Annotated in this window: 51 protein-coding genes, 1 tRNA gene, 1 other RNA gene, 1 pseudogene and 1 riboswitch (1 of these 55 only partly in view); of the genes and pseudogenes, 19 read left to right on the forward strand and 35 right to left on the reverse strand. The window is 64.0% G+C overall.

Annotation, left to right across the window (positions count from 1 at the left end):
• The 4 genes from ACDELDRAFT_RS01810 to ACDELDRAFT_RS01825 form a co-directional block, all read right to left on the reverse strand.
• Positions 1–785 (reverse strand): ABC transporter substrate-binding protein (locus ACDELDRAFT_RS01810; protein ID WP_005793035.1); only part of this gene is annotated, 785 nt, incomplete at its 3' end.
• A 13-nt stretch (positions 786–798) separates the two neighbouring features.
• Entirely contained in the window at positions 799–1,398 is a 600-nt protein-coding gene (locus ACDELDRAFT_RS01815; protein WP_005793036.1) for a bifunctional adenosylcobinamide kinase/adenosylcobinamide-phosphate guanylyltransferase, read from the reverse strand.
• Entirely contained in the window at positions 1,395–2,753 is a 1,359-nt protein-coding gene (locus ACDELDRAFT_RS01820; protein WP_005793037.1) for a cobyrinate a,c-diamide synthase, read from the reverse strand. Before ACDELDRAFT_RS01820 ends, ACDELDRAFT_RS01815 begins: the two co-directional genes overlap by 4 nt.
• Before the next feature lie 163 nt (positions 2,754–2,916).
• Positions 2,917–4,815 (reverse strand): TonB-dependent receptor domain-containing protein, encoded by a 1,899-nt coding sequence (locus ACDELDRAFT_RS01825; RefSeq protein ID WP_040327757.1) that lies wholly within the window; start codon positions 4,813–4,815, stop codon positions 2,917–2,919.
• Positions 4,816–4,896: 81 nt separating this feature from the next.
• Positions 4,897–5,132: riboswitch (cobalamin riboswitch) on the reverse strand.
• A gap of 36 nt (positions 5,133–5,168) precedes the next feature.
• Between ACDELDRAFT_RS01825 and ACDELDRAFT_RS01830 the strand changes: the two genes are divergently transcribed.
• The 4 genes from ACDELDRAFT_RS01830 (at position 5,169) to ACDELDRAFT_RS01840 (ending at position 6,906) form a co-directional block, all read left to right on the forward strand.
• Positions 5,169–5,390 carry a hypothetical protein gene (locus ACDELDRAFT_RS01830; RefSeq protein ID WP_040327759.1) on the forward strand — a complete coding sequence of 74 codons (222 nt, stop codon included), beginning with the start codon at positions 5,169–5,171 and terminating at the stop codon, positions 5,388–5,390.
• Positions 5,387–5,743: a cell division protein ZapA gene (locus ACDELDRAFT_RS01835; RefSeq protein ID WP_005793040.1), complete on the forward strand. Its 357-nt coding sequence runs from the start codon at positions 5,387–5,389 to the stop codon at positions 5,741–5,743. The genes ACDELDRAFT_RS01830 and ACDELDRAFT_RS01835 overlap by 4 nt, the downstream gene beginning before the upstream one ends.
• 101 nt (positions 5,744–5,844) lie before the next feature.
• Positions 5,845–6,024, forward strand: a non-coding RNA gene (gene ssrS / locus ACDELDRAFT_RS26255) — 6S RNA.
• Positions 6,025–6,090: 66 nt separating this feature from the next.
• Complete coding sequence (locus ACDELDRAFT_RS01840; protein WP_040327774.1) at positions 6,091–6,906, forward strand: sulfite exporter TauE/SafE family protein; 816 nt, start codon at positions 6,091–6,093, stop codon at positions 6,904–6,906.
• Between the two features lie 319 nt (positions 6,907–7,225).
• Here the strand turns inward: ACDELDRAFT_RS01840 and ACDELDRAFT_RS01845 are convergent, their stop codons facing one another.
• The 4 genes and pseudogenes from ACDELDRAFT_RS01845 to hemN form a co-directional block, all read right to left on the reverse strand.
• The gene (locus ACDELDRAFT_RS01845) at positions 7,226–9,664 is read right to left on the reverse strand and encodes a sensor domain-containing protein (RefSeq protein WP_005793042.1); all 2,439 of its coding nucleotides are present in this window, start codon (positions 9,662–9,664) and stop codon (positions 7,226–7,228) included.
• Complete coding sequence (locus ACDELDRAFT_RS01850) at positions 9,664–10,947, reverse strand: HD-GYP domain-containing protein (protein WP_040327762.1); 1,284 nt, start codon at positions 10,945–10,947, stop codon at positions 9,664–9,666. Before ACDELDRAFT_RS01850 ends, ACDELDRAFT_RS01845 begins: the two co-directional genes overlap by 1 nt.
• Before the next feature lie 177 nt (positions 10,948–11,124).
• Positions 11,125–11,855 (reverse strand): annotated as a pseudogene (locus tag ACDELDRAFT_RS01855) (sulfite exporter TauE/SafE family protein).
• A gap of 26 nt (positions 11,856–11,881) precedes the next feature.
• The gene (gene hemN, locus ACDELDRAFT_RS01860; RefSeq protein ID WP_005793046.1) at positions 11,882–13,264 is read right to left on the reverse strand and encodes an oxygen-independent coproporphyrinogen III oxidase; all 1,383 of its coding nucleotides are present in this window, start codon (positions 13,262–13,264) and stop codon (positions 11,882–11,884) included.
• 189 nt (positions 13,265–13,453) lie between these two features.
• Between hemN and fnr the strand changes: the two genes are divergently transcribed.
• A complete protein-coding gene (gene fnr / locus ACDELDRAFT_RS01865) occupies positions 13,454–14,176 on the forward strand; it encodes a fumarate/nitrate reduction transcriptional regulator Fnr (protein ID WP_005793047.1) in 723 nt (240 codons plus the stop codon).
• A gap of 23 nt (positions 14,177–14,199) precedes the next feature.
• On the opposite strand, the gene ACDELDRAFT_RS01870 is transcribed toward fnr, so the two are convergent.
• The 9 genes from ACDELDRAFT_RS01870 to ACDELDRAFT_RS01910 all read right to left on the reverse strand — a co-directional run bounded on the left by ACDELDRAFT_RS01870 (position 14,200) and on the right by ACDELDRAFT_RS01910 (position 22,227).
• Positions 14,200–14,493, reverse strand: coding sequence for a hypothetical protein (locus ACDELDRAFT_RS01870; RefSeq protein WP_040327764.1), 294 nt, complete (start codon positions 14,491–14,493; stop codon positions 14,200–14,202).
• 60 nt (positions 14,494–14,553) lie between these two features.
• A complete protein-coding gene (locus ACDELDRAFT_RS01875) occupies positions 14,554–14,826 on the reverse strand; it encodes a FixH family protein (protein WP_005793049.1) in 273 nt (90 codons plus the stop codon).
• Positions 14,827–14,892: 66 nt separating this feature from the next.
• Positions 14,893–16,341: a cytochrome c oxidase accessory protein CcoG gene (gene ccoG / locus ACDELDRAFT_RS01880; RefSeq protein WP_005793050.1), complete on the reverse strand. Its 1,449-nt coding sequence runs from the start codon at positions 16,339–16,341 to the stop codon at positions 14,893–14,895.
• Between the two features lie 71 nt (positions 16,342–16,412).
• Entirely contained in the window at positions 16,413–17,327 is a 915-nt protein-coding gene (gene ccoP, locus ACDELDRAFT_RS01885; protein WP_005793051.1) for a cytochrome-c oxidase, cbb3-type subunit III, read from the reverse strand.
• Between the two features lie 24 nt (positions 17,328–17,351).
• Entirely contained in the window at positions 17,352–17,489 is a 138-nt protein-coding gene (locus tag ACDELDRAFT_RS01890) for a cbb3-type cytochrome oxidase subunit 3 (protein ID WP_005793052.1), read from the reverse strand.
• Between the two features lie 11 nt (positions 17,490–17,500).
• The gene (ccoO, locus tag ACDELDRAFT_RS01895; protein ID WP_005793054.1) at positions 17,501–18,133 is read right to left on the reverse strand and encodes a cytochrome-c oxidase, cbb3-type subunit II; all 633 of its coding nucleotides are present in this window, start codon (positions 18,131–18,133) and stop codon (positions 17,501–17,503) included.
• 17 nt (positions 18,134–18,150) lie between these two features.
• On the reverse strand, positions 18,151–19,590 hold the full coding sequence (gene ccoN / locus ACDELDRAFT_RS01900) for a cytochrome-c oxidase, cbb3-type subunit I (protein ID WP_005793055.1): 1,440 nt from the start codon (positions 19,588–19,590) through the stop codon (positions 18,151–18,153).
• A 65-nt stretch (positions 19,591–19,655) separates the two neighbouring features.
• Positions 19,656–19,793 carry a cbb3-type cytochrome oxidase assembly protein CcoS gene (ccoS, locus tag ACDELDRAFT_RS01905; protein WP_005793056.1) on the reverse strand — a complete coding sequence of 46 codons (138 nt, stop codon included), beginning with the start codon at positions 19,791–19,793 and terminating at the stop codon, positions 19,656–19,658.
• Positions 19,794–19,827: 34 nt separating this feature from the next.
• Positions 19,828–22,227, reverse strand: a complete 2,400-nt coding sequence (locus tag ACDELDRAFT_RS01910) for a heavy metal translocating P-type ATPase (RefSeq protein ID WP_005793057.1) — start codon at positions 22,225–22,227, stop codon at positions 19,828–19,830.
• Between the two features lie 104 nt (positions 22,228–22,331).
• Here ACDELDRAFT_RS01910 and ACDELDRAFT_RS01915 point away from each other — a divergent pair, with 104 nt between their 5' ends.
• Positions 22,332–22,775, forward strand: coding sequence for a universal stress protein (locus ACDELDRAFT_RS01915; protein WP_005793058.1), 444 nt, complete (start codon positions 22,332–22,334; stop codon positions 22,773–22,775).
• Between the two features lie 106 nt (positions 22,776–22,881).
• Here the strand turns inward: ACDELDRAFT_RS01915 and ACDELDRAFT_RS01920 are convergent, their stop codons facing one another.
• From ACDELDRAFT_RS01920 to ACDELDRAFT_RS01935, 4 genes are all read right to left on the reverse strand, one after another.
• Entirely contained in the window at positions 22,882–24,435 is a 1,554-nt protein-coding gene (locus ACDELDRAFT_RS01920) for a malonate--CoA ligase (protein ID WP_040327766.1), read from the reverse strand.
• A gap of 88 nt (positions 24,436–24,523) precedes the next feature.
• Positions 24,524–25,711 carry a CaiB/BaiF CoA transferase family protein gene (locus ACDELDRAFT_RS01925; protein ID WP_005793060.1) on the reverse strand — a complete coding sequence of 396 codons (1,188 nt, stop codon included), beginning with the start codon at positions 25,709–25,711 and terminating at the stop codon, positions 24,524–24,526.
• The gene (locus tag ACDELDRAFT_RS01930; RefSeq protein ID WP_005793061.1) at positions 25,708–26,682 is read right to left on the reverse strand and encodes a Bug family tripartite tricarboxylate transporter substrate binding protein; all 975 of its coding nucleotides are present in this window, start codon (positions 26,680–26,682) and stop codon (positions 25,708–25,710) included. Before ACDELDRAFT_RS01930 ends, ACDELDRAFT_RS01925 begins: the two co-directional genes overlap by 4 nt.
• A 78-nt stretch (positions 26,683–26,760) precedes the next feature.
• A complete protein-coding gene (locus ACDELDRAFT_RS01935) occupies positions 26,761–27,510 on the reverse strand; it encodes an enoyl-CoA hydratase/isomerase family protein (RefSeq protein ID WP_005793062.1) in 750 nt (249 codons plus the stop codon).
• Between the two features lie 40 nt (positions 27,511–27,550).
• Here ACDELDRAFT_RS01935 and ACDELDRAFT_RS01940 point away from each other — a divergent pair, with 40 nt between their 5' ends.
• Entirely contained in the window at positions 27,551–28,303 is a 753-nt protein-coding gene (locus tag ACDELDRAFT_RS01940; protein ID WP_005793063.1) for a GntR family transcriptional regulator, read from the forward strand.
• Here ACDELDRAFT_RS01940 and ACDELDRAFT_RS01945 read toward each other — a convergent pair.
• Genes ACDELDRAFT_RS01945 through ACDELDRAFT_RS01955 form a run of 3 tightly spaced genes read right to left on the reverse strand, consistent with a single transcriptional unit; the run spans position 28,300 to position 31,448 of the window.
• Positions 28,300–29,289 (reverse strand): Bug family tripartite tricarboxylate transporter substrate binding protein, encoded by a 990-nt coding sequence (locus tag ACDELDRAFT_RS01945; protein WP_005793064.1) that lies wholly within the window; start codon positions 29,287–29,289, stop codon positions 28,300–28,302. The two genes, ACDELDRAFT_RS01940 and ACDELDRAFT_RS01945, sit on opposite strands and share 4 nt — an antisense overlap.
• Positions 29,290–29,349: 60 nt before the next feature.
• Entirely contained in the window at positions 29,350–30,783 is a 1,434-nt protein-coding gene (locus ACDELDRAFT_RS01950; RefSeq protein ID WP_005793065.1) for a malonyl-CoA decarboxylase, read from the reverse strand.
• Positions 30,780–31,448: a GntR family transcriptional regulator gene (locus ACDELDRAFT_RS01955; RefSeq protein ID WP_005793066.1), complete on the reverse strand. Its 669-nt coding sequence runs from the start codon at positions 31,446–31,448 to the stop codon at positions 30,780–30,782. Before ACDELDRAFT_RS01955 ends, ACDELDRAFT_RS01950 begins: the two co-directional genes overlap by 4 nt.
• A 307-nt stretch (positions 31,449–31,755) precedes the next feature.
• Between ACDELDRAFT_RS01955 and ACDELDRAFT_RS01960 the strand changes: the two genes are divergently transcribed.
• Entirely contained in the window at positions 31,756–32,574 is an 819-nt protein-coding gene (locus ACDELDRAFT_RS01960; protein WP_005793067.1) for a hypothetical protein, read from the forward strand.
• A 52-nt stretch (positions 32,575–32,626) separates the two neighbouring features.
• Here ACDELDRAFT_RS01960 and lgt read toward each other — a convergent pair whose 3' ends face one another.
• From lgt to ACDELDRAFT_RS01975, 3 genes are all read right to left on the reverse strand, one after another.
• A complete protein-coding gene (lgt, locus tag ACDELDRAFT_RS01965; protein ID WP_040327778.1) occupies positions 32,627–33,454 on the reverse strand; it encodes a prolipoprotein diacylglyceryl transferase in 828 nt (275 codons plus the stop codon).
• 319 nt (positions 33,455–33,773) lie between these two features.
• Entirely contained in the window at positions 33,774–35,633 is a 1,860-nt protein-coding gene (gene ilvD / locus ACDELDRAFT_RS01970) for a dihydroxy-acid dehydratase (RefSeq protein ID WP_005793069.1), read from the reverse strand.
• A gap of 272 nt (positions 35,634–35,905) precedes the next feature.
• Complete coding sequence (locus ACDELDRAFT_RS01975; RefSeq protein ID WP_005793070.1) at positions 35,906–36,148, reverse strand: TIGR04438 family Trp-rich protein; 243 nt, start codon at positions 36,146–36,148, stop codon at positions 35,906–35,908.
• A 117-nt stretch (positions 36,149–36,265) separates the two neighbouring features.
• Between ACDELDRAFT_RS01975 and ACDELDRAFT_RS01980 the strand changes: the two genes are divergently transcribed.
• Positions 36,266–36,571 (forward strand): c-type cytochrome, encoded by a 306-nt coding sequence (locus ACDELDRAFT_RS01980; protein WP_005793071.1) that lies wholly within the window; start codon positions 36,266–36,268, stop codon positions 36,569–36,571.
• Between the two features lie 162 nt (positions 36,572–36,733).
• On the opposite strand, the gene ACDELDRAFT_RS01985 is transcribed toward ACDELDRAFT_RS01980, so the two are convergent.
• Both ACDELDRAFT_RS01985 and acs read right to left on the reverse strand, forming a co-directional pair.
• On the reverse strand, positions 36,734–37,195 hold the full coding sequence (locus ACDELDRAFT_RS01985) for a hypothetical protein (protein ID WP_005793072.1): 462 nt from the start codon (positions 37,193–37,195) through the stop codon (positions 36,734–36,736).
• 430 nt (positions 37,196–37,625) lie between these two features.
• A complete protein-coding gene (gene acs / locus ACDELDRAFT_RS01990) occupies positions 37,626–39,620 on the reverse strand; it encodes an acetate--CoA ligase (RefSeq protein WP_005793074.1) in 1,995 nt (664 codons plus the stop codon).
• A 130-nt stretch (positions 39,621–39,750) separates the two neighbouring features.
• On the opposite strand from acs, the gene ACDELDRAFT_RS01995 reads away from it, so the two are divergent.
• Entirely contained in the window at positions 39,751–40,350 is a 600-nt protein-coding gene (locus tag ACDELDRAFT_RS01995) for a TIGR00645 family protein (RefSeq protein WP_005793075.1), read from the forward strand.
• Positions 40,351–40,595: 245 nt separating this feature from the next.
• Here ACDELDRAFT_RS01995 and fumC read toward each other — a convergent pair whose 3' ends face one another.
• The gene (gene fumC / locus ACDELDRAFT_RS02000) at positions 40,596–42,002 is read right to left on the reverse strand and encodes a class II fumarate hydratase (RefSeq protein ID WP_005793076.1); all 1,407 of its coding nucleotides are present in this window, start codon (positions 42,000–42,002) and stop codon (positions 40,596–40,598) included.
• Between the two features lie 350 nt (positions 42,003–42,352).
• On the opposite strand from fumC, the gene ACDELDRAFT_RS02005 reads away from it, so the two are divergent.
• On the forward strand, positions 42,353–43,921 hold the full coding sequence (locus tag ACDELDRAFT_RS02005; RefSeq protein ID WP_005793077.1) for a fumarate hydratase: 1,569 nt from the start codon (positions 42,353–42,355) through the stop codon (positions 43,919–43,921).
• A 120-nt stretch (positions 43,922–44,041) separates the two neighbouring features.
• Here ACDELDRAFT_RS02005 and ACDELDRAFT_RS02010 read toward each other — a convergent pair whose 3' ends face one another.
• Both ACDELDRAFT_RS02010 and ACDELDRAFT_RS02015 read right to left on the reverse strand, forming a co-directional pair.
• Positions 44,042–45,091, reverse strand: a complete 1,050-nt coding sequence (locus ACDELDRAFT_RS02010; RefSeq protein ID WP_005793078.1) for a hypothetical protein — start codon at positions 45,089–45,091, stop codon at positions 44,042–44,044.
• The gene (locus ACDELDRAFT_RS02015) at positions 45,088–46,116 is read right to left on the reverse strand and encodes a cache domain-containing protein (RefSeq protein ID WP_005793079.1); all 1,029 of its coding nucleotides are present in this window, start codon (positions 46,114–46,116) and stop codon (positions 45,088–45,090) included. Before ACDELDRAFT_RS02015 ends, ACDELDRAFT_RS02010 begins: the two co-directional genes overlap by 4 nt.
• 154 nt (positions 46,117–46,270) lie before the next feature.
• Here ACDELDRAFT_RS02015 and murI point away from each other — a divergent pair, with 154 nt between their 5' ends.
• On the forward strand, positions 46,271–47,125 hold the full coding sequence (murI, locus tag ACDELDRAFT_RS02020) for a glutamate racemase (protein WP_005793080.1): 855 nt from the start codon (positions 46,271–46,273) through the stop codon (positions 47,123–47,125).
• A 50-nt stretch (positions 47,126–47,175) separates the two neighbouring features.
• On the opposite strand, the gene ACDELDRAFT_RS02025 is transcribed toward murI, so the two are convergent.
• From ACDELDRAFT_RS02025 to ACDELDRAFT_RS02035, 3 genes are all read right to left on the reverse strand, one after another.
• Complete coding sequence (locus ACDELDRAFT_RS02025) at positions 47,176–47,700, reverse strand: M48 metallopeptidase family protein (RefSeq protein WP_005793081.1); 525 nt, start codon at positions 47,698–47,700, stop codon at positions 47,176–47,178.
• Between the two features lie 87 nt (positions 47,701–47,787).
• A complete protein-coding gene (locus ACDELDRAFT_RS02030; protein ID WP_005793082.1) occupies positions 47,788–48,420 on the reverse strand; it encodes a DUF6806 family protein in 633 nt (210 codons plus the stop codon).
• 13 nt (positions 48,421–48,433) lie between these two features.
• Positions 48,434–48,526: transfer RNA gene (locus ACDELDRAFT_RS02035), tRNA-Leu, on the reverse strand.
• A gap of 994 nt (positions 48,527–49,520) precedes the next feature.
• Here ACDELDRAFT_RS02035 and ACDELDRAFT_RS02040 point away from each other — a divergent pair.
• The 7 genes from ACDELDRAFT_RS02040 to ACDELDRAFT_RS02070 form a co-directional block, all read left to right on the forward strand.
• Positions 49,521–50,267 carry a hypothetical protein gene (locus tag ACDELDRAFT_RS02040; protein WP_005793083.1) on the forward strand — a complete coding sequence of 249 codons (747 nt, stop codon included), beginning with the start codon at positions 49,521–49,523 and terminating at the stop codon, positions 50,265–50,267.
• A gap of 118 nt (positions 50,268–50,385) precedes the next feature.
• The gene (locus tag ACDELDRAFT_RS02045) at positions 50,386–50,598 is read left to right on the forward strand and encodes an AlpA family transcriptional regulator (protein WP_005793084.1); all 213 of its coding nucleotides are present in this window, start codon (positions 50,386–50,388) and stop codon (positions 50,596–50,598) included.
• 43 nt (positions 50,599–50,641) lie between these two features.
• On the forward strand, positions 50,642–51,517 hold the full coding sequence (locus ACDELDRAFT_RS02050; protein ID WP_005793085.1) for a ParA family protein: 876 nt from the start codon (positions 50,642–50,644) through the stop codon (positions 51,515–51,517).
• Positions 51,501–51,749 (forward strand): hypothetical protein, encoded by a 249-nt coding sequence (locus tag ACDELDRAFT_RS02055; RefSeq protein ID WP_004566598.1) that lies wholly within the window; start codon positions 51,501–51,503, stop codon positions 51,747–51,749. Before ACDELDRAFT_RS02050 ends, ACDELDRAFT_RS02055 begins: the two co-directional genes overlap by 17 nt.
• Positions 51,742–53,400 (forward strand): ParB family protein, encoded by a 1,659-nt coding sequence (locus ACDELDRAFT_RS02060; protein ID WP_005793088.1) that lies wholly within the window; start codon positions 51,742–51,744, stop codon positions 53,398–53,400. The genes ACDELDRAFT_RS02055 and ACDELDRAFT_RS02060 overlap by 8 nt, the downstream gene beginning before the upstream one ends.
• 15 nt (positions 53,401–53,415) lie before the next feature.
• Positions 53,416–53,976 carry a DUF2857 domain-containing protein gene (locus ACDELDRAFT_RS02065; RefSeq protein ID WP_005793089.1) on the forward strand — a complete coding sequence of 187 codons (561 nt, stop codon included), beginning with the start codon at positions 53,416–53,418 and terminating at the stop codon, positions 53,974–53,976.
• Positions 53,977–53,979: 3 nt separating this feature from the next.
• On the forward strand, positions 53,980–54,903 hold the 5' portion of the coding sequence (locus ACDELDRAFT_RS02070) for an STY4528 family pathogenicity island replication protein (RefSeq protein ID WP_005793090.1). Its footprint extends 321 nt past the window's final position; 924 of the gene's 1,245 nt are visible here — the first part of the coding sequence; the start codon lies at positions 53,980–53,982; its stop codon lies off the right edge, out of view.

The following is a 54,903-nucleotide window of genomic DNA, read 5'->3' on the forward strand; positions in this document are numbered from 1 at the left end:
CAGCCCGGGCGCTCGGCCAGCCCCTCGATGCTGCGCGCGCTGATCATGACCAGGTCGGGGTCGGCCCGCACCACGAATTCAGGGTTGAGCTTGGGAAAAGGCCCGAGCGTTGCCGGCAGGATGTTGCGGGCACCCAGGCGCGTGAGGGTTTCGCCAATGAAGGACGAGGGGCCCGCGCCATACGGCCCGCGGTTCACCTCGAAGTACACGCGCGCGCCGCGGGAGGCGGTTGGCACCGACTGCGCCGCGGCCTCGACCGCCGCATCGATGTGGCGCCACACGCGCTGCGCGTCGGGCACGGCCAGCAACTGGCCCAGCTTGCCCATCACGCGCTGCACGTCCGCATGGCTCTTGGGTTCGAGCGCCACCACGGTCAGGCCCAGCGCCTCCAGCCGGGCCGACGCACGCGACGAGGTGGCCATGACCACCACATCCGGGCGCAGGGCCACGATGGCTTCGATGTTTGGATCGAGCCCGCCACCCACCTGGGGCAGCCGCGTGACGGCCTCGGGCCAGTTGGAGTAGCGGTCCACCCCCACCATGCGGTGGCACTGGTCCAGCGCGCAGATGGTTTCGGTGAGCGATGGCAGCAGGCTCACGATGCGCTGGGGCGGGCGCGGCAGGGTGACGGTACGGCCCCGGTCGTCGGTGAGCTGGATGGCCTGAGCCGGCTGACCCGGTGTATGGGCCGATGTTTGCGCCTGGGCCAGGCCCGCCATCAGCGCGCACAGCGCGACAAGGATGGCGATCACCCACAGGATGCGGCGCACGGGGGTAGGTTTCATCGACGGGATTCTTTCAGGGTTGCTTCAGCGCCAGTGGCAGCCCGGCTGCCATCAGGGTGACGCGGGGGCACAGCTGTGCGACCTGCTGGTTGAGTGTGCCCAGGGCGTCCACAAAGGCGCGCACCTCGCGCCCCATCGGGATGACCCCCAGGCCGATTTCGTTGCCCACCAGAACAACGGGCCCGGGGGATTTCCGAACCGCTTCCAAAAACATAGCTGCTTGCGCTTGCCAGTCAAGCGCAAGAGCCTGTTTTTGCTCAAAATTCATGCCTTCGGCACCCACGGGCATCGTCCAGTGGGTGAGCCACAGCGTGAGGCAGTCCACCACCACAAGGGTGTGCGCCGCGCTGTGCCGCGCGATGGCAGCGGCCAGGTCGCGCGGCTCTTCGATGGTGCGCAGGCCGGGCACACGTTGGGCCCGGTCGCGCTGGTGCCGGGCGATGCGCTCGCGCATCTCGTCGTCCCATGCTTCGCCCGTGGCAATCAGCAGCGCGCGGTGGTCGCCGGCCTGTGCCAGCCAGTCGCGCGCGAGCAGTTCGGCGCGGCGCGACTTGCCGCTTTTCTGCCCACCCAGAATGAGTTCGGTGGTGATGGGCGAACGCGACGTGCTCATGCACCCGCTCCGCCCAGCAGATGGGCCGTGGCGGTGGGACTGGAAGGGAACCACGCATGGAAGTAGCTGGCGTGCAGGCTGCCCTGCCCGTACAGCGCCTCGCCAGTGCCCGGTTCGGCGGCTTCGCCGGGCCGGGCCGTGCGGGCCACCACGGGTGCGCTGCAGTCGCTGGTTGAGTAGTGGAACGTATGGCCGCGCAGGGTCTGCCCCGCCACGGCGACCTGCTGCGGCCCGAGCGCAGCCAATCGCCTTTGCATGGTCACCCGGCCGGGCAGCAGCCCCCACAGCGGCACCGTGCTGCCGTCGGCCAGCGTGATGGATTCCATCAGCGCCATCATGCCGCCGCACTCGGCCCACAGGGCTTTGCCTGCCGCCACATGGGCGCGCAGGCTGGCCTGCATGCCGGTGTTGGCCGCGATCTGCACGGTGTGCAGCTCCGGGTAGCCGCCGGGCAGCCACACGGCATCGCAGGCAGGCAGGGCGGTGTCGCGCAGGGGCGAAAAGAACACCACGCGTGCGCCCATCTGTTCGAGCAACTGGACGTTGGCGTCGTAGATGAAGCAGAACGCTGCATCACGCCCCACGGCCACCGTGCGGCCTTCGAGCAAGGTGGGCACGACCGCCGTGTGTGCGGGCAGGGGAAAATCCACCGCCCAGCGCTGCAGGTCAGGCGCCGTCATCTGGCCCAGCGGCGTGCCTTCCAGCGCGTCGGCGGCGACATCTAGGCGCTGCTGGCTGTCGGCCAGCTCGTGCGCCGCCACCAGGCCCAGGTGCCGCTCGGGCAGCAGGGCCCCGGGGACCCTGGCGGTACCTGCTTCAGCACCGGTGGTGACCCGCATCAGCGCGCCCAGCCAGTCGCCGGGCGCACGCAGGCCCGAGCGCAGCATGTCGGCGTGGCGCGCGCTGCCCACGCGATTGGCCAGCACACCCGCCCAGGGCAGGCCCGGGCGGTAATGCTGCAAGCCAAACGCCAGTGCACCAAAGGTGCCCGCCATGGCGGACGCATCGACCACCGCCAGCACCGGCACGCCGAAGCGCTGGGCCAGGTCGGCGGCGCTGGGATCGCCGTCGAACAAGCCCATCACGCCCTCGATCAGAAGAAGGTCGGCCTCTTGCGCGGCCGCATGCAGGCGCTGGGCACAGTCGGCCTCGCCGTTCATCCACAGGTCGAGCTGGTGCACCGGCGCACCGCTGGCCAGATGGTGCCAGTGGGGGTCGAGAAAATCCGGCCCGCACTTGAAGACGCGCACCTTCAGCCCCCTGCGCGTGTACAGCCGCGCAAGGGCTGCTGTGACGGTGGTCTTTCCCTGGCCAGACGCCGGGGCCGCGATCAGCAGCGCCGGGCAGCGGGTCATCGCACCACCCCTTGGCACTGGAGAGCGCCTGCATCACCAGAGCACAGCCTGCGCCGGGCCCAGGCCACATCGCCAGGGCCGCCCCTCCGCACAGGCAGTGCCCCCTCCCCCACGCGAGACATGGGAGAAGAAGAGAGGCGCGAAGCGCCACAGAGGGTGGGACTCACAGTGGCGCCCACTTCACGCCGACATACAGCGTGCGGCCGGGCGTGGCATAGCCGCGGGCCAGCTGGTAGTCCTTGTCGGCCAGGTTGTCGACCCGGGCCAGCAGGGTGTAGTCGCGGGCGATACGGGTGCTGGCGTACAAATTGAACAGCGCATAGCCGCCCAGCACATTGGTGTTGGCCACGGTGTCGAAGCGACGCCCCGAAGCCTGCACCTCGGCGCCCACCGTCCAGTTGGCAATGCGCGTGTCGGCGCCCAGGGTGGCATGGCGTTTGGCACGGCGGGCCAGTTGCTTGCCGGTGTCGAGGTCACGCGGGTTTTGCAGGTCGAGCGAGCCATGCAGCTGCACGCCCGACAGGTGGTACGAGCCAGCCAGCGTTACACCCTCGTACTTCGCGCGGGCCGTGTTCGCATAGCAGCCGAAGGAGGATGCACAGGTGCCTGCGCCCACGAACGAGATCAGGTTCGAGACCCGGTTGCGGTAGGCCACCACCGAGAAACTGCTGCGCTCCTGCGCGTAGCGCACGCCCAGCTCGGCGTTGTGGCTGGTCTCGGGCTGCAGCGTGGCCACGCCGTACTCACTGAACCGGTGGTACAGGGTGGGCGCGCGGAACGCCGTGCCCACCGATGCGGTGGCACGCCAGTTCGGCGCAAAGGCATAGCCGTATGACGCGCTGCCCGTGTCCTTGCCACCGAATTCGCTGTCGGAGTCATGGCGCACATTGACCTGCACGGTGTGGCGCCCCGTGTTCAGGCCGTAGCCCAGCGCCAGCGCATCCTGCGAGCGGCCGCGGTCGATGGGGTTGTTCTGCAGATCGTCTTCGCGGCGCTCCAGGGCGGCGCTGAAGCGGTGGACGCCCCAGCGGAAATCGTTCTGCCAGAGGTAGCCGCGCAGCCTGGTTTCGGTGAGGTAAGGCGATGGCGTGGTTTCGTAGCGGTTGGCCGAATCGGTGACCGACACGCGCGTGCTGTACGCATCGGACCATTGCGCCGTCCAGGTGAGGCCCGCCGTGCGCAGGCGGTTCAGGTTGCGGTCATCGGCGGGCTGGGCCGCGTTGTACGAGAAATTGTCGTAACCCGAATTCATGCGGCTGGCCAGCAGCGTGGCATCCAGGCGATGCTGGGCATTGATGCGCAAACCCAGCCGGGCATTGCCCGAGGTGCTGCGGTAGCCATCGCGGTCGGGGTTGTGCACGCCGCTGGTCTTGACGTCGAAGCCATCGCTGATTTCGCGCGCAAGGCCCAGCGAATAATCGAACGCCCCACCCAGCCCGGCCGCGCCGCTCACGCCCGCCTCGATCTTGCGGGTGCCCTGGCTGCCCACACCCACGCCCACGTAAGGCCGTGCGGGGCCTTCGCCCTTGCGGGTGAACAGCTGCACCACGCCCCCGATGGCATCCGAGCCATACACCGCAGCGGCCGGGCCGCGCAGCACTTCAATGCGGTCGATCTGCGACAGCGGAATCTGCTCCCATTGCGCGCCGCCGGTGGATTGCGAATCGATGCGCACGCCATCGATGTAGACGGCGGTGAAGCGCGATTCGGCACCCCGCAAAAAGACGCTGCTGGCATTGCCCACGCCACCGTTGCGGGTGATCTCGATGCCCGGAATGCGGGCCAGCACGTCGGCCAGCCCCGTGGCTCCGCTCGCCTCGATGGTTTCGCGGTCCACGATGGACACGTCGGCCACCAGATCGGACAGCGGCTGCTCGGTGCGGGTGGCGGTCACCACCGTGTCGTGCAGCGATGGCATGCGTGCGTTCTGCGCCAGCAGCACGGGTGCCTGGACATCCTGGGCATGGGCCAGCGGCACGGCCAGAACGGACAGGACAGCCAGCGCGCAAGGGCGCAGGCACAGCGGCGCCATACGGCGCACACGAGGGGTACGGAATTTCATGGGATCAACGTCTTCAAACAACCCGCGCCGGCTTCCCCGCCAGCATGTGGGAGATACGGCACCGCGCGCCTTCAGCAGGCGTGCGGTGCCACCATGTTGGCCGGTATCCGGGCTGGCGGAACGCCCTCCAATGCCTTCCCAGGGCTTGTTCAAGGCACCCAGTGGCGTGTGATTGGAGAGAGAGTCGGATGACTCGTCCGCTGACCGTTGCGGGGGCAGCGCAGGCTGGGTTCACCATGTTTGGCGAAACCTCCCTGCTTCCCGTTGAACTGCGGCATGTGAACCACACCGCGAGCACCAACAGGGGCATTTTACGGCCGTTTCAGATGCCGAGCTCTACAATGGCGGGCTGTATGGACGCACCCTCCACCACCGACCAGATCGCCGAGCGCGTTGAGCGGTTGCTCTTGCGCCACGCAGAACTCCAACGCACCAACGCCCTGCTGGCCAATCAGGTGGCAGCGCTCACCCAGGAGCGCGACTCGCTCAAGTCACGGCTCAGCGCCGCGCGCGCCCGGGTGGACGCACTGCTGGAACGCCTGCCCACTGCCCCCTCCCCCAAGGACGTCGAATGAAGCAAATCGAGGTGCAGATCCTGCAGCAAAGCTATCTGCTGTCCTGCCCCGAGGGGCATGAATCGCGGCTGCTGGAAGCCGTGGAGCGCGTGGACACGGCGATGACGCGCATCCGCGACGCTGGCAAGGTGCGCTCGCGCGAGCGCATCGCCGTACTGGCAGCCCTCAACCTGGCGTTTGACATTGCCGACCGCGACGCCACCGCACCGGCAGCACCACCCGTTCCACCGACAGCCCCGCCCGCAGCAAGCGCGGCAGAGGGCACGCCAGGCGAAAACCTCGATGCCCGGCGCCTGCAGACGCTGGTGCAGCGCCTGGACGAAGTCCTGGGCGACGACGGCAGGCTGCTCTGAGGCGCCTTATGCAGCGTCCTGGCGGCAGGCAAAGACCCATCTTTCGCACAGCTATTACATGGCGCAGCACCGGCACAAGGCATTTGCTACGCCTACAATGGAGACGTCTGCGGTGCTGCCGGGCTTTATATTTCCTTGAACCAATGCTCATTGAGCACGGGCTTGGTACATCGCCTGGTGAGCGTGATCATCTCGCGTCAGATGAACCCAACGCCTGGCTGCCCTCGCCCACCTGAACCCCCGGTTCAGGATGACGGTCCGGTGGCATTTGCAGACACCTTCCTTTCCAATCCCTTGGGATCTCCCTCTCCCAAGCGGCGCACCTGCTTGGCGAATTCCTTTTCATGATGCTCGAACCCCTTCTGATCGTTGAACTCGGAATTCTCGGTCTGGCTACGGGTTTCCTGGCAGGCCTGCTTGGCATCGGCGGCGGCATGCTGCTGGTGCCATTCCTGACCTACATCCTTGGGCTCCAAAAGGTCGGGCCGGGCCTTGCCGTCAAGATGGCCATCGCCACTTCGATGGCCACCATCATGTTCACCTCCATTTCCAGCGTCCGCGCCCACCATCGGCGAGGGGCGGTGCGCTGGGACATCGTCCGGCGGCTTGCGCCCGGCATCGTGGCCGGTGGACTGGTGGCAAGCCTGGGGGTCTTTGCGCTGCTGAAAGGGGCATTCCTGGCCATATTCTTCGGACTCTTCGTGAGCTTTTCCGCAACGCAGATGTTCCTGGACAAGAAGCCCGCGCCCTCCCGCCAGATGCCGGGCACGGCCGGGCAGTTGACGGCAGGCGGGGTGATCGGCTTCTTGTCAGGTTTGGTGGGCGCAGGCGGCGGGTTCGTGAGCGTGCCCTTCATGACCTGGTGCAACGTGGCCATCCATAACGCCGTGGCCACCAGCGCCGCGCTGGGATTTCCGATTGCGCTGGCCAACGTCGTGGGCTACGCCATCGGCGGCCAGTCGGTGGCAGACTTGCCGCCCGCATCGTTCGGCTACATCTGGCTGCCCGCGCTGGCTGTGATCGCCACATGCAGCGTCCTCACGGCCCCGCTGGGAGCACGTGCGGCGCACCAGTTGCCCGTGAAGCAACTCAAGCGCATATTTGCCAGCCTGCTGTTCGGTCTGGCGGCGTACATGCTCTGGAAGGGCGTCGCGGCGCTCTGATGGCCCTTGCAGCACGGCCAAGCCGTGCTGCGATGCCTCTCAAAGACTCCTACCGTAATCCTCGGCGGGAGCCTCCCAAGGTAGCGCAAGCGCCTCGCGTACTGGCGAAATGAACTCGGAGTTGCAACGCCCTTGCCCTGTGGCGTTGATGGTTTCCGCAACGCCAGCCCCGCCGCCCGAAACACGCCTGCTCAGCCTTGGCGATCCCCCTCCAGGCCCGCCGCGCCCTGCCCCCCCGCACCGCGGCTCCTTGCACGGAGGTTGCTGGCCTCCACAGGCTTTTTGCCGTTGTCCGCAGTGGCGCTGAAGCAGCCGCCAATCAGCTGGCTGGCGCAAGCGACGGGAACGGCGCCTGGCCGCGAACCGACTTGCCCAGCAATTGCCTGAACTCCGCCCCAGGAAGCCCTGGCGCACAGAGGAATCCCTGGAAGTGCTGGCATTCCATCTGCTGCAGAACAGCGCGCTGGGTGGTGGTTTCAACCCCTTCGGCCACCACTTCGATGTGCAGAGCGCGGCCCATGCTGATGATGGCGCCGACGATGGCGCGGTCACCCTCGTCTTCCGGCAAGCCACGGATGAATGACTGGTCGATCTTGAGCTTGTGGATCGGCAGCTTTTTGAGGTATGCGAGGCTGGAATAGCCCGTGCCGAAATCGTCGATCGCCAGATGCACCCCCAGGTCAGCCAGGGCCCGCAACCGTTGCTCCATTTCCTGGGCGTCCTGCAGCAAAATGGTTTCCGTCAGCTCCAGCTCCAGCAATGTGGGGGGTAAGTGGTGTACTGCCAGCAGGCGCGTGAGGCGCTCGACAAAATCGGCCTGGCGAAATTCAAGCGCGGACACATTGACGGACACCACAATGGGCATGCCCTCGTGCATCCAGCGAGCGGCTTCGCGCACGGACTGCTCCATGACCCACGCGCCCAGTGTGACGATGTAGCCAGACTCCTCGGCCAGCGGAACGAATTGTGCCGGAGGCACGGCTCCGAATTCAGGATCGGTCCAGCGGATCAGGGCTTCGGCACCTACGATCCTTCCCGTGACAAGGTTGACCTGTGGCTGGTAGTGCACGGCCATGCGTTGCTCACCCAGCGCCTGACGCATGGCGTGTTCCAGCCTCATTCGCATCAGCAGATTGGCATTCATCTGCGGCTGGTAGAAGCCGTAGCTGCCGCGCCCGCGCTCCTTGACGCGGTACATGGCCGTATCAGCCTGCTTGATCAGATCGTCAAGGCCCTCTCCGTCCTGCGGGTACAGCGCCATGCCGATGCTGCACTGGATGGAAAAGCCCATGCCGTCGAGCAGGAAGGGCCGCAGCATGTCGTCGAGAATCCGCCGGGCCACACTCTCGGCGACCACCGCATCGGCACCGTGCAGGTAAATGACGAACTCATCGCCGCCCAGGCGGCACAGCATGTCGGTCTGGCGCAGGCACGCCTGCAGCCGCTCCGCGACCAATTGCAGCACCCGGTCGCCGAAGGGATGGCCCAGCGAATCATTGATGATCTTGAACCGGTCGAGGTCCAGAAAAAGGATCGCGAAACCCGTGTCGGTGGCTCGGGCGCCCTGAATGGCCGTGTCCACCCGTTGGGTCAGCAGCAGCCGGTTGGGCAGGCCAGTGAGCACGTCACTGTAGGCGAGTTCCTCAATGCGCTTCTGCGCCGCATGCTGCAACGTGAGATCGCGCATGAAACCAATGCTCTGAATCAGCCGCCCTTCGTCGTCCCGTAGCGCCACCCACGAAAGGTGCACGGCGCAGTAGGCGCCGCCCTCGCGAGGCAGCCAGAGCTCGCCCTCCCAGAAACCCTCGCGGTCCCATCCTGCCTGCACCTGTTCCATGAAAGAGGCATCCGAGCCACCGCCAAACAGGGAAGCGGCCAGACACCCCAGAAAAGCCGCTGCAGAAGGCCCCACCAGGCGCTCACAGCCAGGGTTCATGCGCATCAGATGGTGCTGGCTGTCTGCGATGAAAATCGCGTCAAGGCTGGAGTCGAAAACCTGCGCCGCCAAGCGCAAGCTGGCCTGCACTTCAGCCTGTCGGGTGATGTCGCGAAAGGAATACACGCGCCCCACGGGGCGCCCCTGGTGCAGTTGGGGCACAACGCGGCGCTCAAGCGTTACACCGCCGCGCAATTCGAGGATGTCGGTGCTCTCCAGCAACGGTTCTCGCTCAAGGGCAGCAAGGCGGTCACGGTAACCCTTGCCATCCAGCACCTGGGCTGCAAGGTGATCATGCACGGCTGCGTCGTTGCGCTGCACTAGCAGGTCGCGCGGGATTCCCCAAATCTGCGCCAGACGTTGATTGAACGCCCGCACACGCCCATCCAGTCCGCACACAAGCATTCCATCGGCGGCAGAGTCAAGCGTGGCCCGCAACTCGCAGAGCAAGGTTTCAAGCTCCTGCTCGGTGGCCTCTTGCCGGCTGCGGTCGAGCATCGTCAGCAGGAGTGCAGCGTGTCCACCAGCAAGTTCCACTCTGGCGACGCTCCGGTCCACCGGCACCAAGAAACCATCGGCACGCAGCACATGGGTGTGTGAGCGGATGCCCTGCGCCACGACTGCAGCGGGCTCGGCCCAGAAGGCGTGGTCCTGAGGAGTTGCGGCCAGAAGCGTCACGGGCTGGCCTACCATGAGGCCGCAAGGCATGCCGGCCAAGCGCTCTGCCGCGCGGTTCGCCTGCAGAATGCACAGGTTTTTTCCGTCCACCAGCCACACCGCCTCCAGCAGGCCGTCCAGCCAGGACTGGGGTGGTGGCTGCATCACGCTTGCGCCTCGTCAGGGCCCGGATCCACGGCCCGCTCAAAGAAATAGCAGATGCGCTTGCGCGGCGAAAGGTAATCGAGCGCGTCGCGCGGCAACTGGGAAGGCTTGAGGCTGCGCCGAATGCCAAGCTCAGGGACGGTTTCCAGGTCGAGGATGGGCGCCTCGTCCTTGGGCACCCGGGAGTCATGAACGATCACCTTGGGCCGCAGCGGCCTCGACGAATTGACCGACACCACGATGGCATAGCGGTCGTTGACGAGCTGTACCACGGATCCAGGGGGATACACCCCCATCATGCGGATGAATGCACCCAGCACCACAGAATCGAAACGCGCCTTGAGCTGGGCAAAAATCACCGACAGCGCCTCGTGCGGCGTCAATGCCTCCGTGCCCCCGACCGGGTTGCACATGCGGTCGTAGTGGTTCACCAGCGCCAGAATTTTTCCTGCGCGCCGCATGTCCTCGCCCACGAGGTGCAATGGAAAGCCGCTGCCGTCCACCATTTCGTGGTGCTGCGCAATGGCAATCAACACCGCCTCTGACAAATCCATGTGTTGCGCCAGGGCCACCGAGTGCCCTACGTGTGACTCATAGCGTTCACGCTCGGCAGGCGTCAGGCTGGGCGCAGGCTGGGCCAAACCTGCCGGAATGCTGAGCTTGCCCAGATCGTGCAATAGCGCGGCCATGCCCAGCTCATGCAGTTCAGGCCCTTTCATTCCAAGCGCCCGGCCCAACAGCAGACTGACCACCATCACATTGACAGGGTGCAACGCACTTGCCTCGCCAACGCCCTCCGACAGCAGGCGGATCACGGAGTCGCCGTTGTGCAGCAGGTCCCTGAGGCATCCGGCCACCAGGGCCTCGCCATGGTGCCGAGCCTGCGCGGGCTGCCCAGCCACCGCGCGCTCGAGAGACTTGTATTGCAGCGTAGCCTCTCCGAACCGCTGGTTGCACACTGCCAAGACGTGGTTCTGGACGCGCAGATGGTCACGGCGCTGCGCGGCGAGCAAAGTCGCCGGTGCCTCAACCAGGGAGGGCGCAGGCTCTGGAGGCATCGCTTCGGCTTCCGTGGGCGTATCGCCCTCGTCCGGGATGGGATCGCTTTTCTTGGGAAAGTACCGGACTTGGGTCAGCCCCAGTCCACGCAGCGTTGCGATCTGGTCTGCGGACACGATCCGAAAGCTGCTGACGGGAAAAGGATGGTGCATCCAGCCAATGTCGAGCTGAACGTACATGCCGATGCGAAGCTGGCCAGGATCGATGAGGACGGAAGAGTTCACGGAAAGCCGGTGAAACACGGTGACATGGTTGCCACCATTGGTTACAGCAATTATCACCCGGTGGGAAGCCAAGGCACCGTCACCAAACCAACTGTGCGGCGGCGCGGCAACACCTGTTCAAAAGACTACCCCAGCCGGACCAGCCGGGCGGGTAGACCGGCAACTATCGCGCCGTGGCTACCGACACCACAACGAAGGCTTGTAAATCAGGTCCATCCACAGCGCCCATCCGGCAACACCGACGAGCAAGCCCCCCGCGAGGCGGGTGCCCCACCGCGCGCGTGCGGCGTTGAGGTGTGCGCGCAGCTTTCCCCAGAGCCAGGGGGCACTCACCAGCCACACACCGCTACCCACGCCAAACAGCGCCATGGTGAGTGCGCCCTGCAAGGGCCCACCGCTCAGCGCTGCCACCAGCAGCGCCGAATACAGCAAACCGCAAGGCATCAACGCCCAAAGCACCCCCCCACCATCAGGCCACCGGGCGCACGCACCAGAGGCTGTACCCGGCGCCACGCCGCACGCCCTGCCTGCTCCACCCACACCGGCTGGCGCGCCTGGACTATCATCATCAAGCCCCAAGCCATGACCGCGACGTGCATCAGAGTCCATGCCGGGCTCAAAGCCGCGGTTTGCTGCGTCAGCCACGCCAGGCTGTCCATGGCCAGCGCGGCAACAGCCCCTGCAGCGGCATAGCCCGCCAGACGTCCGCCGTGGAACGCCAGCAATCTCCGAAGCATGCTGCCTCGGGGCAACCACTGCACGGTGCGGGAAACCTCATTTCCACCTTCACCCGGCGGTGAGTTTGCAGCCCCCACCAGCGCGCCGCAGGGCGCTGAGCACATGGCCAAGCAATGGGGGCCGCCGGCAAGCCCCATGAGCAAGGCAGCGAAGGTCAGCGGCGCAAGCATGGAAACGGGAAGTCCGGTGGGCTCGTTCAAATGATGCGGGAGAAGCGAGCCCGGTTGCGGTCAGCCTGCAGGTAGCGATCGAACACCATGGCAATTCCTCGCACGAAAAACCACCCCATGGACGTAACCTTCACGCCTTCCGCACTCAGCACTACCAGCCCTTGCTCGGCCATGGTTTCCATCTGCTCGAGTTCGGGGGCGAAGTACTTCCGAAAGTCGATGAGCCATGCTTGGTCAAGGGGTTCAAACAGCAACTCGCCCTGGCACATGAGCGCCATGATAACCGCGCGGCGCACAAGATCGTCGCGGTTAAGCGCCAAGCCGCGCACCACGGGCAGGCGCCCCTGGTCCAGATGGTCGTAATACTCTTCAAGCGACTTCGCGTTCTGGCTGTAGGTGGCCCCCACGCGACCGATGGCCGACACCCCGAGACCAATCAAATCGCAATCTGGCTGGGTACTATAGCCCTGGAAATTGCGATGAAGGCGACCTTGCCGCTTGGCCACAGCCAATGCATCCGTGGGCAACGCAAAATGGTCCATTCCCACGTAGACGTAGCCGGCATCGATAAAGGTTTCAAGCGAACGCGACAGCATGGTCACCTTCGAGGACGCGGTGGGCAGTTCGGTCGAAATGATCCGGCGTTGCGGCTTGAAGCGATCAGGCAAATGCGCGTAGGCGTACAAAGCGATCCGGTCAGGACGAAGCTGCACAACCTGCGCCAAGGTACGATCAAATGACTCGGGGGTTTGGCGCGGCAATCCATAAATCAGGTCTACGTTGACCGACTCGAACCCCAGCGAGCGCGCGGCCTCCACCAACGCAAACACCTGCTCGGCAGGCTGAATGCGGTGCACGGCCTTCTGCACTTCGGCATCAAAGTCCTGCACGCCGAAACTCAGGCGGTTGAAACCCAATTCTGCAAGCACCGCAAGCCGCTCCGCACTGACCGTGCGGGGGTCCACTTCGATCGAATATTCCCCTCCAGGCGCAAACGTGAAGCTGCGCCGGAGCATGGCCATCAATTGGCGCAACCCGTCGTCCGAAAGAAAAGTGGGAGTGCCGCCACCCAAGTGCAACTGGCTGACGGTCTGCCCCGTACCGCAGTGGGCGGTGTGCAGGTCGATCTCACGACTGAGATAACGCAGGTAGACGTCAGCGCGATCGTGGTGTTTAGTGATGATCTTGTTGCAAGCGCAGTAGTAGCAAAGCGACTCACAAAAAGGGATATGGACATACAGGGACAGTGGCAGCGCCGTGGCCGCGGTTCCAAGCCGCCTCTGAGACAGCGCCAGCACATAATCCTCTTGTCCGAAGGCTTCTACAAACCGATCGGCAGTGGGATAGGACGTGTAGCGGGGCCCTGGCACGTCAAAACGGCGCAGAAGTTCTGGGGAAACAGCGTTCATGGGAAAATATCCTTGCGTGCAACGTTACTGTGCCGTACCCTTGACCCTGCGTCCTTGACCTAAATCAAGCAAGCAAAGGGGCGTACCGGCGACAATTTGATTCATGTCAGCCGTGCAGCCGCCGCGCAGGGTCTTCGTAACTCAACAGCCAGAAGCTCATTATCCCGGCCCAACCAAGCTCCAGTGTCCATGAATCCGCAAACCATCAAAGTCGCCTGTTCCAACTGCAACCTGCGTGAGCTGTGCATGCCCGTAGGTCTGAGCGAACAGCAGCTGCAGCGTATCGACGAAGTCGTGGCCGTACGCCGAAAGGTCAAGCGGGGGGGCACCCTGTTCCGCAACGGCGAATCATTTACATCTCTTTACGCCATTCGCACTGGTTTTTTCAAGACCTGCGTTGCGACCGAGGACGGGCGCGATCAGGTGACGGGCTTCCAGATGGCAGGGGAAATCATTGGCCTCGACGGCATCGTCAACGACCACCACACTTGTGACGCCGTGGCCCTGGAAGATGCCGAGGTGTGCGTCATGCCCTTCGACCGCATCGAAGAGCTCTCCCGTGAAGTGAATGCTCTGCAGCACCATGTCCACAAGATCATGAGCCGCGAAATCGTGCGCGAACATGGGGTCATGCTTCTGCTGGGAAGCATGCGCGCCGAGGAGCGTCTGGCCGCATTTCTTCTTAACCTGGTGCAACGCCTGCATGCCCGCGGTTTTTCGCAATCCGAATTGGTGCTGAGAATGACACGGGAAGAAATCGGCAGTTACCTGGGTCTCAAGTTGGAAACCGTAAGCCGCACCTTCTCGAAGTTTGTCGAAGACGGCATCGTGGAGGTGAAGCAGCGCCATGTCCGGATCCTTGACACCGAGGCACTGCGGCGCATCGTCAACAACCAACAAGCCTGCCATTGAGGCTTCGCGCCACCGCCCTGCCCTCATGGGCACGGTGAAATCTTGCGGCAGTCGTCTGGCCTTGCGTCGGTCGGAACCGGGCAACGATTGAGTTCGAAAGGCGACATGGACAGCAGTGTCGTCAACGCGCTGGCCACCATGGTGACGCCCCAGAAAACAAAGAAAGCCAAGGTATAAACCCCTTCACGAGACAGCGCCACGGGCTGGCCGAACCAGTGCAGATCCTGGGGATCCACCATGGCGAAGATCAGCATTTCCAGAACGCCAGCAACTAAAAAGGCAGGCCAGGCAATCCACATCAGGCGTTGCATCGACATCTCTTGCTTTCTAGGGTGTTGCAGAAAAGGGCAGTGTGTGATGACTTCGCAATGCAAAACTCAGCGTGGTTGGTCCTCGGCAGGCGTTGCCGCATGATTGCGCGCCTTGAGGGCCGGGGCACGGCTCTTTTCCGAGTTTGCCAGGGTCTGGTTGATCTCAATCCCCTCGCGGTAATAGTCTTCCGTGATCACCGGGTCTGGCCGACTGACCGCCAGCCACAAAGTCACAAACCCAGCGATGATCACGATCACGGGTCCGGCAATCACAAGCCAGACGTGGCCAAATTGCCACCACGGCTTGGATTCAGAAACAGCTGCGGACATGGATGACATGAAAACTCCTGTAGCTAGAGGCAAGTGGACCACAAAACGCAAGGACGTGCTCAAGAGACAAAGCCGTCAGCGGGGCACGAGGAAGATGGACTTCTCGCTCACCTTGCCTCCGCCTTCACCCCCCGAAATCTCGAAGTGAATGGTATGGGATCCTGAAGACGCAGAGCCATACGGAATATGCAAGCGCACCGACACCCAACGCGACTCGGCTGCACCAATCTCCACTTCCTGCTCTTCAGACACGACCTCGAGCCCTTGCAATCCGTTGGCAGTGATGCGGTAACGCTGAGCGGCTTCTGTCGCATTCATGATCTGGAGCCGGTAGACGTTTTCCAGCTTTCCACCGGCCACAATGCGGGACAACGCAGCACGGTCGCGCACGATGTCCACTTTGAGGGGGGTGCGCATAGTCAGGCTGACGAGCATGCCCACACACAGGGCCACCAGCACAGTGGTATAGATGAGCACCCGTGGGCGCAGAACATGGCGCAATATCTGCGACTGGCTCCACCGGTTCAACACGCCGTTCTGCGTGGAATACCGGATCAGCCCCCGCGGATAATGCATCTTGTCCATGACAGTGTTGCACGCATCTACGCAGAGGCCGCAACCGATGCACTCGTATTGCAGTCCCTTGCGGATGTCGATACCCACGGGGCAAACCTGCACGCACAAGGTGCAATCGATGCAATCGCCCAGGCCCTTAGCCTTGTAGTCAACGGCCTTGGTCCGCGGCCCGCGGGGCTCGCCGCGCTCGGGGTCATAGCTGACAATGAGGGTGTCCCGGTCGAACATGGCGCTTTGAAAGCGCGCATAGGGACACATGTACTTGCAGACCTGCTCGCGCATAAAGCCGGCATTGCCATAAGTAGCAAAGCCATAGAACAGCACCCAGAATATCTGCCATCCACCCTGCAGGGCCAAAAGCTCCCCGCCGAGTTCGCGGATCGGCACGAAGTAGCCCACAAAAGTAAAACCGGTCCACAGCGATACAGCAATCCAGACGAATTGCTTCAGGAATTTTTTGCGGACCTTCTCGAAAGTCCAAGGGCTGTTGTCCAAGCGCAAGCGCGCACTACGGTCACCTTCGATCTTGTGCTCGATCCACATGAAGATCTCGGTATAGACCGTCTGCGGACAGGCAAAACCGCACCAAAGACGCCCTGCCACAGCCGTGAACAGAAACAACGACAAGGCCGATATGATCAGCAGCCCCGTGAGATAGATGAAGTCCTGCGGATAGAGGACCAGACCGAAAATGTAGAAGCGGCGAGCCCCCAGATCGAACAGCACCATCTGGCGCTGCCCCCACTCCAGCCACGGCAAACCGTAGAAAACGAGCTGCGTAAGAAACACCATCGCCCAACGCCAGCGGGCAAAAAACCCGCTGATGGAGCGGGGGTAAATCTTCCGTTGCGCTTCGTAGAGGGAGACTATCTCACCCTCGGCCGATGGCTCGGGTGCGGCTGCCGCAATGGGTATGACCTTGCGCGGCGACCTGTCGGATGATGTCATGGTGGAGCTATGAAGGCAGAAACACAAAAACTACAGAGCAACTCCCGCCGCAAAGGCGGGGTTGCTCACTGTCACTTGGCGGCGGTTGGCTTGTTCGACAAGCCCCAAACATAGGCCGCCAGCACCCCAATCTGCGCTTCGGTCAGTTTCTCGGCCTGCGCAGGCATCTGGTTCACCTTGCCATTATTTATCATGGCGGTGATGGCTGCCTCGCCCCAACCATGGAGCCAGATGTCATCTGTCAGGTTAGGGGCACCCAGGGCCTGATTGCCCTTGCCGTCCATGCCGTGGCAAGCTGCGCAGGCCATGAATTTCGGCTTGCCGAGCGAAGCGCGAAGCGAATCGTGCGGGCTGCCGGACAGGCTCAACACATAGTGCGCCAGATTGCGGACGTCTTCGGGCGTACCCACCGCAGCAGCCATCGGAGGCATGTTGCCGATGCGGCCCAGCGTCAGCGTTTCGCGAATCTTCTCGGGGCTGCCACCGTGCAACCAGTCACCGTCGGCTAGGTTCGGGAACCCCTTGCTGCCACGGGCGTCGGAGCCGTGGCACTGCGCGCAATTGTTCATGAACAAGCGGTCACCGATGGCCATGGCCTGAGGGTCGCGTGCCACGTCTTCCGGCTTCATGCTGGCAAACCGGGCGTACAGTGGCTCGAGTTCGGTCTTCGCCTTCGCCATCTCGGCGTCGTACTCACCCTTCTGGGTCCAGCCCAGCTTGCCAGTGAATTTGCCCAGGCCGGGGTACGCGGCCAGGTAGCCGAAACCAAACACGATGGTGATGACAAACAGCCACATCCACCACCGTGGCATGGGGTTGTTCATTTCCGTCAGGTCCTCGTCCCAGACGTGGCCTGTGGTGTTGTCGCTGGTCGCTACGACTTTCTTGCGCGCCGTGATCCACAGCAGAAGCAGACAGGCGATGATGCCGACGATGGTCAGCGCGGTCACATAGATCGACCAGAAATTGCTGGTGAAGTCACTCATGGGGTGTTCTCTTTCTGGTGGAGATCATTCTTGCTGGAAGGGCAGCTGCGCCGCCTCTTCGAAGCGCGCCTGGTTGCGGCCCATGTAGGCCCAGACCCAGATGCCGACAAAGCAGGCCATGGAGGCCAGCGTCGCAAAGATGCGCATGGTAGTGATGTCCATTGCGGTTCTCCTTACTTGAGCGCGCGGCCCATGACTTGCAGATAGGCTACCAGCGCATCGATCTCGGTCTTGCCCTTGACTTCCGCGGCGGACCCAGCGATCTGCTCGTCCGTGTACGGCACGCCCACCGTGCGCAATGCCTTCATGCGCGGAGCAACGTCGGCAGGGTCAATAGCGTTCTTCTCAAGCCAGGGGTAGGCTGGCATGTTGGACTCGGGCACCACGTCGCGGGGGTTGTTCAGGTGGATGCGATGCCATTCGTCGCTGTACTTGCCGCCCACACGCTGCAAATCGGGCCCAGTGCGCTTGGAACCCCACTGGAAGGGATGGTCGTACACGAACTCGCCTGCCACGGAATAGTGGCCGTAGCGCAGCGTCTCGGCGCGGAAGGGGCGAATCATTTGGGAGTGGCAGTTGTAGCAACCCTCGCGAATGTAGACGTCGCGCCCCATCAGCTGAAGCGCCGAGTACGGCTTGACACCCGTGACGGCCTCCGTCGTGGACTTCTGGAAGAACAGAGGCACGATCTCGGTCAAGCCACCGATGGCGATCACCAGCAGAATCAGCACGATCATCAGGAAGTTGCTGGTTTCCACTTTTTCGTGGGTGAAGCCGGCAGAAGCAGTTTGATTGTTGTTGGACATAATGTGCTCCTTCGGGTTCAGGCGTGGGCAGCGTTGACGGCCGGAATGGCCACCTTGACCGAACGACCCGAAATAGCGGTTGCCCAGACGTTCCAGGCCATGACGATCATGCCGCCCAGGTATAGCAGGCCACCGGCGACACGGATGACATAGAACGGATAGGTCGCCTTCACGCTTTCAACGAAGGTGTAGGTCAAGGTGCCATCCGGGTTGATGGCACGCCACATCAGGCCCTGCATCACGCCGGCAATCCACATGGCAGCGATGTACAGAACAATGCCGATGGTGGCCATCCAGAAATGCAACTCGATTGCCTTGATCGAATGCATCTTTTCACGGCCAAACAGGCGTGGAACCAGGTAGTACAGCGAACCCATGGTGATCAGACCCACCCAACCCAGGGCACCAGAGTGCACGTGACCAATGGTCCAGTCGGTGTAGTGGCTCAGGGCGTTGACGGTCTTGATGGACATCATCGGGCCTTCGAAGGTGGACATGCCGTAGAACGACAGTGACACGATCAGGAAGCGCAGGATGGGGTCGTCACGCAGCTTGTGCCATGCACCCGACAGCGTCATGATGCCGTTGATCATGCCGCCCCAGCTGGGAGCCAGCAGAATCAGCGAGAACACCATACCCACCGATTGGGTCCAGTCGGGGAGCGCTGTGTAGTGCAGATGGTGAGGGCCCGCCCACATGTACGTGAAAATCAGTGCCCAGAAGTGAACGATGGACAGGCGGTAGCTGTACACCGGACGGCCTGCCTGCTTGGGAATGAAGTAATACATCATGCCCAGGAAGCCCGTCGTCAGGAAGAAGCCCACGGCATTGTGGCCATACCACCACTGCACCATGGCATCCTGAACGCCCGCGTAGGCCGAGTAGCTCTTCATGAAACCAGCGGGAATGGCCGCACTGTTGACGATGTGCAGCAGAGCCACCGCCAGAATGAAGGCACCGAAGAACCAGTTGGCGACATAGATGTGCTTGACCTTGCGCGTACCCACCGTGCCAAAAAACACGATGGCATACGACACCCAGGTCACGGCAATCAAAATGTCGATCGGCCATTCCAGCTCGGCATATTCCTTACCCTGGGTGTAGCCCAGTGGAAGGCTGATAGCCGCAGCCACAATGACGATTTGCCAGGCCCAGAACGTGAACGCCGCCAAGGATGGGGCGAACAGGCGTGTCTGGCAGGTGCGCTGCACCACGTAATAGCTGGTGGCGAACAGCCCGCATCCGCCGAACGCAAAGATCACTGCGTTGGTGTGCAGCGGACGCAAGCGCCCGTAGCTGAGCCAGGGAATACCGAAATTGAGTTCGGGCCAGGCAAGCTGGGCGGCGATGAATACGCCTACCAGCATGCCAACCACCCCCCATACCACGGCCATGATAGAGAACTGGCGCACAACCGTATCGCTGTAGTGCGCAGTCACTGTTTTTGGAGAATCCATCGGGCACCTCGTTTTATTGCAGGAATAGCTTAATTCAAGTAGGGTTATTCAACATTTGATGCATGTCAATCGTCCCGGAGAATGCGCTCCCCCTCCTGTTCCACGCTGTCGAACTGCCCGTGATAGATCGCCCACCACAGGCCTGCCAGCACCATGAGGACCAAAATGACGGACAAGGGAATCAACAGATAGAGAATGTCCATCAGACAAGGCCAGGGGAAGATTGGAAAACAATAGTCATGCGGGCTGGGCCTCCACGGGCGTTGAAATGCCGAATCCCGACACCTCCACGCCCGGGAGCGCGCGGGACAAGCGAGCGGCATTGAGCACCACCAGCAGCGAACTGAGCGCCATGCCCAACCCTGCCAGCCAGGCCGGCATCCAGCCCACCAGCGCGAGCGGAACGCACAGCGCGTTGTAGCCAGCAGCCCACCATAGATTTTGCCTCACCACGCGCAGGGTTCGGCGCGCCAGCACGACGGTTTGGAGAACCAGCGACAGGCTGCCGCCCAGAACCACGAAATCAGCGCGGGACTGCGCCAGCGGCACCGAGCGGCCAAAGGCAAATGACACGTCGGCCCCCGCAAGCACGGGCCCGTCATTGAGGCCGTCGCCCACCATGGCCACGTGGTGCCCCTGCGCCTGCAGTCTCTGCAGCGCGGTCAGCTTGTCCTGCGGCGTGCACTCGCCTTGCGCCCGGGCGACCCCGGCCTGCCTCGCCACACGCCGCACAGCGGCAAACCGATCTCCCGAAAGGATCTGCACTGCAACGCCTGCATGCTGCAAGGCATGCACCACGACGGGCGCTTCGGGGCGCACGTCTTCGATCATGTCAAAGCGTGCTAGCTCGCGGAAGCGGCCATCGCCCTCTTGCTCCGAGAGCACGACCTGCAACGCATCGCCGCCATCCTGCAGGGCCACACCCGCATGGCGCGCGGAGCCCAGCCGCAGCAGGCGCGTTGGGTGCGCCCCCGTGGCATCGACGATCTCGGCGGTCAGACCCATGCCCGCATCTTCCTCGAGGTTGACAGCGTTCCATCGGCCGCCTTGCGCAATTGGCGGCGCAGCCGCCACGATGGCGCGGGACGCGGGGTGCATGGACTGCCGGGCCAAGGCCGCCGCCAGTTGCAACGCCTCGGCTCTTTCCTGTCCCGGCGCGCAGTGCACAGTCTGCACGGCCATGCCATCGCGCGTAAGCGTTCCGGTCTTGTCGAACACCAGCGTGTCCACGGCGGCAAGGGCTTCCAGCCCCTGAAGATTGCGCACCAGCACGCCATGGCGCGCCAGGGTGCCCGCGGCGGTCAGCATCGCCACCGGCGTAGCCAGGGAAAGTGCGCAGGGGCAGGTGACGATGAGCACCGCCACGGCCACCATCAGCGCATGGCCCGGATCGGACGGCCACCACCACGCCACGGCCAAGCCCGCCGCCAGCAACACGGCGACCAGAAAAGGGCGCGCGATGCGGTCTGCCAATTGGGCCAAGCGCGGCTTTTGCAGCGCCGCGTTCTCCATCAGGGCCAGGATCTGCGCGAAACGGGTCTGCCCTCCTACCCCCTGCACGCGGACCTCGACCGCAGACTGCAGGTTGTAACTACCCGCCGTCACCAGGCTTCCCAGCGGCCGCGCCACGGGGGTGGATTCGCCCGTGAGCAGGGCCTCGTCGGCCTGGGTGCCGCCGCGCGTGATGCAGCCGTCGGCAGGGAACGCCTCGCCCGGCAACACGCGGATGGTGTCCCCCACGACCAGCCGCCGCGTGACCACGCGCGTGAACGTGCCGTCAGGCCCGCGCCGCTCCACACTGTCGGGCAGGCGGTTCATCACGGCCTCCAGGGCGCCTGCCGTGCGATCGCGCAGCCGCAGCTCAAGCCAGCGGCCGGTGAGCAGGAAGAACACAAACATGGTCAACGAGTCGTAGTAGACCTCGCGCCCAAAGATGCCGGCCGGATCAAAAGTGCCCGCCGTGCTCACCACGAAGGTGATGCCCATGCCCAGGGCCACAGGCAAATCCATGCTGACGCGGCGCTGGCGGACGTCCTGCCAGGCACTCGTGAAAAACGGTCCACAGGCAAAGAACACCACCGGCAGCGTGAGCACCCACGACGCCCAGCGCAGTAGTTGTTCCATTTCGGCCGACAGATCGCCCGGCCGGGCCACATAGGCGGGCCACGCGTACATCATGACCTGCATCATGCAAAAACCCGCTACCAGCCAGCGCCAGAGCGCCCGCCGGCTTTCGCGCTGGCGCTGCTCCCGGGCCTGCGAATCCATGGCTGGCAGGGCGCGATAGCCCGCTTTTTGCACTGCGGCCATCCACTGCGACGGCCGGATCCGGCTCGGCCGCCAGACCACACGCGCGCGGTGCGTGGCAGCGCTGACGTCCACCTGTTCCACGCCGGGAACCGCTCGCAGGGCATCTTCGATTGTCAGAGCGCAGGCGGCGCAGTGCATGCCCTCCAGCACCACGTGCGACTCCCACACAGCGTCTTCAGAACGCTCTCCGGTGGTCGCCGCCACCCCGCCCTCCCCGCCCGCCAACCGTGCAGGCCCGCGCAAACGCCCGAACGCGGGCCACTCCTGCGGGTCGTCCAGCAGCACATCGGCCGCCATATCTGGCAAAGTGGAGGAGTTCGTGGACATGGTTCGAGCCTACCGACGGAGCATGACACGCACATTGACCTGGATCAAGCCACAAATCATGGCCTTCTCTAAGCTCCCAACATCCCTATCTCAAGGAGTCAAGCATGTACAAACGCATTCTCGTTGCCACTGACGGTTCCGCCCTTTCGGCCAAGGCCGTGCAAACCGGCCTGTCGCTGGCAGCCCTGTCGGGCGCCACCGTCGTCGCACTGAAAGTGGTGCCGCGTTACCCCCGTAGCTATTTCGAGGGCGGCATGCCGGTTGACATGGTGGATGTGAAGCGCATCGAGCAGCAATGGAGCGACGCTGCCCAGGAGCTCGTGAACAAGGTGAAGGCCCAGGGTTCTGCAGAAGGCGTGACCGTCAAGGCCGTGGTGGCCAAGTCCGATCTGGTGGCCGAAGCCGTGATCTCTGCCGCCAAAAAGCACAAGTGCGACCTGATCGTGATGGCGTCGCACGGCCGCAAGGGCATCAAGCGCCTGCTGCTGGGCAGCGAAACCCAGCATGTGCTCACCCACTCGCACATTCCGGTGCTGGTGCTGCGTTAAACGTCAAAATAGCTTGTAGCGCTTGATAATCAATCGCCTACAGCTATAAAAACAGAAGCAAAACGGGGCCCAAGGCCCCGTTTTTCGTGGACAGCGTGCCCACAGGTCAGGCAAACAGCCCCTTGTGCTGATCGCGCAGCAGGTTCTTTTGCACCTTGCCCATGGTATTGCGCGGCAGTTCGGCCGCAACGAAGCAGCGTTTGGGTATCTTGAAGTTGGCCAGCTGGGCCTTGAGTTGCGCCAGGATGGCGTCTCCGTCGAGCTGCGCGCCCGGCTTGGCGATGACGACGGCCACACCCACCTCGCCGAAATCGGGGTGCGGCACACCCACCACCGCGCTTTCAACCACGCCCGGCATGTCGTTGATGTAGCCCTCGATTTCCGCGGGATAGACGTTGTAGCCGCCGCTGATGATGAGGTCCTTGCTGCGGCCCACGATGCTCACGTAGCCCCGGTCGTCAACCTTGCCCACATCGCCGGTCTTGAACCAGCCATCGGCGCTGAACTCTTCCTTGGTTTTCTCGGGCATGCGCCAGTAGCCCTTGAACACGTTGGGCCCCTGCACCTGGATGTTGCCGATTTCCCCCACCGGCACCGGCTTGCCAGCGTCATCCACCACGCGCAGGCCCACACCGGGCAAGGGAAAGCCCACCGTGCTGCCACGCCGCTCGCTCTGCCCCCCGTGGCGCGGATCGGCGCGGTAGGGGTTGGACGTGAGCATGATGGTTTCGCTCATGCCATAGCGCTCGAGGATGGTGTGGCCCGTGCGCTCGCGCCAGGCATTGAAGGTCTCGATCAGCAGCGGCGCCGAGCCCGCGATGAACAGGCGCATGTTCCGCGCCGCGGCCTTGCTGAGCCCGGGCTCGGCCAGCATGCGCACATACAGCGTGGGAACGCCCATGAACACGGTGGCGCGCGGCATGGCGGCAATCACGGCCCTGGGATCGAACTTGGCGAACCAGATCATCTTGCTGCCGTTGAGCAGCGCGGCATGAATGGCGACAAACAGGCCATGCACGTGGAAGATGGGCAGCGCATGGATGAGCACGTCGCCAGGCTGGAAACCCCAGTAGTCCTTGAGCATCTCGGCGTTGCTCAGCAGATTGCCATGCGAGAGCATGGCGCCCTTGCTGCGCCCCGTGGTGCCGCTGGTGTACAGAATGGCGGCCAGGTCGTCGGCCTGACGGGCCACGGGCTTGTGCGTGTCTGCATGGCGGGCCGCGCGCTGCAGCAAGCTGCCGGTGCGGTCGTCGCCCAGCGTGAAGACATGCTGCGTGCCGGCCTTGAACGCGATCTTGGACACCCAGCCGAAGTTGCCGGGCGTGCACACCACGACGGCAGGCTCGGCGTTGCCCACGAAATATTCGATCTCGCCGCTCTGGTAGGCCGTGTTGAGCGGCAGGAACACATAGCCCGCACGCAACGTGGCAAGGTACAGCAGCATGGCCTCGACCGATTTCTCGACCTGCACCGCCACGCGGCTGCCTTCGGGCAGCTTCAGCGATGCCAGCAGATTGGCAATGCGCGCGCTGGCATGGTCAAGGTCGTGCCAGGTGTAGAGCAGCGGTTCGCCCTGCGGCGAGATGGTTTCGACGGCGATCTGGTCCAGGTCAGCCGGAAAGGCGGCGCGCAGCGCCTCGAAAAGATTGCGTTGGGACATGGTGAAAAAATCTGGAATGAGAGGAAAGGCTGCGGACGCATTTATAACCATATCCGCGCCCGGCTCTGCGGCCTGTGGGAGAGAGAGGTCAGGCCAGGGGCGCTTGCGGCATTGCAAGCTCCTGCAGGATGCGCTCACGGTCGGCATCCAGCGCTGGCGGCTGGCGCCGCACCAGCGGTTGCGCTTGTCCCACGGCGAGGGGGTTGCCGGCCACGCGCAAGGGCTGGCCACCGCCGGTCTGCACCTGTGTGAACATGCCCCGCGCCTGCACCTGCGGGTGATCAACGATCTCGGCCACCGAACTGTATTCGCCGGTGGGGATTCCGTTGTCGGCCAGCAGTTGGAGCCAGTGTGCCCGCGGACGGGTGCGCAGCCGCTCTTCGAGCAATTCCTTGAGAAGCGCCTCATGCGTGCAACGCTGGGCATTGCTTTCGAAACGCGCATCGCCGGCCAGGGCGGGCAGTTCCAGCAGATCGCACAAGCGCTTGAAAAGCGCATCGCTGCCCACTGCGATCACGAACCAGCCGTCCTGCGCGGCGAACACGTCGAAGGGCGTCATGGAGGGGTGGCGTGAACCAATCGGCCCCGGAACGCTGCCGGTGGCGCCGTAGCGCGCGATGGCGTTTTCGAGCAACGCCACCTGGCAGTCAAGCATGGAGACATCCACGCGCTCGCCTTGCCCGGTGCGGGCACGGCGCATCAGCGCTGACTGCGTGCCAATCACGGCATACAGCCCGGCCCCGAGGTCTCCAATCGAAACGCCGACGCGGCAGGGGCCTGTGCCGGGGTGGCCGGTGACACTCATCATGCCGCTCATCGCCTGCACCACCATGTCGTACGCCGGGAAACCCCGGTAGGGCCCCGTCTGTCCAAACCCCGACACGGATGTCATCACCAGCAGGGGATAGCGGGCGTGCAACTGCGCCCAGCCGTAACCCAGCTTTTCCATCGTGCCGGGCCGGTAGTTTTCCACCAGTACATCCGCGCGTTCCAGCAGGCGCTCAAAGACCTCGCGGTCCGCAGGCTGCTTGAGGTCCAGCGCGATGGATTCCTTGTTGCGGTTGACCGAAAGAAAATAGGCAGATGTACCCTCGACAAACGGGCCGATGGCGCGCGCATCATCGCCCGTGCCGGGCTGCTCGACCTTGATCACCCGCGCCCCCAGGTCGCCCAGAATCTGCGTACAGGCGGGGCCGGCCAGCACCCGCGTCAGGTCAACGACCGTGATTCCATGCAGCGGCAGATCGGCCGGTGTGGCTTGTGTCGTGGCATTCATTGCAGGCCCGCCCCGGAACGCAGCGTCAGCTCGCGGGACTCCTTGCCCTCGTTGGCAGCCCAGGCGCGGAACGCCTCCAGCGACGCCGAGGGCGCAGCCACGTTGCCCTGCTTTTCAAGCCGCGCCTTCACATCGGGGTCGCCCAGCGCTTCCGCGCTTGCCTGGAACAGCTTTTTCACCACGTCGGCAGGCAGGCCCGCCGGACCGAACAGGCCGAACCAGAAAGTGAAGTCGTAGCCATCGACCCCAGACTCCCGCATCCCCGGCACGTCGGGAAACAAGGGCGAACGCTCTGCTGTCGTCACCGCCAGCACGCGCAGCTTGCCACCCTGCGCCAGCGGCAGCACCGAGGGCGGTGTGCCGAAAGTCATGTCCACATCGCCTGCCGCCACTGCCTGGATCGACGGCGCACCCCCCTTGAACGGCACGTGCAGCATCTTGAGCCCCCCGCTGGCCTGGGTGAACGACAACGCAGCCAGGTGGGTGACCACCCCGGCGCCCGAGGACGAATAGCTCAGTTTCTCGGGCTGGCTGCGCGCCAGCGCCACCAGCTCCTTCACGGACTGGGCCGGGAAATCCTTCTTCACGGCAAGCAGCATGGGGGCAGCGCTCCAGCGCGAAATCGCCGTGAAGTTCTTGGCGCCGTCGTAACGCGCACTCTTGTAAAGCAACTGGTCAGAGCCGTAGATGTTCGCGCTGCCCAGCAGCAGCGTGTAGCCGTCGGCTGGCGCGCGCGCCACCTGGTCTGACGCGAGGGTCGTACCCGCGCCGGGCCTGTTGTCCACGATGACCGACTGGCCCAGGATCTTGCCCATCTTGTCGGACACAATGCGCGCCACCGCATCAGCCCCGCCACCCGGCGGGAAGCCCACGACGAGCGTGATGGGGCGCACGGGGTAAGCCTGCGCCTGCGCCCCTGCACAGAAGGCGCCAAGCACCAGCGGAACAACGATGCGTTTGAATTTGAACATGGGTTTTGTCTCCTTTTGGTATGGGTATAGGCATCGGTTGGGCGCGGATGGAGGCAATGGGCGTGGCGGGCCCGCGCGTCATCGTCCCTTGAACACCGGCTTGCGCTTCTCGCGCCAGGCCGCGCCGCCTTCCTGCAGGTCTTCAGAATGCACGGTGCGCAAAACCTCTTGCGCAATGGCTTCGGGGTTGTGAAGACCGCGGGCAATCAGGTTCAGGTGTTTCTTCATGCCGAACAGGGGCAGCGGTGCCATGGCGCCCAGTGTTTCCGTCAACCCGTCCACCACGGCCTGCAAGGCATCAGGCTCGACCAGATGGGTGAAAAACCCGCAGGCCTTCATTTCGCGCGCATCCAGCCGCTCACAGGTAAGGAAAAGGCGTTTGGCGGTGTCCAGCCCGAGGCGCGTCACATAGCGCTCAAGGCCACCCTGGTAGAAATGCAGGCCCAGGCGGGCTGCGGGCATGAACATTTCCGCGGCGCTGCTGCCCACGCGAAAATCGCAAGCGAGCGCCAGGTCCGTCGCGCCACCGTAGACACCGCCCTGTACCGCAGCGATGGTCACGGCACGGCACTGCTCGACGACGTCCACCATTTCACCAAAGCTGCTGCCTTGGTTCTGGCTGTTCTTTACTTCTGATATATCATAGCCACTGCAAAAATATTTGCCCTCGCTGCGCAACACGGCCACTCTGATGTCGTCGCGTTCATTGATGGTTTTGATGTGGGCAATCAATGCAGGCAGGTCTTCCGGCGAGAGCTTGTTGGCCACTTCCGGGCGCCGGAGGGTGATGGTGGCCACGTGGTTTTGGAGTTCGAGATGGGGAATCATGTGTATCAGCTTTGACTTTAGATATATCTGAAATTAGAAAATGCAGCATGAACCATATCAATCCGTGAAAACCCCCGCTTCATCCAGCCTCCAGGACCGTATTCGCCTGACGCTGGAGGAAGATCTGCGTTCGGGGCAGCTGCTGCCCGGCATGGCAATCAATGAGCCTGCGCTGTGCGCGCGCTTTGGCGCCTCGCGCACGCCGGTGCGCGAAGCCTTGCTGCTGCTGGCGGCCAAAGGATTGGTGGACATTCGCCCCCGCTCGGGCATCTATGTGCGTCAGCTCGAGGCACGCGAACTGGTGGCCATGATGGAAGGGCTGGCGGAACTGGAGGGTGTGCTGGCAAGGTTAGCGGCCATCCGTATCAGCGCGCCGCTGGCCGCAAGGCTTGACGCCGCGCTGCACTGCACGGCCGAGCGGGCGCTGGCCGACGATGCCGAAGGCTATGCGCAGGCCAACGCCGAACTGCACGAAATCATCTACGAAGCCAGTGGCAACGCCTTCATCGTCGAGCAGACCCGGCTGGTGCGCCTGCGCATCACGCCCTACCGTGGCCGTATGTTCGAAAAACCAGGCCGGTTGGCGCGCTCGCAGGCCGAGCACGAGGCCGTGGTCGGCGCCATCCGCGCAGGCCATGGCGAAGCCGCCGCAGAGGCCATGCGCACCCACATTTCGATGGGAGGCCGCGCTTTCGCCGACATGGTGCTGGGCGCGCCATCCCTGGCACCCGAGCATCCGCGCCCGCGCACCCGCCGCCCACAGGGCGGCACGAAGCAGGGCAGCCTGGGCTAATCGAGCTTGGCGCCCGAGGCTTTGACCACCTGCGCCCAGCGTTTGACTTCGCTGCTGACCATGGCCGCGAATTGCTGCTGGGTCATGCCGCCATAGTCGGCGCCATTGCTGGCCCAGATGGTCTTGATTTCATCGGCCGCGCCAATGCGCCGGATGTCCTCGACGATGCGTGCCTGCACGTCCGCAGGCGTCCCCTTGGGCGCCCACAGGCCGTACCACGTGGTGACGGTGTAGTCGGGCAGGCCCACCTCTGCGGCGCACGGCACGTCGGGAAAGGCGGGATTGCGCTTGCCGCCCGACACCATCAACGCCTTGATGCGGCCGCTTTTGATGTGGGTGGCCGACGAGCCCAGACCATCAAACATCATGTCCACATTGCCCGCGATCAGGTCCTGCAAAGCGGGGCCCGCGCCCCGGTAGGGAATGTGCGTGATGAACGTCCCCGTCTGCTGCTTGAACAGTTCGCCAGCGAGATGGTGCGAGGTACCAGCCCCGGCCGAACCGTAGTTGAGCTTGGCGGGATTGCGCTTGACGTGTTCCAGAAACTGCTTGAAGTTGCTGACGGGAACGGCCTTGGGGTTCACCACCAGTACCTGCGGCACGTTGGCCAGTAGCGCCAGCGGAATGAAGTCCTTCTCGAGGTCATAGTCCAGCCGGGGGTACATCGACGGGGCAATGGCGTGGTGCACGGCCCCCATGAACAGCGTGTAGCCGTCGGGCGTCCCCTTGGCGGCATAGCTGGCGCCCACGGTGCCACCGGCCCCGCCACGGTTGTCGATCACCAGCATCTTGCCGGTGATCTTCGAGAACTGCGCCGACAGTGGCCGCGCGAAGGCGTCCGTGCCCCCGCCGGCCGGAAAGGGCACCACCAGCGTCACGGGCTTGGAAGGCCATGCGCCCTGCGCCCAGCTGCCGCCGGACGCCAGCGCGAGTCCTGCTGCGGCACCCACCAGCACGGTGCGGCGTTGCATGCTGTGTTCTTTCATCTTGTCTCCTGTCGTCGTTGTAGAAATTGGAAATGGGAAGGCGAATCCCCGGCCGCCCCCTCAGACACGGCACAGACTGTCGATGTCGTTCGAGACCGGAATCTTGCCTTGCGCCAACAGGCTGCGATGTTTGTCGATGCGCTTGAGGTCGTACAGATAGTTCACCATCAGGCCATACGATTGTTTCATTCCCTTGGCAGACGGGTCCCCGGCCCAGTTGAGCCGCTCCACACGCGCCCCGTTGCCCAAGTGAAAGCGCGCTACGGCATCCACCGGTTTGCCGTCCTGCAGCTCACGGCCCAGGTAGCAGGCGGCGCATTCGAGCAGGGCCTGGCGCACGGGCGAGCGCGCGTCCAGCTCCAGCGCCTTGTCGGCGGCAGCGAGCAGCTGCGCGGCCTGCGGCGGCTCGGCGCCAAGGGCACGCCCCAGCTCCGCCCGCCGCTTGTCGTCCAGACGCTCGAGCATGGCCCCCGCGTTCTTGCCCAGCCAGGCACGGAAGCCGGGGATGGGCGATAGCGTTGCAAAGGTGCGCAGGCGTGGAAATTCGGCCGTGAGCGTCTCCACCACGTGCTTGATGAGCGAGTCGCCAAAGCTCACGCCGCGCAGCCCTGGCTGCGTGTTGCTGATCGAATAGAAAATGGCCGTGGTGGCCTTCTTCAGATCGGCAGGGGCGGCCGCCTCGTCCAGCAGGGGCGTGATGCTGGAGGAAATGTGGTCCACCAGCGCCACTTCCACGAAGATGAGCGGTTCATTGGGCAGGCGCGGGTGAAAGAAACCGTAGCAGCGGCGGTCGCTGTCAAGGCGGTTCTTGAGGTCTGCCCAGCTTCGGATGTCGTGCACGGCCTCGTACTTGATCAACTTTTCGATCAGCGACGCCGGCGAGTCCCATGACAGGCGCCGCAACTCCAGGAACGCCACGTCGAACCAGGTGGAAAACAGATGCTCAAGGTCGGCATCCAGGGCCACCAGGCGCTTGTCGGATTTGAGCTGGGGCAGCAATTCGGCGCGCAAGTCGACCAGAAAGCGCATGCCCTCGGGGAACACCGCAAACCGCTGCATCAGCCGCGTGCGCGGCGACACGAGCGCGCGGCGCAGGCTGATTTCGGCCTGTCCTTCATCCGCCGTGCCGGCAGCAGCCTCATAGCGCTGGCGGGCCGACTGAAAGCGCGTGGCGTCGGGGGCGAACTGTTCGCACAGCAGCAGCCACATGTCGCGGCGCTCTTCGGGCTCAGCCCCTGCGTACCAGGCGGCCACGGCCTGTGCACGCCGCCCGCCCTCGATCTCGCTGACCTGCGGCGCCACGACTTCCTGCAGGTCCGCCAGCAGGCGGCGCAGCGCTCGCGGCGACAGCGCCTCGTTTCCGCGCCGCAGCGTAGCCTGCAGGCGCTCGTGCGTGGAGCGCGGCGCTGGTGCCTTCGAAGCCTTTTCGGCGGCGGGCGCCGCGGAACGCAGACGCGAAACGCTGCGGGATATCCATTCAGTGGTGTTGGTCATGGGTTCAGCCTCGATTGGTGGTTGCGGGCAACCTCGCGCAGCGCCTCGCGCTGGTGCAGCAGGTGGGTGCGCATGGCCGATTCCGCCCCCGCACCGTCACCGCGCTTCAGGGCGTCGAACACTGCAAGGTGCTCGGCCAGGCTTTGCTGCAGCCGCCCCGGCGCGTGCAGTTGCTGCAGGCGGGCCAGCCGCAGGATCTTGCGCAGGTCGCCAATGGCCTGGGCCAGCCAGCGGTTGTCGGCCAGGGTGATGAAGGCCTCGTGGATTGCGTGGTTGACCGTGTAGTAGTCGGTGATGCGCCCCTCGGCCGCACATTGCTGCAGGCGCAGGTGAAGCACTTCCAGCGCCGCCACGTCGGCATCGCCCGCACGGCACGTGGCCCCCCGGGCTGCACAGCCCTCCAGCAGCGCGATCACCGGGAAAATCTCGTCCAGATCACGCTCGGTCACCTCGGCCACGAAACAGCCGCGGCGCGGCTCATGGCGCAGCAGCCCTTCGGCCACCAACACCTTGAGCGCCTCGCGCAGCGGTGTGCGTGAAATGGACAACCGTTCACACAGGGCCGCCTCGTCGAGAAAGCTGCCGGGCGGCAAAGCCCCCGAAAAGATTTGCTCACGCAGCCCCAGGGCGACTTCGTCGTGCAGGGAATTGACAAGAGTGCGCATGGTGAGCGGCAGTTTTTTGCGTGCGGGTGACCGGCACAAGCGAGAACAAGTGGGGAGGTTGCGCACCGATAGTTGTATCGGTATGCAACAAACACCAACATAACTCCAAAGAACCTGATTTTCCGTAATTTCTCATAATTATGAGATGGGGCACGAAGCCGATCCATCCGCACTTACCAGCACAGCATCCCTCCCGCAGCCCTGAAGCTGGGTGCGCGCCGCGTTGCTCCCAAAGCCACCCGCAGAGGTCCCTCCCGGCGCCAGGCACCTACAATGCCGCCCCTGCCCTGCTTGCACCACGCCGCCCATGAACAACATCGTCATCAACGAAGACCTCAAAGCCTATATCGATCCGCTGACTCCAGAAGAATATGAATCGCTGGAGCGCAGCCTGCTGTCCGAGGGGTGCCGCGATGCGCTGGTGCTGTGGGGCGACGTGCTGGTGGACGGCCATAACCGCTACGGCATTTGCCAAAAGCATGGCCTGCCGTTCCAGACCGTGCAGAACACCCGCTTTCAGTCGATGCAGGACGTGCATCTGTGGATGATCGACCAGCACCTCGGCCGGCGCAGCGTGTCGGACTTTCAGCGGGGCGTGCTCGCCCTGCGCAAGCGCGAAATCGTGGCCGAGCGGCGAGCCACGGCACTGGCGGACATGCCAGCGCCCGCGTCTGTCGAGCATGCCGGCGAGATTTCTGCGGAGCCTGCGCCTGGAGCCCCGGAACCGTCCGCCGAGCCCCTGGGCACCCGCGAAGCCATCGCCCGAGCGGCGCGGTTGAGCAGCAGCCAGATGGTGATGATCGAGAAGATCCAGAAACAGGCAGCCCCCGAAGTGGTGGCAGCGGTCAAGTCCGGCACGATCTCGATCAACGCGGCGGCGGCAGTGGCCACCTTGCCGGCCGAAGAACAGGTGGCAGCAGCCGTCGGAGGCAAGGATGAACTCAAGCAGGCCGCCAAGCGCGTGCGCGACGCCAAACGGAAACCGCGCGATGAACCGGCCCAGGCCCGGGACCATGGGGATGCCACCACAGACACCGTGGCCGCCCTGCAGCAACGCATCGCCGAACTGACGGCTGAAAACACGGCATTGCGCCAGCAACTGGCAGCCCTTGGCGCAACGCAATAGCTATTATTTCAATAGCTGTTAGCGCTCAGCCATCAAGCGCCACAGGCAGATTTCATGCATTTTTTGATCGTACTGCCGGCTGGCGTTGCGCCCACAGCCAGAGCCCGACGCCCGCGACGATCATGGGCAGGCACAGCCATTGGCCCATGCTCATGCCCAGCGACAGGAGCCCCAGGAAGGCATCGGGCTCGCGGAAATACTCGGCGATGAAGCGGAAGGCGCCGTAGCCGACCAGAAACGCCGCGGCCACCTCGCCCTGGCGCCGCTCGCGCCGCGCATACAGCCACAGCAGCACAAACAGCAGCAGCCCCTCCATCAGGAACTGGTAAATCTGCGAGGGATGGCGCGGCTGCATCGAGCCGCTGTGCGCAAAGACCATGCCCCACGGCAGATCAGGGCTGGCAAAACGGCCCCACAACTCCCCGTTGATGAAGTTGCCCACGCGCCCCGCCGCCAGCCCCGTGGGCACGCACGGTGCCACGAAATCGGCCACCTGCAGCCAAGGCCGCCGACGCGAATGGGCAAACCAGAGCATGGCAACTATCACGCCAAGCAGCCCACCGTGGAAGCTCATGCCGCCTTGCCAGACGGCAAAAATCTCCAGCGGATGGGTGAGGTAGTAGCCCGGCTTGTAGAACAGGCAATATCCCAAGCGCCCGCCGGCCACCACGCCGGCCACACCCAGAAAAAGAATGTCCTCGACATCCTTGCGCGTCCACGCGCCCGGGCCCTGGATCGAGGCAAAGGGCTCATGGCGCAGGCGGCGGATACCCAGCAGCATGAACAGGCCAAAAGCCGCAAGGTAGGTCAGGCCGTACCAGTGGATGGCCACCGGGCCGATCTGCAACGCAACGGGATTGATGTGGGGGTATATCAGCATGGCGGGCATTGTGCCGCAAGGTCTTGACGCTTCCACGGCAAAGGCCCGCCAAGGGTCAAAGAGCGCAGCCGATCAAGGGAACCCGGGCCCACAGTCAAGCGCGCACCGTGGCGCGCCCAGCCCCTTGCACCGGCACGCACAGGCAGATGACCGCCGTGGCCACGCTCATCACTGCAACCGGCGATCTGCCTTCCTGACGAACCACTTGGATACGCCGGAGACCGCCGGTGGTTAACGCCAAGTGCGTGAATTTCCCGGCACAGCCTTTTTGCTCCATTCCCCCATAGCCAGGAGGGCCGAGCAATGCAACGGGTGTGCCTTAGTCGTCCAGCAGCGACAGGTCGCGCACCGCGCCCTTGTCGGCCGACATCACCAGCTTGGCATAAGCCTTGAGCGCGGCCGACACCTTGCGCTTGCGCGGCTGCGCCGGCTTCCAGCCCTTGGCGTCCTGTTCGGCACGGCGCTTGGCCAGTTCTTCGTCGGACAGCAGCACGTCAATGCGGCGGTTCGGAATGTCAATGCGGATGCGGTCGCCATTGCGCACCAAGCCGATGGCGCCACCCGCCGCGGCTTCGGGCGAGCAGTGGCCGATCGACAGGCCGGAGGTACCGCCGGAGAAACGACCGTCCGTCAACAACGCACAGGCCTTGCCCAAGCCCTTGGACTTGATGTACGAGGTCGGGTAGAGCATTTCCTGCATGCCGGGGCCGCCCTTGGGGCCTTCGTAGCGCACGATCACCACGTCGCCGGCCTTGACCTTGTCTTCCAGGATGTTGGCCACGGCCTCGTCCTGCGACTCGGTGACATGGGCGGGGCCTTCAAAAACCAACAGCGCGTCGTCCACGCCCGCCGTCTTGACCACGCAGCCGTTCAGCGCGATGTTGCCCACCAGCACGGCCAGGCCGCCCTCCCGCGAGAAGGCATGGTCGACGGAACGGATGCAGCCCTGGGCACGGTCCAGGTCCAGGCTGGGCCAGCGGGTGCTCTGGCTGAACGCCGTCTGGGTGGGAATGCCGGCGGGGCCTGCCAGGTAGAAGTTCTTGACGGCTTCCGACGGATTGCGGGCAATGTCCCACTCGTCCAGCGCGTCCTTGAGCGTGGGGGCGTACACGGTGGGCGTGTCGGTGTGCAGCTTGCCGGCCCGGTCGAGTTCGCCCAGGATGGCCATGATGCCGCCGGCGCGGTGCACGTCCTCGATGTGGTACTTGTCGGTATTGGGAGCCACCTTGCACAGTTGCGGAACAACGCGCGAGAGGCGGTCGATGTCGGCCATGGTGAAGTCGATCTCGGCCTCCTGGGCGATGGCCAGGATGTGCAGGATGGTGTTGGTCGAACCGCCCATGGCGATGTCCAGCGCCATGGCATTCTCGAAGGCTTTGAAGCCCACGGAGCGCGGCAGCACGCGGGCGTCATCCTGCTCGTAGTAGCGCTTGCACAGGTCCACCACCAGGCGGCCGGCGCGCTTGAAGAGCTGTTCGCGGTCCGAGTGCGTGGCCAGCGTGGTGCCGTTGCCGGGCAGCGAGAGGCCCAGGGCCTCGGTCAGGCAGTTCATGGAGTTGGCGGTGAACATGCCCGAGCAGGACCCGCAGGTGGGGCAGGCGCTGCGCTCCACCTCGGCCACGTCGGCGTCCGACGCCGCAGCGTCGGCGGCCATGACCATGGCGTCGATCAGGTCGAGCTTCTTGAACGTCAATGCGTGGGTGCCGGGCGCGGCCAGCTTGACCTTGCCAGCTTCCATCGGCCCGCCCGACACGAACACCACGGGGATGTTGACGCGCATGGCGGCCATCAGCATGCCGGGGGTGATCTTGTCGCAATTCGAGATGCACACCATGGCATCGGCGCAGTGGGCGTTGACCATGTACTCGACCGAGTCGGCAATGATGTCGCGGCTGGGCAGCGAATACAGCATGCCGTCGTGGCCCATGGCGATGCCGTCGTCCACGGCGATGGTGTTGAACTCCTTGGCCACCCCGCCTGCCGCCTCGATCTCGCGCGCCACCAGCTGGCCCATGTCCTTCAAATGCACGTGACCGGGCACGAACTGGGTGAACGAGTTGACCACCGCGATGATGGGCTTCTGGAAATCATCGTCCTTCATGCCGGTGGCACGCCAGAGAGCGCGCGCACCCGCCATGTTGCGGCCGGCGGTGGATGTCTTGGAACGGTAGGCTGGCATCGTGGGTGTTCTGTTGAGGGTTACGGTTACGCGAAAGATCGAAGGTGAAAAGCCGTGTCAATTATCGGCGACCGGTTTGCCGGGAGGCCGCACACCAGGGGAACAGCCCTTTTGGCGGTAGGCATGCGCCGTTGCCACTTGCACCCACGCCATTCTGGCAACACCCCGCAGGGCAAAAAACGGCGCAAACGATGCCAGACTTGGTTGGGTGCCCGTCGCCCGGTGGGCGCTTTGTATCCTAAAGACAGGGGGAACTCTGCAGATGGCGCGCCTCAGCGAGGCTTGCGAGGCTGAATGCCCAAGGCTTCCTTGTGCTTGTTGATGCGGTCTTTCTTGCGCTGGTCCATTTTTTCCATGGCCTTGCGTTTGGTGTAACCAGTGGAGTCCGCCCACGCCCACCACAGTGCCGTCAGAGCAAAGGGCGTCAGGACCCACCACCACGACCACGTCGCCACCGGCCCGATTTCGAGGTATTTCAACAACGCCAAGACGAGCCCGAGGCCTAACATGTACATGTGAATCTCCTAAAAACACAAATCTGATGAATGAATTGACAAAAGACATCCCAACGTCAACCCAATTCACTACAATTTCATTGAAAGCACTGTAACTCAACCACAGGAAATCCCACTATGAAGCGTACCCTGATCACTCTTGCCATGACGCTGTCGGTCGCGGCTCCCGCCATGGCCGACCAGGCTTTGGCCACGTCCAAGAACTGCATGGCCTGCCATGCCGTTGACAAGAAGCTGGTTGGTCCCGCCTACAAGGAAGTGGCCGCCAAGTATGCTGGCCAGAAGGACGCCGTTGACAAGCTGGCCACCAAGATCATCAAGGGTGGCTCTGGCGTGTGGGGCCCAGTTCCCATGCCCGCCAATGCACAGGTTTCCGAAGCAGAAGCCAAGAAGCTGGCTGCCTGGGTTCTGACGCTGAAGTAATTGGCGCTGCTCCCGGTGGAGCGCAACGCTCCGCTGCCCTGGCCGTGTTTCCTACAGGAAACACGGCTTTTGTTTTTTGGGGGATCAAACGGCCGTAGACGCCTGCCCTCTCAGATGGCAGGGCAGGCGCTCTCCAAAGGCGGCGCTGCCCAGCGATGGGCTTTACAGAACGCTCCTGTCAGAGCGCCCGCGCAATTGGTGCTCCAATTGGCCCACGTAGGCGGCCGTGGAATTGTCCGATTGCTCTGCCCTTGCAGCCAGGCTGGCCTCTAGGCTGTCGATACGGGCCATCAGGGCCACCTGTGCCTGCACATGCTGCACCTCGAGATAGCTTCGCAATTCGGTGAAACGCGATGCCTCGGCCTTGTCGGCGAGTTCTCGCTGGACCTGCATTTCCTTGGTGTGCCGGCGCGCCTCCATCAACACCGAACCTTGCAGGGAAAGCACATACGCCACAAAAAACACGGCCAAGAGCGTGGTGAGGCCGAGCATCAGCAGCCCAAGCGGTGCATCGAACGTCATAAGCCCCACGGAAACCTGCGACGACGCCGCCAGCGTCTCCCAATTCAGGGCCGCCAACCCGCCAATGGCCAGGGCAATGAGAAGCAGGATGGTGGATCGCATGGGGGAACACTCCTGTAAGCAAGCTTTGCCCCGGCTTATGCCGCAGCATGACTGATTGTTATACCGCATCGATTTCGATGCCCTGTTTCAAGAAACAGCGCCACCACGAGAAGCAGACCGGGCACACGCCACCCCAGCGAGAAAGCTGGGCCTTGGCCGAATGACCGTGCGCGCCCTCGCCCGCCCCGTGATCCTGGCTGTGTGCGGCGGCCTCAGTGAGGCGCAGGCGCACGCTCACATCAACCCCATGCGCCGCCCAGTTCCATGATCGCCCCGCTTTTGCCACGCAGTCCTGATACCGTGGCAGCGCTTGTCCCCGTTCTAACGGCGGGAACGCCCCGCGCGGCGCACGGCAGCACGGATGCCGCAAGACCACCCAGCAAAAAAAAGCCCGCGCAGAAATGCGCGGGCTTGTCGGTGGGTGGCTCCGTCAGTTGGCCTGGGAGAGCTGGTCGAGGATGGCCGGGTTTTCCAGCGTGCTGGTGTCCTGTGTGATCTGCTCGCCCTTGGCAATCGAGCGCAGCAGGCGGCGCATGATCTTTCCGCTGCGCGTCTTGGGCAGGTTGTCACCAAAGCGAATGTCCTTGGGCTTGGCAATGGGGCCGATTTCCTTGGCCACCCAGTTGCGCAGTTCGTTGGCGATCTGCTTGGCTTCCTCGCCCGTCGGGCGCGAACGCTTGAGCACCACGAACGCGCAGATGGCCTCACCCGTCACGTCGTCGGGCCGGCCCACCACGGCGGCCTCGGCCACCAGGTCGGTCTTGGCGACCAAGGCGGATTCGATTTCCATCGTGCCCATGCGGTGGCCCGAGACGTTGAGCACATCGTCGATGCGGCCCGTGATGCGGAAGTAGCCGCGGTCTGCACTGCGCACCGCACCATCGCCGGCCAGGTAGTAGCCCTTGAGCTCTTCGGGGAAGTAGCTCTTCTTGAAACGCTGCGGATCGTTCCAGATAGTGCGGATCATGCTGGGCCAGGGGCGCTTGATGACCAGGATGCCCCCAGTGCCGTTGGGGATGTCGTTGCCCATTTCGTCCACGATGGCCGCGGTGATGCCGGGCAGCGGCAGCGTGCAGCTACCGGGAACCAACGGCGTGGCACCCGGCAGCGGGGTGATGACGTGACCGCCGGTTTCGGTCTGCCAGAAGGTATCCACGATAGGGCAGCGCTCACCCCCCACGTTTTTGTAGTACCACATCCAGGCTTCGGGATTGATCGGTTCGCCGACGCTGCCCAGGATGCGCAGGCTCGACAGGTCGGAGCGCGCCGGGTGCACGCTCGCATCGCCCTCGGCGGCCTTGATGAGCGAGCGGATGGCCGTGGGTGCGGTGTAGAAAATGGAGCACTTGTGGCGCTCGATCATCTGCCAGAAGCGCCCTGCGTTCGGGAACGTGGGAATGCCTTCAAAGATGATCTGCGTGGCACCGGCGGCCAAGGGGCCATAGGTGACGTAGGTGTGGCCGGTGATCCACCCGATATCGGCCGTGCACCAGAAGATGTCGTCGGGGCGCAGGTCGAACGTCCAGTCCATGGTGAGCTTGGCCCACAGCAGGTAGCCGCCCGTGCTGTGCTGCACGCCCTTGGGCTTGCCGGTGGAGCCGCTCGTGTACAGGATGAACAGCGGGTGCTCGGCACCCACGGGCACCGGGGCGCACTCGGTGCTCTGCCCGGCCAGGGCCTGGGTGAAGGTCTTGTCGCGCCCCGCCACCATGTTGCAAGGGGTGGCCGTGCGCTCATAAACGAACACGTGGCGCAGGGTGTCGCAGCCGCCCGTGGCCAGGGCCTCGTCGATGATGGCCTTGAGCGGCAGTTCCTTGCCGCCACGCATCTGGTAGTTGGCGGTGACGATCGCCACGGCGCCCGCATCGATGACCCGCTCGTGCACCGCCTTGGCACTGAAACCACCGAACACGACGCTGTGTGTGGCGCCAATGCGCGCGCAGGCCTGCATGGCAATGACCCCTTCGATGGTCATGGGCATGTAGATCAGCACCCGGTCGCCCTTCTCTACCCCATGGGCCTTGAGGGCATTGGCGAACTGGCTCACACGGGCCAGCAACTCCTTGTAGGTGATGCGAGTCACCGTGCCGTCATCGGCCTCGAAGATGATGGCCGTCTTGTTCTCGGCGGGCGTGCCGATGTGGCGATCGAGGCAATTGGCCGAAGCATTGAGTTCGCCATCGGCAAACCACTGGAAGAACGGCGCATTTGATTCGTCCAGGGTGCGGGTGAACGGTTTGGTCCACTGCAGGTTCTCACGCGCGAGACGGGCCCAGAAGCCCTCGAAATCCTTTTCGGCCTCGGCACACAGCGCCTCGTAACCCGCCATGCCCGAAATGCGGGCAGCCTTGGCAACGGCATCCGACGGAGGAAACACGCGGTTTTCAACCAGCACGGACTCGATCGCGGAATTGGACGCACTCATGGTGTTGTCTCCTGGGTCTGTTGGAATTGGGCGGTACTGTCTGCCGCCGCACTTACAAGCCACTGACTGGCACGAAGCTTACAGTCTGCCCCCTAAAATCCGGCGTCGTTCCATCCTTGCACAGGCCTTCATGACCACTCCACCACCCAAAGCTCCGTCCCCCCTGCGGCCCCTGCCCGCGCTGATCTTTGCCAGCCGCTGGCTGCAGTTGCCGTTGTACCTCGGGCTGATCGCCGCGCAGGCCGTGTATGTCTGGCATTTCCTGCTGGAGCTCTCGCACCTGGTCGAGGCCGTCTTTGGCAGCCAGACGGCATTGCAGGCCCTGGTGACGAGCATTGGGTACAAGCCCGAGGTGCAGATCACCTCCCTGAATGAAACGGTGATCATGCTCGTGGTGCTGGCGCTGATCGACGTGGTGATGATTTCCAATCTGCTCATCATGGTGATCGTGGGCGGCTATGAAACCTTCGTGAGCCGCCTGGGCCTGGACGACCACCCCGACCAGCCCGAATGGCTGGGACATGTGAATGCCTCCGTGCTGAAGGTGAAACTGGGCCTTTCGATCATCGGCATCAGTTCCATCCACCTGCTCAAGACCTTCATCAACGCCGCCAACTACGACGTGAAGGTGCTGATGTGGCAAACCATCATCCACGTAGTGTTTCTGGCCAGCGCACTGGCCATTGCCTATACCGACAAGCTGCTCAACGGCGGTCACGACGCGCATTGACCATTTTTAACAAAAACCGCCTGCAGCGCTTTTCAGACCAGCGCCTGTAGCTATCAACAAAATAGCAATAAACCACAAACCGCCCTGGCTCTCACAGGCTCCGGTAAGCGGGCGAAAGCGTCGTCGCCGGCGCAGGTCGCAACCTTCAGGGGCGCCCCTTTCCTCCCGCGGCCGTTCAACCGTGGACGCGCAGACCCCACCCAACACCGGCCCACAAGGCCCCATGCGGCTGCCAGGCGATGGCGCTACCGACCCACCATGTCGCGTGGCACCACCCATGCATCGAACTGCGCCGCCGTGACGTGGCCCGAGGCAATGGCCGCATCGCGTAGACTGCTGCCTTCGGCGTGCGCTTTCTTGGCGATCTGGGCGGCCTTGTCGTAGCCGATGTGCGTGTTCAGCGCCGTCACCAGCATCAGCGACCGATCGACCAGCTCAGCCATGCGCGCACGGTCGGGCTCGATACCGGCTGCGCAATGGTGGTCGAAGCTGGCCATGCCATCGGCCAGCAGGCGCACGCTCTGCAAGAAGTTGTGGATCACCAGAGGCCGGAACACGTTCAGCTCGAAATTGCCCGAGGCGCCGCCGATGTTGATGGCGACGTCGTTGCCCATCACCTGGGCGCACAGCATGGTTATGGCTTCGCACTGCGTGGGGTTGACCTTGCCCGGCATGATGGACGAGCCGGGTTCGTTCTCGGGGATACGGATCTCGCCCAGCCCACTGCGCGGCCCGCTGGCCAGCCAGCGCACGTCGTTGGCAATTTTCAGCAGGCTGGCTGCCAGCGTCTTGAGCGCCCCATGGGCATGGACCAGTGCATCGCAACTCGCCAGCGCCTCGAACTTGTTGGGGGCGGTGACCAGTGGCAGGCCCGTCAGGTCGGCCAGTTCGCGGGCCACGGCCGCCGCGTAGCCGGCGGGCGCGTTGAGCCCTGTGCCAACGGCGGTGCCGCCCAGGGCCAGCTCGCACAGATGCGGCAACGCGGCGCGCACGTGCTGCTCGCCGTGCTGCAACTGCGCCACCCAGCCCGAGATCTCCTGCCCCAGCGTGAGCGGCGTGGCATCCTGCAGATGGGTGCGGCCAATCTTCACGATGCCGTCAAAGGCCGTGGCCTTGGCCGCCAGCGTGGCACGCAGCCGTTGCAGGGCCGGCAGCAACCGGTGCATTAGCGCATCCACGGCGGCCACGTGCATGGCCGTGGGGAAGACATCGTTGCTCGACTGGCTCTTGTTGACCTCGTCGTTGGGGTGCACCAGCCGCCCCGCGCCACGGGGGCCGCCCAGCAGTTCGCTGGCGCGATTGGCCAGCACCTCGTTCATGTTCATGTTGGTCTGCGTACCCGAGCCGGTCTGCCACACCACCAGCGGAAATTCCTGCGGATGGCCCCCTTCGATCACCTCATCGGCAGCCGCCACGATGGCGGTGGTCTTGGCGGAGTCCAGCAGCCCCAGCGCGTTGTTCACGTAGGCGCTGGCACGCTTGACCTGGGCCAGGGCCCGAATCAGCTCGGGCGCCATGCGCTCGCCCGAGATGTCGAAATGCTGTAGCGACCGCTGCGTCTGCGCACCCCAGAGGCGGCGCGCCGGCACCTCGATGGTGCCAAAGGTGTCCTGCTCGATACGAAACGCCTCAACACTTTGCGGTGATGTCATGGGAACCTGCCTTAGACGGTGAAGGATGCGATGCCTGCCGCAGCATACCCATGGAAAAGCCCACAGCACAAGCGACGACCGCAAACGGCAGCCCGCCCGCCTGGCAAGCCCCTGACAGCACCACGCAAGCCCGCAGAGGGATAATCCCCGGTCAGGGCAACGCTGAACAAGCCCGCGCGCTCCGAGCACTCCTGCCATGGGAAGCTGCGGTGGTGCAGATCACGGTGCCTGCGGGGCATCGCTGACATTTGCGCTCCGCAGCCCTTACCGGCCTGGACACACGGCATCACCGCACGCGAGGGTTTGTTCAGCGTCGCCTTTGTGCTTTCCTCCCACTGACCCCATCTGCCATGACCACGACTTCCATTCGCCAAGCCGACCTGATCGAGTCCATCGCCGCCGCGCTGCAGTACATCAGCTACTACCACCCCACCGACTACATTGCCCACCTGGCCCGCGCCTATGAGCGTGAGCAGAGCCCGGCGGCCAAGGATGCGATTGCGCAGATCCTCACCAACAGCAAGATGAGCGCTACCGGCCAGCGCCCCATCTGCCAGGACACCGGCATCGTCAACGTGTTTCTGAAGGTGGGCATGGACGTGCGCTGGGAAGGCTTCACGGGCAGCTTGGACGACGCCATCAACGAAGGCGTGCGCCGTGGCTACAACCACCCCGACAACACCCTGCGCGCCAGCGTGGTGGCCGACCCGCAGTTCGACCGCAAGAACACCAAGGACAACACGCCTGCGGTGATCTTCACCGAGATCGTGCCCGGCAACACCGTGGACATCACTGTGGCCGCCAAGGGCGGCGGCTCCGAAAACAAGTCCAAGATGTACATGCTCAACCCCAGCGACAGCGTGGTGGACTGGGTGCTCAAGACCGTGCCCACCATGGGCGCCGGCTGGTGCCCGCCCGGCATGCTGGGCATCGGCATCGGCGGCACGGCAGAAAAGGCCGTGCTCATGGCCAAGGAAAGCCTGATGGACGACCTGGACATGTACGAACTGCAGGCCAAGGCCGAAGCGGCCAAGAACGGCGGCCCCGCCCTCGACAAGGTCGAAGCGCTGCGCCTGGAACTGTTCGAAAAAGTGAACGCGCTGGGCATTGGCGCCCAAGGCCTGGGTGGCCTGACCACCGTGCTCGACGTCAAGATCAAGATGTACCCCACGCACGCAGCCAGCAAGCCGATTGCGATGATTCCCAACTGCGCCGCCACGCGCCACGCGCACTTCGTGATGGACGGCTCGGGCCCCGTGTACCTCACGCCCCCCAGCCTCGACCTGTGGCCCAACGTGAACTGGGCGCCCGATTACAACAAGAGCAAGAAGGTCAACCTCGACACGCTCACCAAGGAAGAAGTGGCGAGCTGGAAGCCCGGCGACACCCTGCTGCTCAACGGCAAGATGCTCACGGGCCGCGATGCCGCGCACAAGCGCATCCAGGACATGCTGGCCAAGGGCGAAAAGCTGCCCGTGGACTTCACCAACCGCGTGATCTACTACGTGGGCCCCGTGGACCCGGTGAAGGACGAGGCCGTGGGCCCGGCCGGCCCCACCACCGCCACGCGCATGGACAAGTTCACCGACATGATGCTGGAGAAGACCGGTCTGATCGCCATGATCGGCAAGGCCGAGCGCGGGCCCGTGGCCATCGAGTCCATCAAGAACCACAAGTCAGCCTATCTCATGGCCGTGGGCGGTGCCGCCTACCTGGTGAGCAAGGCCATCAAGACCGCCAAGGTGGTGGGCTTCGAGGACCTGGGCATGGAAGCCATCTATGAATTCGACGTGGTGGACATGCCCGTCACGGTGGCCGTGGATTCGGGCGGCACCAGCGCCCACATCACCGGCCCTGCCGAATGGCAAAAGCGCATCGCCACAGGCGAGTTCAAGGGCATCGGAGTCGCTGCCGCCTGAGGGCAGCACCAGCATTCGCCGCAAGCAAAAAGCCGCCGCCAGGCGGCTTTTTTGTGGATCGCTGCCAGAGGCACACTGCTGCCAGCCAACAGGCCAGCGCTTTCGGTGCCATCCAGCGCCTCACACAGGAATCGCCCGCAAGGCAGCCCCGGCACACACCACGAACATCACGGCCGGCAGCAGCCAGCGCACCTGCTGCCGGATACGGATGTGCAGCGCATGGCGCGGCGCATCCAGATTTTCACAGGCTGGCGCCAGCACGCTGTCCACCAGCAGTACCAGCACCAGGTACACGTATCCCAGCGAGATCATCTGCGCCACTGGCGTGTTGAGCGAAATACTGCCCGGAAAGCTCGCCTCGAAGGTAAAGCTGATGGCCGCCAGCGCCAGCAGCGACGAGAACACGATCGAGCCTTTGTCCTTGGCCTGCAGTGCCGGTGCCCACAAAATGTAGATGGACACGGCCAGCACCGTGATGATAGGGATGAAGATCCGCAGGATGTAGCGCTCGGACAGGCGCTCCAGGTGCAGCGTGGTGTTGAGCCGCGAGTAGTGCTGGGCATTCCAGCCAGTGGTCTCGTCGCCAAAGAAATCCATGCCCATGCCCCTCCAATCGGCCACCGACAGGATGGCGGCAATGCCCGAGTAGCGCCGTTCGCGCTCGTTGGCTACGAGGATCGCCTCCTGCTTGGGATAACGCGGCAGCGAAAACGACAGCGTGGGTTGTTGCCGGTCGAAAGGAAATGCCGCAAGGTTCATCGCCACCCGGAAATCGCTCTCGTATCGCTCGACCAGCTGCACCTCGCCATTGGCGTGCACCGACACGGCCAGGCTGTGTGACTGCATCTCGCCAATGCGGTTGTCGGCCAGCAACCCCGGCGTCCAGATCTGCCGGATGTAGGCCTGCGCCTCGTCGCCCACGCGATCGATGCGCTGGCTTCCGGCGCGCACGGCATCGAAGACCAGCCGCGGATCATGCCAGCGCTGCGTGGTCTCGAGGTGCAGGCGCACCTGGCCCGAGACCTCGCGCATGGCCGTGATGTTGAGCACCCTGACCGCCAGCCGCACCCGCATGGGCAGCTCCACGCCCTCGGGCAGATCGGTACCCCGCCCGGCCCACGCCGCGCCCGCCAGGCACCACAGCAACAGCCAAAGCCAGCGGCGGCTCATGCGGTATCCCTGGAGGGGGCGGCCCCCAGCAAAACCACACGCAGCAGGGCAAAAGCCATCATGCCGGTGCACAGCGCCACCACCCACAACTCGGTGCGGGTCTGCTTGATACCCGACTTCAGTTCGGCAAAGTCCTTGAGGATCGCGATGCTGCCGATCATGCGGCCGCTGAAATCCACCAGCGGCTGCGTCATCACGGTGTAATGCCGCTGGTCTGCCCGGTATTCGCCGAAACGGGTTTCCCCCGCCATGTCCAGGCCCTGCTCGCGCAGCAGCGTGGCAAAGCGCCGTTCATCGGTGGTCGCCATCATCACCACGTCGCCGAAACGGCGCCCTTCCAGCTCCTGCCCCACGGGAACCCCGCTCATCTGGGGGCTGACCAGCACGGCGATCTCGGCATTCGTCACGGCCTTGACCGATTCGATCAATGGCTGCACATCCATGCCCACTTCGAACGTTCCCAGGAACTGCTCACCGCGCGCCAGCACCGACACGCCCCGCACCCCAATGCCCGCGCGCCCCATCTCCAGTCCCACCTGGTAATGCCGCGAACGGTTGGCCGCCACCACCATCTGCCGAAAGCCCGAGATGTCGTCATTGAAGTTCCGCGGGCTGTGCATGCGCAGCAGGTATCGGATGTCCTTGCTGTGGAAGCCGAAGATGTTCACTCCCGCCTGCCCCTTCAGGTAGTCGTAGGAGGCCTGCGTGAGGTGAGCCAGCGCGGCACGGTCTTCACGGGCCATGGCATCGAGCACGTCGTCGCGCCGGACTTGCACCTCGGCCTGCGCCAAAGCAAAGCGGCCTGCATTGTCCAGCGCCGCACCCAGCGACAGGCCGACGTTGCGCATCTGCTCCGACCGTTGCTGCGCCAACTGGTGGTCTTGCGCCCCAAAGAGCACCGCCAGCATCAGGCCTTGCGCCAGCACGAGGATCACTGCCGCCGCGAGCGCCGCACCCCAACCGCCACCGCAGCAGGCACGGACCAACCCAGGGCCCAGGGGCCACCATCGAAAGGAAGAAGACATGAGGAGTGAAGAGCGCCAAAGCAAAGGGCGCTCCTTGGAGCGCCTCGGCCGCCCATGCTACGAGTGGGCGATGACAGTGCCATGACGCAGCAGCGCCGCACGCTGGCCCTGTCCTTTCTACAATGCAGGGCTCCATCAACGTCTTTTCTCCGCTATGCCGCAGGCCTCGTCTTCTATCGGTGTGTTTGACAGCGGCGTGGGCGGCCTGAGCGTGCTTCGCGCGCTGATTGCCGCGCTGCCCCATGAACGCTTCGTGTACCTCGCCGACAGTGGAAACGCGCCCTATGGCGAACGTGGCGATGCCTTTGTGGCACGGCGCACGCACGCCATCACCGACTACCTTCAATCGCAGTACGACATCAAGGCGCTGGTGGTGGCATGCAACACCGCCACGGCCGCCGCCATCCATGAGGTCCGCTCCGCCCACCCGGAACTTCCCCTGGTGGGCGTGGAGCCGGCCCTCAAGCCGGCCGTGGGGCTGACGCACACCGGTCGCATCGGTGTGCTGGGCACCCGCGGCACGCTGACCAGCGCCAAGTTCGGGCGGTTGCAGGCCAGCCTGGCAGGCCAGGCCGAATTCGTGGTGCAGCCCTGCGACGGCCTGGCCCATGCCATCGAGCGCAGCGTGGGTTGGCCGTCAGGCCCGAACGCACCCGGTACCGAAACCTTTGCACTGTGCGAAAAATACCTGGCCTCCATGAAGCCATTCGGCTCAGCCCCCGGCAGCATCGACACACTCGTGCTGGGCTGTACCCACTATGTGTTCGTGGAGGAAGCCCTGCGCTCGCTGGTCGGCCCGCAGGTGCAGATGATCGAAACCGGAGAACCCGTGGCGCGGCAAACGCGGCGGCTGCTTGAACAGGAATCGCTGCTGGCCTCTGACGATCCGAACGCGCCCCACCCCGCTCCCGTCCTGCTCACCACCGGCACTCTCGAACTGCTGCAAACGGCGGCGGCACGCTGGCTTCAGCTGCCGCCTGAGTGCTGCAACACGGTCACCATCCCGTAACTGGATAGAGAATCGGGCTGTAGCGCTTATCAATCAGCCGCCTATAGCTATCAAATAGATAGCCAATCCATTCCCCATAAGCGCCCACCACCGTGGTCAAGGTGCGTGAGATACAGGCGCACATCAAACTCGAACTGGTGGTAGTGCGGCTCCATGTGCTCACACAGCTTGTAGAAGGCCTTGTCGTGGTCTTTCTCGCGCAAATGGGCCAGCTCGTGCACGACGATCATGCGCAGAAATTCGTCGGGTGCCTGGCGGAACATCGCGGCCACGCGGATCTCGTGCTTGGCAGCAAGGCGATTGCCCTGAACACGCGACACCGAGGTATGCAAGCCCAGCGCATGGCGCACCACATGAATCTTGTTGTCGAAAACAACCTTGTTCACAGTGCCCGCATTGCGCAGGTGGCGGGCCTTGATCTGCGCCGCATAGTCGTACAGCGCCTTGTCACTGCGCACCGCATGCGGCTCGGGATACCGGCGCAGCAACGCGGTGCCCAGCCGTCCCTCACCCAGCAGATGGCGAGCCTGTTCCCGCAGCGTTTCGGGATAAGAAGCCAGATACGGCAAATCCACGGTCTGTTACCCCGCGCGAAAGTGGAACGACCACCCCCGGACTGAAAGAGCATGCCGGCAGAGACGCCGCCGATGGACGCGCAAAGCTCAGTGCAGATGGCGCGGCCGGCGGCCACCACCGTGGCCGCCCGAGCCCGCCGGCCCGCCCGGCCCCCGAGGGGGTTTGCCGATCTCCAGCGAGTTGACCAAAGCATCGAAACGCTGCGTGAACAGCTTGTCGATCTCAGCCACCACCCCGCCCAGTTCGGCTCCGTCGAAATGGCGCTCCATCATGTTCACAACGTCCTGCACCAGCAAATCGCGCTGCACCTGCATGATGGCAGCAGGCGTGGGGCCCACGAACAGCATCACGAAATCGTCGCGCGACTCGGTGCCGTCGTCTTCCTCGTCCTCGTCGAAATCGGTGTCATAAAACGTCACCTCGATGGCCGCGCCCTGCTCGGCCAATTCGTTGAGACTCATGCACATCTCGTCGAGCGACTGGCGGAAATCCTCGTCACCACGCACCGTCCAGCACATCTGCAGCAAATGCTCCTGTGGATCGAACTTGATGCCGGGCTCTTCTTCGTAGGCACTGGCAGCGCCATCGGCAAGAGAGCGGGCTCCCGCGTACTTCCAGAGGGGTTTGAGCGCGTCCTGAAGCTGGTCGAAACTGGCGTCTGCACGCAGCTGGACCTGCCCATGCACATGGATTTCAAAGGGAGCGTTGTAACTTGACATGATTGAATCGTAGTGGTGCCCCGAGCCGGGGTCGAACCGGCACGCCCCTTTTCAGGAAAGCGGCGGATTTTAAGTCCGCAGTGTCTACCAATTTCACCATCGGGGCGCCGGCTGCCGAACGCACACCTGCGTCGCAGCGTAACCCGGGCTGCGTGCACACGCAATGCCCTGCCGCGTCGATGAAGGCGCCGCCGCACAGATGGCCTTTCGCTTTCACCATGAAAAAAGGGAAGCCGAAGCTTCCCTTGCATATTTGGAGCGGGAAACGAGACAGGCACTAGGGCGCTAAATCCTTGTTTCCCAATCACTTTCTCCGCCGCCGTGAGCAGCGAAGGCCTGAATTATAGCCTTGTTTTTCGCCCTCGGCAACAAGGTTCATCCAACAACTTCCATCAGCATCCAAGAACTGCCATTCCATCCCCTGACAACGGACGCAGAACACATCGCTACCAGAGGCCCCTCCCGGCAACGCCGTTGGCACGTCCAGGTCTTCTCACGTCAGGAATGGCATCAGCATCGAGCGTTGAAACCGCGCTTGGTTTGATGCCGTGCGCACCACAGCGCAAGGCTGTTCGTGATGAAGGCCATGTGGCGAGCGAGGAAAGATGGGGTGCATGTTCACATCGCCTGGTCGGCTGGCAACCGTGTGGGAGCGACGCGCAACAGCCTCAAACTAGCCACAGCCCATGATCGCTGGATGCTATATCGATATATCAGGATGCCGGAACAGGCATCACACGCGCGGCTTTCTCTATGTCCCTCTGGACGTTGAGCAACGACTGCGACCCAGCGCGACTTGTGAAACCGTAGGGATATCAGACCATAGCGAATCGGTCTTGATGGGCTTGACGCACCCCATGACGCTGGCACCGTGAGCGCCATTGTCGAGCGTGCTTCTTCCTTGTTACTCGACGGGCCGGCAACTGGTCGATTCTTGCACATCGAGCAAGATAGGACCACCTGTGGCGGATGCCATGATCTCGTCCGCCCACGTTCCGGGGCATCGTCCCAGGCATCAGCCACAGGCAAAACGACACAACAGCCCTTGGCAGGGCAAGAAAGGAGCCGGTGATGTAGCGCTTCCGAAAGGAGACGAAAACATGCACAAGGAGCCACCATTATCAAAGGTGTTCTATCGTCCCATCGAAGCTGCCATACGGTGGGCTGGGTTGCTGCGGTACAAGGCGTCGATCCTCGCTTCGATCGCATCACCGCGGTGCCTGCCGCAGATGTTGGACTGCCCGCGATGGAACGAGTGTCGGCTGTATTCGGAACGCATCTACGACGGCATCCTCAATGCCGAACTGCCCTTCGGAAAGAACGGGATCACGCTCAATGACCCAGAGTTGGTGAGTTCACCTGATCTGACCGTCCGCCACGTCGATCTGAAACGCTGGATGCGCACCCACTATCCCGAGCATCGGCCCGGGTTCCTGTTCAGCCGCAGCGAGCGCATGGCGCATCCCTTCATCAGCCTGGAAACAGGACAGGCGATCCTGCTGGAGCGGCTCGCTCTACAGGCCGCGCTGGACCATAGCCGGCGCGAGATGCGCGAACTGCAAGCGCAACACGAAGCCTTGCTCAAGCAGTCTGCTGTGCTCCTGGCGTCCAAGCAGTGCGCGATCAGTGATCGAGCAGAGACCACGTACCTGAACATCATCGGCGGCATGCTGACGCTGATGCTGGGTCAATCCCCATCGGGTGTGCCGTACTCCAGCTTCAAGACGCAGGAGGCAATCGTCACTGCATTGCTCGCCCACTATGGCGGCACTATGGGCATCACGGAGCGAACCTTGAACGGCAAGTTCGCCAATGCCAGGAAGAATGTGCGTAGCGCAGCGGCGTGAATTCTTCCAGCTTGTATGTGCAGTCGCGGAGATTGCATTTGCAATGTCTTTCCGCAGCCATGTCTATTGAATAGAGGTCACGCCAACAAACGCCACTGAGCGTTCAGGAGTGACCGCCATGTCGCAAGTACCTGTACTGCCACCACACGAGCGCCGCATCCTGCGGCTCGATGAAGTTGAAGCGAAGTCCGGCTTCAAACGCGCTCACATCTACAACCTGATGAAGAAGCGCCAGTTCCCGCAGGCGCTGCGACTGGGTGTGCGCGCGGTGGGCTGGGATTCGATCGAAATCGACCAGTGGATCGCCGAACGCCTCAACAACCGCACCTGACCCGTTCTCCCTCGGATTTCCCCATTCCCAGACGGAGAGCGCCATGCAGGTTGTATCCATCATCTCGACCAAGGGCGGCGTCGGCAAAACGACCACCGCCGCCAACCTCGGCGGACTGGCCGCCGACGCGGGCCTGCGCGTGCTGCTGCTCGACCTCGACGTACAGCCCACCTTGTCCTCCTACTATGAGCTGGCCCGCCGCGCATCGGGCGGCATCTATGAACTGCTGGCCTTCAACGAGCGCGACCTCGGCCAACTCGTGTCCCGCACGACCATCGCCGGCCTGGACCTGGTGCTGTCCAACGACCACCGGGGCGAGTTGAACACCTTGCTGCTGCACGCGCCAGATGGGCGCCTGCGGCTGCGGCACCTGCTGCCGGTTCTGGCGCCCCTCTACGACCTGGTGCTGATCGACACCCAGGGTGCGCGGTCGGTGCTGCTGGAGATGGCGGTGCTCGCTTCCGACGTTGCGCTGTCGCCCGTGACCCCGGAAATCCTCGCGGCGCGCGAGCTGCGGCGCGGCACCATGCAGTTGCTGGAGGACATCGCGCCGTACCGGCACCTCGGCATCGAGCCGCCGCCGCTCCACCTGCTCATCAACCGCGTCCATCCAGTGTCCACGAACGCCCGGCTGATCCAGCAGGCCCTGCGCGACCTGTTCCAGGACCACGCCGGCATCCGCGTGCTGGCCACCGACGTGCCGGCCATCGAAGCCTATCCGCGCGCCGCGACGCGCGGCCTGCCGGTGCATCGGATCGAGTACCGCCAGCCACAGGGCAGAGTCGCCCCCGCCGCGCTCGACACCATGCGCGATCTCGCCGCCGAATTGTTCCCGCAGTGGCAGCACCGATTTGCCACAGTGTCCGGTCGTCCGCCACACCCTCTTGAAGCCGGGAGGCCCCATGGCGAACGCACATGAACTGGCCCGAGGCCACAAGCGGTTGCGCGCCCTGATCGAGTTCGCTGTCGGCGAAGGCTGGCACGTCAAGCGCACGCCCGGCGGCCACCTCAAATTCACCAAGACAGGCTGCGCCGCGATCTACACCAGTTCGACGGCCAGCGACCATCGGGCGGCCCTCAATGCCCGTGCGCAGATCCGCCGCGCCGAGCGCGAGGCCCGATCCCAAGCGCGGGGAGGCCGTCATGGCTGAGATCACCTCCCAGCAGATGGCCGGCAAGCTGCTCGCGGCCGGGTTCGAGCGCAGCGGCCCGTCCGCCTCGGCGCTGAGCGACCCCATCGCCGACACGCCGATGGTCGTGACCCTCGACCAATTGCGTCCCTATGACCATGACCCGCGCAAGAAGCGCAATCCTGCCTATGAGGACATCAAGGCGTCCATCCGCGAGCGTGGCTTAGACGCGGCGCCGGCCATCACCCGACGGCCCGGCGAGGACCACTACATCATCCGCAACGGCGGCAACACGCGGCTGGCCATCCTGCGCGAACTGTGGTCGGAGACCAAGGACGAGCGGTTCTTCCGCATATCGTGCCTGTTCCGGCCGTGGCCCAGCCGCGGCGAAGTCGTCATGTTGACCGGCCACTTGGCCGAGAACGAATTGCGCGGCGGCCTCACGTTCATCGAGCGCGCACTTGGCGTCGAGAAGGCGCGCGAGTTCTACGAACAGGAGAGTGGCAACACCTTGAGCCAGTCCGAACTGGCGCGCCGCCTCGCTGCGGATGGCTTTCCCGTCCAGCAGTCGCACATCAGCCGGATGAACGACGCGGTGCGTTACCTGCTGCCCGCGATCCCCACCGTGCTCTATGGCGGCCTCGGCCGCCACCAGGTCGAACGCCTATCGGTCATGCGCAAAGCCTGCATGCTGGCATGGGAGCGCTACGCCAAGGGCCGCTCACTGGTTCAGGACTTCGACGAGTTCTTCCAGGAAGTGCTCTCGCAATTCGACGTCCAGGCCGACGAGTTCTCCGCGCAGCGCGTACAGGACGAGTTGATCGGCCAGATGGCCGAACTGCTGGGCGTCGATTACGACGTGCTCGCGCTGGACATGACCGAATCCGAGAGCCGCCAGCGCGCCTTGGTCAGCGACCCAACGCCACCCTCGATGCCGCCGACATTGCCGGAGCCGGGAGCTGTCGCGCGTTTCCCTGCCGATACCTCGCCGCCCATCGCAGGGCCTGAGCCGGCAGCGCCGCCTGCAGGCCGACCTGCGGCCACCCCCTCCGCGCGCGAGATCGACGCGGATGCCAGCCAGACGAGCATGGCCAGTCGGACAGCGGATGACCACCTGCTTCAGGAGCACATCGTCTCGCCCGCGCCGACGACCGAACGGCTTCAGTCCATCCAGCGCATGGTCGCCGACCAGTTGGGCGATGCGCTGCCGCCCGACTTCTCGGCGAACGTCTTGCAGTCCATCCCGGTGCAGGCCGGCGGGCTCTATCCGATCTCCGATGTCTGGTACATCGACCCGAGCCTGGACACGCCCGAGTGCTTGCGCATCCACGTCGCGCAGTTCGCCCGCGAGATCGCGGGCGAGGCCGACCTGGACGAGTGCATCGACGACCGTCCAGACGGCATCGGCTTCGTCTGCCGTGCCCGCACCCAGGACCCGGGGCCGCTGGGCCGTGCCGTCCTGGCGCTGCTGGCGTGCCTGGCTGGTCAGCAGCCCGCCGACGTCGGCCTGGATCACGGACAAATCGTCATCGACCTGCCGGCGCTGCTGCACGGCCAAGGCGAGGCAGCTCGGCGGTTGAGCGACACCGCACTGGTCAAGCTGTTCCGGTTGCTGCGGCTGGCCCGCCGTCTGCTCGACCTGGAAACCGGCACTGCGGACGCTGGAACGTAAGCGAGGGAGGCCAACATGTCCGCACCACACCCACTCAACCAGGCCGTCATCGCCCAGGCCCTCTATGACCTGCGCAATGGGCAACTGCGCCGCTGCAAGTTGATGGGGTTTGGCGAGGAAGAACTGGATGCCCTCAAGCATCCCGCGCTGATCAGCGTGCTGGCCAACGCCAACGTCTCGTGGTGCTCCGTGACGGTCAACCGCGAAGTGCTCCGGCGTCTGCTCAGGCAGGCGCAGGATGTGGAGAAGGAGATCGCCACGGTCGATCGCATGCTCAGGCTGGGCGCGAGCACCGAGATGGTCAGCAGGTTCTATGGTTTAACTCATCAAGAGGTGGCGCTTCGGCGCGAAATCCTCGGCCTGCCTAAGCGCAAGGGCCGGCACCCCGTTCTGGACGAGACGCAGGACACGAAGCTGTGGCGGCAATGGAAGGCCGTGACCAGCAGCAGAAACGTCGATCTCGAAGACGAAACCTCCATCCTCGACGCCGCCATGGATCTGGCCGAAGGCATGTCGCTCCCTCTGTCGGTGGTCTGGGCCTCGATCAAGAGCTGGGTCGATCAGGGCTTGGGTTGAGCCATGGCCGTGGACGACACCGCACCACGTCGTGGCCCCGTCGCACTCGCGGACCTGTTCGACGCGGCGCTGAAGGACCTTGCGCCCAAACCCAAAGCCGACGTGCCCCCGTCCACACCCACGCCCGTCCCGGTGTCCACGGCCCCGGCGTCTGGCGATGCGTTCCTCTTCAGCGGCAACCGGCACGAGACCGTGCCGCGGCGGCTGTTCCTCGACCGCAGGCTGACACCGCTGGAGCGCAACGCCTGGCAGGTGTTCCGGCTGATGCTCAACGACGATGGTGTGACGGCATTCCCCACCTATGAGCAGTTGCGGCCCTGGCTGGCCTCGATGCCATGCGCCGGGCAGGCTTCGCACGAAACCGTGGCGCGAGCCCTGACGCTGCTGCGCCTGACCCGATGGCTGAGCCTCGTTCGGCGGCGACGCGACCCCAAGACCGGCCGCATCCTCGGCAACCTCTATGTCCTTCATGACGAGCCGTTGACGCCCTTTGAAGCGATGCAGCTCGACGCCGACTACCTGGCGCTGGTCAGCCAGTCCCTCGGCCACGCGGCCAAGGCCGTGCAGATGGTCGGTCTGAACACGCTCAAGGAAATCGCGGAAGACCCGCTTCTGTCCGGCCGCACACTGCCGTCACGGCTGCAGGTCCTGGCCGAACGCCTCGCCAGCCAAGGCATCACGGCGACCGAAAGTTATCCACAGCAAGAGGACATCCACGATTCCGAAGAAGGGGCTTCGAGCCTTCTTCGGAATCGTGATGACCCCACTTCGGAATCCGAAGCAGGGCCGAAACCCGCGCCAGACGCCTCTCTTCGGAATCCGAAGCAGGCCCGTACAGTACGTAGTAGTTGTATTAATGAAGTACGTACTACCGCGCAGGCGCGTGCGCTGGGCGACCTGCAATGGCCCAAGCGCTTCGCGGAACTG

Origin of the sequence: Acidovorax delafieldii 2AN, assembly GCF_000175235.1 — a bacterium.
Lineage (GTDB): Bacteria > Pseudomonadota > Gammaproteobacteria > Burkholderiales > Burkholderiaceae_C > Acidovorax > Acidovorax delafieldii_B.

Excerpts from the sequence above, each read along its gene's own strand:
- fnr (WP_005793047.1), top strand. The coding sequence starts at position 13,454 with ATGAATCCGCAAACCATCAAAGTCGCCTGTTCCAACTGCAACCTGCGT.
- ACDELDRAFT_RS02015 (WP_005793079.1), bottom strand. The coding sequence starts at position 46,116 with ATGTCTTCTTCCTTTCGATGGTGGCCCCTGGGCCCTGGGTTGGTCCGT.
- ACDELDRAFT_RS01835 (WP_005793040.1), top strand. The coding sequence starts at position 5,387 with ATGAAGCAAATCGAGGTGCAGATCCTGCAGCAAAGCTATCTGCTGTCC.
- ACDELDRAFT_RS02050 (WP_005793085.1), top strand. The coding sequence starts at position 50,642 with ATGCAGGTTGTATCCATCATCTCGACCAAGGGCGGCGTCGGCAAAACG.
- ACDELDRAFT_RS02065 (WP_005793089.1), top strand. The coding sequence starts at position 53,416 with ATGTCCGCACCACACCCACTCAACCAGGCCGTCATCGCCCAGGCCCTC.
- ACDELDRAFT_RS01820 (WP_005793037.1), bottom strand. The coding sequence starts at position 2,753 with ATGACCCGCTGCCCGGCGCTGCTGATCGCGGCCCCGGCGTCTGGCCAG.
- ilvD (WP_005793069.1), bottom strand. The coding sequence starts at position 35,633 with ATGCCAGCCTACCGTTCCAAGACATCCACCGCCGGCCGCAACATGGCG.
- ACDELDRAFT_RS01930 (WP_005793061.1), bottom strand. The coding sequence starts at position 26,682 with ATGTTCAAATTCAAACGCATCGTTGTTCCGCTGGTGCTTGGCGCCTTC.
- ACDELDRAFT_RS02030 (WP_005793082.1), bottom strand. The coding sequence starts at position 48,420 with ATGTCAAGTTACAACGCTCCCTTTGAAATCCATGTGCATGGGCAGGTC.
- ACDELDRAFT_RS01875 (WP_005793049.1), bottom strand. The coding sequence starts at position 14,826 with ATGTCATCCATGTCCGCAGCTGTTTCTGAATCCAAGCCGTGGTGGCAA.
- ccoP (WP_005793051.1), bottom strand. The coding sequence starts at position 17,327 with ATGAGTGACTTCACCAGCAATTTCTGGTCGATCTATGTGACCGCGCTG.
- ACDELDRAFT_RS01870 (WP_040327764.1), bottom strand. The coding sequence starts at position 14,493 with ATGTCGATGCAACGCCTGATGTGGATTGCCTGGCCTGCCTTTTTAGTT.
- ACDELDRAFT_RS02010 (WP_005793078.1), bottom strand. The coding sequence starts at position 45,091 with ATGAGCCGCCGCTGGCTTTGGCTGTTGCTGTGGTGCCTGGCGGGCGCG.
- ACDELDRAFT_RS02005 (WP_005793077.1), top strand. The coding sequence starts at position 42,353 with ATGACCACGACTTCCATTCGCCAAGCCGACCTGATCGAGTCCATCGCC.
- ccoN (WP_005793055.1), bottom strand. The coding sequence starts at position 19,590 with ATGGATTCTCCAAAAACAGTGACTGCGCACTACAGCGATACGGTTGTG.
- ACDELDRAFT_RS01825 (WP_040327757.1), bottom strand. The coding sequence starts at position 4,815 with ATGAAATTCCGTACCCCTCGTGTGCGCCGTATGGCGCCGCTGTGCCTG.
- lgt (WP_040327778.1), bottom strand. The coding sequence starts at position 33,454 with ATGCTGATATACCCCCACATCAATCCCGTTGCGTTGCAGATCGGCCCG.
- ACDELDRAFT_RS01925 (WP_005793060.1), bottom strand. The coding sequence starts at position 25,711 with ATGAATGCCACGACACAAGCCACACCGGCCGATCTGCCGCTGCATGGA.
- ACDELDRAFT_RS02060 (WP_005793088.1), top strand. The coding sequence starts at position 51,742 with ATGGCTGAGATCACCTCCCAGCAGATGGCCGGCAAGCTGCTCGCGGCC.
- murI (WP_005793080.1), top strand. The coding sequence starts at position 46,271 with ATGCCGCAGGCCTCGTCTTCTATCGGTGTGTTTGACAGCGGCGTGGGC.
- ACDELDRAFT_RS01945 (WP_005793064.1), bottom strand. The coding sequence starts at position 29,289 with ATGAAAGAACACAGCATGCAACGCCGCACCGTGCTGGTGGGTGCCGCA.
- ACDELDRAFT_RS02040 (WP_005793083.1), top strand. The coding sequence starts at position 49,521 with ATGCACAAGGAGCCACCATTATCAAAGGTGTTCTATCGTCCCATCGAA.
- ACDELDRAFT_RS01950 (WP_005793065.1), bottom strand. The coding sequence starts at position 30,783 with ATGACCAACACCACTGAATGGATATCCCGCAGCGTTTCGCGTCTGCGT.
- ccoG (WP_005793050.1), bottom strand. The coding sequence starts at position 16,341 with ATGACATCATCCGACAGGTCGCCGCGCAAGGTCATACCCATTGCGGCA.
- ACDELDRAFT_RS01815 (WP_005793036.1), bottom strand. The coding sequence starts at position 1,398 with ATGAGCACGTCGCGTTCGCCCATCACCACCGAACTCATTCTGGGTGGG.
- ACDELDRAFT_RS02055 (WP_004566598.1), top strand. The coding sequence starts at position 51,501 with ATGGCGAACGCACATGAACTGGCCCGAGGCCACAAGCGGTTGCGCGCC.
- hemN (WP_005793046.1), bottom strand. The coding sequence starts at position 13,264 with ATGAACGCTGTTTCCCCAGAACTTCTGCGCCGTTTTGACGTGCCAGGG.
- ACDELDRAFT_RS01915 (WP_005793058.1), top strand. The coding sequence starts at position 22,332 with ATGTACAAACGCATTCTCGTTGCCACTGACGGTTCCGCCCTTTCGGCC.
- ccoO (WP_005793054.1), bottom strand. The coding sequence starts at position 18,133 with ATGTCCAACAACAATCAAACTGCTTCTGCCGGCTTCACCCACGAAAAA.
- ccoS (WP_005793056.1), bottom strand. The coding sequence starts at position 19,793 with ATGGACATTCTCTATCTGTTGATTCCCTTGTCCGTCATTTTGGTCCTC.
- ACDELDRAFT_RS01960 (WP_005793067.1), top strand. The coding sequence starts at position 31,756 with ATGAACAACATCGTCATCAACGAAGACCTCAAAGCCTATATCGATCCG.
- ACDELDRAFT_RS01935 (WP_005793062.1), bottom strand. The coding sequence starts at position 27,510 with ATGATTCCCCATCTCGAACTCCAAAACCACGTGGCCACCATCACCCTC.
- ACDELDRAFT_RS01920 (WP_040327766.1), bottom strand. The coding sequence starts at position 24,435 with ATGTCCCAACGCAATCTTTTCGAGGCGCTGCGCGCCGCCTTTCCGGCT.
- ACDELDRAFT_RS01995 (WP_005793075.1), top strand. The coding sequence starts at position 39,751 with ATGACCACTCCACCACCCAAAGCTCCGTCCCCCCTGCGGCCCCTGCCC.
- ACDELDRAFT_RS01890 (WP_005793052.1), bottom strand. The coding sequence starts at position 17,489 with ATGGACATCACTACCATGCGCATCTTTGCGACGCTGGCCTCCATGGCC.
- ACDELDRAFT_RS01840 (WP_040327774.1), top strand. The coding sequence starts at position 6,091 with ATGCTCGAACCCCTTCTGATCGTTGAACTCGGAATTCTCGGTCTGGCT.
- fumC (WP_005793076.1), bottom strand. The coding sequence starts at position 42,002 with ATGACATCACCGCAAAGTGTTGAGGCGTTTCGTATCGAGCAGGACACC.
- ACDELDRAFT_RS01910 (WP_005793057.1), bottom strand. The coding sequence starts at position 22,227 with ATGTCCACGAACTCCTCCACTTTGCCAGATATGGCGGCCGATGTGCTG.
- ACDELDRAFT_RS01955 (WP_005793066.1), bottom strand. The coding sequence starts at position 31,448 with ATGCGCACTCTTGTCAATTCCCTGCACGACGAAGTCGCCCTGGGGCTG.
- acs (WP_005793074.1), bottom strand. The coding sequence starts at position 39,620 with ATGAGTGCGTCCAATTCCGCGATCGAGTCCGTGCTGGTTGAAAACCGC.
- ACDELDRAFT_RS01985 (WP_005793072.1), bottom strand. The coding sequence starts at position 37,195 with ATGCGATCCACCATCCTGCTTCTCATTGCCCTGGCCATTGGCGGGTTG.
- ACDELDRAFT_RS02045 (WP_005793084.1), top strand. The coding sequence starts at position 50,386 with ATGTCGCAAGTACCTGTACTGCCACCACACGAGCGCCGCATCCTGCGG.
- ACDELDRAFT_RS01940 (WP_005793063.1), top strand. The coding sequence starts at position 27,551 with ATGCAGCATGAACCATATCAATCCGTGAAAACCCCCGCTTCATCCAGC.
- ACDELDRAFT_RS01845 (WP_005793042.1), bottom strand. The coding sequence starts at position 9,664 with ATGCAGCCACCACCCCAGTCCTGGCTGGACGGCCTGCTGGAGGCGGTG.
- ACDELDRAFT_RS01830 (WP_040327759.1), top strand. The coding sequence starts at position 5,169 with ATGGACGCACCCTCCACCACCGACCAGATCGCCGAGCGCGTTGAGCGG.
- ACDELDRAFT_RS01975 (WP_005793070.1), bottom strand. The coding sequence starts at position 36,148 with ATGTACATGTTAGGCCTCGGGCTCGTCTTGGCGTTGTTGAAATACCTC.
- ACDELDRAFT_RS01980 (WP_005793071.1), top strand. The coding sequence starts at position 36,266 with ATGAAGCGTACCCTGATCACTCTTGCCATGACGCTGTCGGTCGCGGCT.